This is a genomic window from Clostridium sp. AF27-5AA (genome assembly GCF_003478415.1).
GTDB classification, from domain to species: domain Bacteria; phylum Bacillota; class Clostridia; order Lachnospirales; family Lachnospiraceae; genus Otoolea; species Otoolea fessa.
This window is the reverse complement of record NZ_QUFH01000010.1, coordinates 1-57,671: the sequence shown is the minus strand read 5'-3', so window position 1 is coordinate 57,671 and position 57,671 is coordinate 1. Positions and strand designations below refer to the sequence as shown.

The following is a 57,671-nucleotide window of genomic DNA, read 5'->3' as shown; positions in this document are numbered from 1 at the left end:
TTGGGCAGAAGACCATGTGGCCATCACCGGCATTTTCGGCATCGGACGGGAAAAAAGCTACTCCCTCTGCGGGGAATTGGGCAGCCAGTTTATGATTGATGAGTGGGAGTATCCTGCCATCGGAGTGGCCATCTGCGACTGTCCCAGCGCCGGACACGATATGATCTTCCTGGACTACCGGGCTTGCGGCCCCCAGGGAGAGCCTGCGGTAGTCCATGTGGATCAGGAAAACGACTACAAGATTACCCATCTGGCAGACAGCTTTGAGGAATTTATCCGCGGACTGGAGCATGAATCCTTATATGATCTGGATGAAGATGTAGAGGATCTTAACGAAGATGATGACGCTGACGAGGAGGAAACTGACTGTAAAGGCTCCTTTGCCGGGTCTGTGCTCCTCTCCAAAGCAGAGTGGGACAAGGAGCAGTTGATCCGGGATCTGCGGGAAGAATGGGGCATCGTAGATGAGGAGCCGGATGATGGCGACGAAGATGATGAGAACAGTGATGACGCTGTGGTAATGCGGATCGGCAACATGATGCTGATTGCGACACTCTTCCACGGCCATATCCCCGACAATGAAGCGGAAATTAACGCTGAAAACAACTATATGTGGCCAGAAGCTATAGAAGCGGCCAAAGCGCACAAGGCCCATATCATGGTGGCTGTGTTGGGCGAGGAGGAAAAACTGCTGGAACGGGGTAAGCTGTTCACCAAGGCGCTGGCAGTGTGCTGCAAGCAGAAATACGCCACCGGCATATATACCAGCGGTGTGGTATTTGAGCCTCGTTTCTATGAGGGCCTTGCCGATATGATGAAAGAGGACGAACTACCCATCTTCAACTGGGTCTGGTTTGGCCTGTACCGGAGAGAGGGGGGCTTGAACGGCTACACCTACGGCATGGATGTGTTTGGCAAGGAAGAGATGGAGGTGCTAAACACCGACGCCGAGCCGGAGGAACTGCGGGACTTTTTGGCAAGCCTTGCCTCCTATGTGTTGGCGTGTGATGTGACGCTACAAGACGGCGAGACTATCGGTTTTTCTGCGGACGATAAGCACACCATCACCCGCAGCCCCGGTGTCTCTCTGCCAGAGGAACAGATGACCCTGAAGATTGGTTACGAGCCTATAAAGGGAGATCCGGAGGATGACAGCTGCGACCACTCAGACAATGATGACACGCAGGATGAGGAAGAATTCAGTAATCCCGAAGTCTACACTGAGGAGGAGATGGAGGCCGTCGAGGGGCACATCCAGCAGTATTTCGGTGAGATCGAGAATGTGTTTCACGAGCTGGTTTCTCCCGACATCCATGTGGACATCTGCATGGTGCCGCCCACTGAGGAGCGGGACTATTACACCCTGGTCACCATGGGTATGGGCGCTCACCGGATGAATGTGCCGGAGAAGCTGGCGGAATACAAGCTGGAGCGGGCGGAGTTGGCTATCGCCCTGCCTGCGGACTGGAAGCTGGATCAGGAGTCCATGAAAGACGAAAAGTGGTACTGGCCCATCCGCCTGCTGAAAGTGCTGGCTCGCCTGCCCATTGCCAGTGATACCTGGCTGGGCTTCGGCCATACCATGGACAATGAGGATGACTTTGCAAAAGATACAAAGCTGTGCGCCGCCATTCTGACCGGTCCCCAGGACACTGAAGATGGCAGCGAGGTCTGCATCCTGCCGAGCGGCGAGGAGGTCAACTTCTATCAGGTGCTTCCCCTCTACCGGGATGAATTGGAATATAAGATGGCCCATGACGCGGATGCCTTGCTGGACAAAATGGACGGCATCAGCTTTATGGTGGAGCCGGATCGCCAGGATGCCATCACCAGAGGCACCCTTTCTAACGATGATTTTGACGGCGAGATGGACGATGCCTCCTATCACCTTGAGAGCATTGAGGAGAAGGAACTGCCTATTGCCCCCATCAATGCCTACAACCACATGGCCATCTACTTGCGCTGGTGCATGGAGCACGACCTGATGGGCGAGGACTTCCTTAAAGAATACAGCGAAGTGGCCAAACAGGTCAAAGCCGACCCTGTCAGCGTGGATCTGCGGGAGTTTATCCGGGATGAGCTGGACGGCTGTCTGTTCTCTGTGCTATTCAATCAGCAAGGCCGTGCCTTTGCAGGCTACTACTACGGAGAGGGCGACAGTCCCTACTATCCTGCCGATGTTGACGACAACGCCCTCCGCTTCTTCGGCCCAGAGCGGTATCACTCCGATGAGTTCCAAGATGAAGCCTACCTGTTCATCTCCTTTGACGAGGACTACTATGAGGCTATGGCTCAAGTGATTGAGGAACGCTTCGCCAACTGGCAGGGACAGGACTTCGACGAGGATACGCTGGAGCCTTCCGAGGTGGCTCAGGCCATCATGGAGTATCTGGACTGCGAGTGTACCTATTTCCCATCCATGGCAGATGATGACCCCATCATGTCGGCATACAGCTACGCCCAGCGGCTGGGGGTACGGGAGGGCTTTGTTCCCGTGCTTATCCAGGCGGATGATGAAACGCTGTTGGAATGCCTGGTAATGAACGCCGACCCGGAGCATGATGCGGACTGCTATGAATTTGACCTCAAAACCGTGGAGGAGTACCGGAAGAAGATACTGACTGCCCCTGTAAAAGACGGCAAGGCGGTTCTGGAGGAATTGACCGGCCAGCGCAAGGAAGAAGCCGAGGATGACGATATGGACTGGGATGAGGAAGTCCTGGGCGAGATGGAGGGCGGAGAACCCAACGACCGCTTCGCAAACTATTGGAACGATGATACCGGAATGACATATCCGCTCATTCTGGCTAAAATTCCGGTAAAGAACCCCTGGGAGATATTCGCCTATCTGCCCTTTGGAAATTGGAATGAGTGTCCCGACACACCGGACCTGATGGCAGTGGCAAAATACTGGTTCGAGCAGCATGGTGCCATCCCTGCCGCCATGAGCCACGATGAATTGGAGTTTGAACTTTCAACTCCGATCTCCAAGGAAAGAGCTATGGAGGTGGCTGTGGAGCAATATGGCTTCTGCCCAGATCTGGATCAGAATGAGGATGGAAGCATTGGCTCCTTGGCAGATGTCTTGTGGCAATCCACCGTCTGGTATTTCTGGTGGGATTGATGGGAGGTTGTGACCATGAACGAATACCTAAAGCAATATATTGAACTACAAAAGCAGTTTCGGGAGACAGAAGGAAATCCAGACAGTGTCCGCGCTCTCTATACTTTTAAGGAGGAACTGGAGCAGAGTGAGGAGCAGCAGGCCAAGGAAGTGCTGGTGGATGTGTATGACCTCCTGGACTTTAAGAAGGACGCCTACGAACTGCTCTGCCAAATTGGAAATCGTTCCGACAAGAAGACCCTCAAGCGGCTGGGAGTCTTGAAGGACTATGCGGAAAACTGGGGCAATCATTACGCCATCCCCAAGCCCAAAACACCAGAGGAAAAGCAGAACGAGAAGGAGCGGCAGACCCGGCTGGGCCTACCCACCTTCCGGTATCATCCGAATCCGTTGGCAACCGGCGCTTTTGAGGAATCCGCAGACGGCGTTGTCTGTGACTGCTGCGGCAAGATGACCCATATTTTCTATACAAATCCGTTCTTTTCTGTGGAGGATATTGCATATCTGTGCCCAGAGTGCATCGCCAACGGCGAAGCGGCCCGGAAATATGATGGTAGTTTTCAAGATGATTTCTCTCTGGATGATGGTGTAGACGATCCGGAGAAGCTGGACGAGCTGATCCACCGCACTCCCGGCTATTCCGGCTGGCAGCAGGAATACTGGCGCGCTCACTGCGGCGACTATTGTGCCTTTTTGGGCTATGTGGGTGCCAGAGAACTGCGGGCGCTGGGCGTGCTGGAGGAGGTGCTGGACGACCCCATGTGGGACGATGAGCAGAAAGAAATGATTCGGGAATCCGTCAATGGCGGGCATCTGCAATGCTATCTGTTCCAGTGCCTCCACTGTGGAAAGCACCTGCTTTGGATGGATTTTGATTGAGGAGTTTTCAAAAGGTGGGATACAAGTGATGAACCCCAAAACACTGACCATTCAATTCAATGATGAACAACTGCCCATCCTTCCAGTGGAGCCGGAAGCCCACCTCTCCTTTGCCACTCATGCCGATGGAAATGAATTGGAATTAACGGGAAACCGGGCTGGGCTGCTCCTATTGGCGAAAGCCGCTCTGGGTATGGCAGAAACCATTCGTGAGGATGGATTTCACATCCATCTGGATGACCTGTATGGCATCAACGCCGAGGGAAAAAGCATCCTGATCCGAAAGGAGGAACAATCAAAACCATGATTGAAAAAACATTCCTCAACCCCGCCACAAATAAGCAGTGGCGGATTGAAATTGACGGACATACCATCCGAACCTGCTTGAATAGCGGGAAGGTCAAGGAGATTCTGTGCGACTCCGCCTTCCAGGTCAAGAGCAAGGCGGCCAGCGCCATGATGGGCCAGATGCGGAAAGGATTTGTCTATCAGAATCCGGACGCCGCCGTTGAAGAAGCGCGATGCCATCGGTTTGTCGGAAAGGATAGCAACGGTTTTATGCCCTTAGCTACCGCTCTCACACGGGATGACTTCTTCCTGACGAGGATGGCCGGAGATTTTGAGGACGAGATCCTTTATCACTTCGATGGCAACGGGGAGATTCTTGAAACGGTCTCTTTGGGTGCCAAGCGGATGACCTATGAGCAGGTTCTCTGCCCCAATGATACCCTGCTGCTGAACAACAGCTATCTTCTCCAGCAGTTCTCACTCCGCACCCATGAGGTCACGCCTTTTGCCAACAAGAAAAACAGAATGAAGACCATGCTGGATGCCAGCGGCGACCTGGCCCTGTGGTACACGGGCGAGGAGATCATCGTCTTTGACTTTGGCAGCAACACAGAGGTGTGGCGGGAAACGGTAAAATGCAAGAAGTCTAAGAATCCGAATTTTGCCTATTACTGCTTTGGGATGCTCTCTCCCCGGCAAAGCAAAGCGGCCTACCGTGTCACCGAGGGTGAGTATGTGCTGGTCGATCTGAAATCTGCCCAAAAAGTAGTGATTCCCAATGAGGGCTGGCATCCCTTCTTCTCCCCGGATGACCAGTGTTTCTCGGTGGGCGGTAAGTTCTATCTGACCCAGACCGGAGAGGAGATAGACAATCCTTTCCCGTTTTCTGTCCGGCAGGGGCTGAGTTTTTCAGACACCTGTATGGTGCGGACAAGGGGCAGCCTGATGGCTGTTCAGCAGGATCGTGGCAGTTCCCCCATAGAGCTGTGGGATATCGGCAGCGGCCAGCTGCTGGCCACTATTGATGACCCCTTTGTGGTGCGGCAGGTGAATTTTGCCTTTACTGGGAGCGGACTTGTTCTGCACACCGATTACGGGGCCATGAGCATCTATTCCTGCTCCCCAGACGGAGGATACCCCGGATTGCGCTCTGCTGGCGGGAGAGCTGGCGTCTAAACTGCTGGCAGCTCAGCGGGAGCAGAATCTCCAGGAACTGGCCGCCGAAATTGCCCCAGACTGGAACCTCCCCACCGAGGCGGTACAAAGCGGACTGGAAACGCTGCGTTCCCATCTGGAGCTGGTGCAGGGCGACGCTGCCCTGCTGTATGAAATGATATAGACAAAAAAGGAGAAAAACTTATGGGACTTGACATCTACGCCGGAACACTGACACGGTACTATTCTCACAACTGGAAAACCATCGTCCAACAGTGGGCGGAGGAAAACGGATATACTTTCAACCGCATCACCCCGGATGGAGAACCTGCTGACAACGAGGAGGAGCTGTCCCCGGCTGAGGTTCAGGAAACGGTGGAGAACTGGCGGGATCAGATTCTGGCAGCTATTTCCCAGCCGGACCAACCGCCCTACACCCCCTGGCCGGAGGACAATGAGAAGCCATATTACACCGACAAGCCGGATTGGGATGCGTTCGGCGCCATGCTGCTGGTGGCTGCCTGCCATACATATGAGGAACCGGTGCCACCTACTGTGGAGAAAGACTGGGACTTTGGGGAGCATCCCCTGATTGCCCGCCTTGCATCGGACGAGGAGCGGGTGTGGTCCCTGTTCAGTGGGGCTACCTGGTGGCTGCCTCTGGCGGATTCCTTCTTATTTCAGGCGCTTCTGCTCACCGATGATCAGGCGGTGATCGCCACTCTGGGCGGACTGCGGAAGGAACTGGAGAAGCTGAACCAGCTGGCGTGGCAGGCCGATGAGGATACCATCCTTGGCTGGGCCGACACTGAGGGATACCCGGTAGATGGAACCATAGACGCAGATGGACGGTACAGCAAGGCGGACATCCCGGAACACACCCCGTATGACACCCAATCCCTTGCCAAGTTTGCCTTCTCCATGTTCTGGCGAGCCATGCGGTTTGCCGAGGAACAGCAGGTGCCCATCCTGCTGGATTATTAAGGAGGAAACCAAATGAGCAATAAAGTTTTCCAGCAAAACCTGGACGACAAAAAAGGTCCCCAGCCCGGAGGCCCCTATCTCATTCAGATGCTGTTCAAAGAGCCGGTAGAAATGCCGGATAAAGAAAAAATGACTGCCGTAATGGAGAAGCACATCGGATCAACCGAGTGTTTCTGTTATGATAAGAAAATGGCCGGCTTTGCCGCACAGGAGCATATTGCAGAGTTCAAGGACGGAAAATGCCCGGTGCAGCTGATGGTGATGAAATGCGACAAGTTCAAGGGCAAAGGCTTTGATGCCTTCCTGATGAGCCAGATGTGGGATTGCCAGGAGGACCGGGAGCGGATCTTCCGGGAGTGCAAATATCAGGTGGTAGCCACCGATATGCTGGCTGCGGCGCTTCCGGCGCTGGAGCGTGCCAATCTGGATGCCGACTTTTTGGAGGCTCTGGCGGAGCTATACCCCACCTGTGAGGCATTCTATTTCCAGAACTGCGGCAAACTGTTTCTGGCGGAGGATGTGCGTTCTCACCAGATTGAAGGCTCGGATCGGTTCATCCGCTTTGGCGTCAATGTCCGCTTCTTTAACATTGAGGGCACCGAAGATATGCTCATCGACACGGTGGGCATGAGCACCCTGTTCCTGCCCGACCTCCAGTACCACTTCCACGACATGGACCCCAACTGGGTGGTAAACCACGCCTACAATGTGGCATCGTACATATTGGAGCATGATAACCCCATTCAGGATGGGGAAACCATAGACGGCGTGGCGAATGGCCAGATGTGCCGGGAGATTCAGTGGAAGTGCCAGTATGAGGACGCCCTGATCCAGCCGCCCAGAGGGGTGCTGGACATTAATATGGGAGAGTGTGCGTCTGGAATGCGTTAATATAAAATGATGCCATATAAAAAAGATAGTTGACATTATATCGTAAAATGACAGCTATCTTTTTTATATAAGGGTTTTGGTTAAGATTTTCGTTCTACAAACCACCGGCCTATATAAGTTCCCGTTAAATTTGTACTGCGTTCAAAAAAGAGATGGCTTTGCTTTCCGTTTACCAAAATTGTATAACAGTCGCCCTGACCTCCAGCTTTCCTTGCAACAGAGGGTTTCACATTCAAAATGCGGTCAATTGTATAAGGCGTTCCATCTTCCCAGGTAAGTTCTTCTGGAAGCATTTTTCCGTCTGGAAGGAAGGCTGCTCTTACGTTTACATAAACCTTGCAGTCTGTCTGAACACCGCTCATATAGTTCTACCTCCTTAAAAAGTTTTTTAACTTCTTCCAGTTCTTCCTCAAGTGTAGATGCATCTGAATGGAAAATGAGATGTGCTTCATCCTTTGTCCATCCGCATAGCAGATAATCACCGGTATGTGTTAGCTCAGAGGTATAGTAAAAATATTGCTGCTTATCTAATTGACAGCAGAAATAGACACACCGGGTAAGAGGGGAGAGGACAGGAGATGGAGTAATAAGCTGATAGATGATAGTTGTCCCATTGTTGCAAAGTTTTTTTCTAAGGGAAAAATCGTTTTCCGTATATGGACAAATATAATCAGACTCTTCCTGATACATGGCATGGAACAAGTCAAGGTATAGATCGGAGCCATTTTTTTCAAGATCCTGACAAAATGATTTTGGGGAAAGATAGAAAAAATGGGGGTTCCATTTATGTTCTACATAATATATATCGCGGATAGTATCTTCGTTCATCAGTAGTCCTCCTATTCAATTGTTTTCAGAAAATTCCCATGTGATACGATGGGAGACTCCAGTTTATAACCTTTACGTTTCATGACACGAAATTTAAAGTCCAGTAATTCTGCTGGTACATAAAGAGCTTTGGCCGCCTGAAAGAAAAACTGGTCTTCGTTTAATGCATTTAATACGCAGTCATCGGATAACAGCAGTTCGGCAGCAAAGAGATTTGCTTCATATTCCTGCCGATCTGTATCGTCAAATAGTGTAAATTCATGAAACGCAGCTGTTATGTTTGTATGAAGCACGGAGTGAGCAATTTCATGAGCCAGTATGACCCGTTGAATCACTTCCGGTAAATCGCTGTTGATTGTGATATGTTTGATTCTGCGGTGCTGAACATAAAATCCTTTGCAGCACCCTTTATATCTTCCCATCGGTTTTAATACCACGATAATTTTCATTGCCTGTGCCAGACGGAATGGATCCGATTCACCATATTTTTTCTGGATCCGTCTGACTTCTTCAGATATGGATTGAATAGTCAAAACAGCTCCCTCCTTTCGGACTATATTACGGGAGAAGATTATTGTGGATTTTTCTTTTTGCCAAAGGTTTTTCTGGCTGCTTTTTTACAGTCATAGTATGCTTCGGCAACTGCCTGAAAATAAGCATCTTTTGCTTCTTCGCTTAGAGTGCCTCCTGCAAAAAGAGCTGTGTTCTCAGCCAGCATTTTCTGTAGATCCAACGCCTCCCTGGTTCCGCTATTTTTTCTCATATCTTCTACATATTCCATGCGGTCTAAGCCGTAAGATGGATCCTCTATGTTATCGTTCTGCAGATACTCGGTTGATACCTCCAGTGCCTTTGCCAGTTTATAAAGCTGTGCCTGGTATGGTTTTCTTTCGCCTAATTCATAAGAAGTAATTGTCCGGATACCCATTCCGGCTTTTTCTGCTAATTGTTTCTGACTTAATCCAAGATTTCCGCGTTGTTCTTTAACTTTAGCACCAAAAGATTTCATGTCAGACCTCCATTCGTTTTAGTGTGCGTAAACTTGCTAACTGTGCTATTGACAAGTGTGCATGTAGTTGCTAATATTTGAATTAGCAAGAGTTGGCAAGTATCAGTGACTATATGCACATTATAATGGTAAGTGTGCAAGCTGTCAAGAATAAGTGTGCTAATACTTGCTAGGAAAAATTGGAAGAGGGTACAGAATATGAATCGGACAATCCTTCATAGTGATATGAACTGTTTTTATGCTTCTGTAGAAATGATGCTGAACCCAGAGCTACAGGGAAAAGCAGTAGCAGTGTGCGGGTCCACAGAAAACCGTCATGGAAAGGAAATTGATTATAGAATCAGAGAACTGTATGAAAGTGAGTTGCGCAGGACAAAAACTTCCTCTAAAGGTCTTGAATATTTGAAGACATTGGATCGGATCAAACAGTTTGATATCCGAAAAGAAATGGAAACCCTTTCTGGAAGAAATAAAGAGCGGCTCAAGTATGAAGGGCAAGTGATTTTTCTTCCCTATATACCGGATCAGGACATAGCATCAGATTTTGATTATATCCAAGATAAAAGCGAACTGGTATGGGCGGGCTGTTTGAGTCCGCCCGGGCAGCCGGAAGCGGCTGGTATATGCAGATGGCGCTCAATTCCTCCCTGGATTCGCTGATGAGCTGTTATCACCGGGAGATTTGGGATAAATACCGGATTTTTGTGCTGGAATGTGCGGATAAAGAGCGCCTGGCGGCGGAGATGGAGCCGCAGATGGAAACATATCTGGCGGCAGCGCCCTTTTATCCGGTCAGCGGCGGCAAGGCACAGATCGAAGCGATGGATGCGATCACCGGCCATAATGGGGATTTCTTTGCGAAGGAAGTTACCGATTATATGAAAGTGGGTGTCTGGACGCTGGAAAGTGAGGAGTCTGAACTGCCTGAGATGGAAAAACGGATGACGGAAGCAAGGGCGGTTCATGGAATTGCGGAAGGATATCAGGAAAATGGCAGAAAAGTGCTGCGTCTGGAAGAGTCGATCGAGGCGATCGGAGCCTGCCTGCAAAAACAGGAGAAACATCTGGAGGAGATGGAGGCAGCGGTTCGCCAGGCGGATGGAAGCTCGTTCTTTCAATCGGCGGAAAGCTTAGAGAAAGAATTAAAGCAGATTCCGGGGCTGGTTGCGGCGTATGAAAAACAGGCGGACCGGCTTGCGAAAGAACTGCAGGGATCGGAGCAAGGGGCGCAGGAAGCCCAGCCGGATCTGGAAGAAACCTCCTGGGGCATGGTACAGGAGGAGATGCGGGGGTATCGTTCGTATTTGGATGAGGATGGAGCGCGCCGCCAGGAGGTAAAAAAGACAGAAGAGACGGCTCACGGAAATGAAGAGGTGGTTGCAGAAGCAGTCCGGAAAGGAAAGGAGATACAGGATTATATCGATGATTGGGAGCCTGACGATGAGCTGGACGAGGAAGCGCTGTGGGCGCCGGTTCTGACGATCACAGCGGGTTTTCAGAAGGATGGACGTTTCCGGGTTCCGGCAGTCCGAGACAAGAAAAAAATGAATGTGCTGGAAGCAGTCAGCCGCCTGTCGGGGACGGATCTGCTGAGTCTTTGTGTGCCGGCGGGAACTGTGATTTCAGAAAAATGGATTTCGACCGAGGCATTTCCGTCGGCATTGTATGCAGACGGAGAGAGCGGAAAGCGGGGGACAGCTGGGGATGTCTGGATGGCGGGGCTTGAACGGGCTCTTTTAGATGCGTATGCGGCGCATTTTTTTACCCGGTTCGGGCAGGAAAAGACGGGAAGTGTCCATTATGAGCAGGAATATCTCTTACAGGGAAATGCGTCGGAGCGGGAAAATTTAAAACGCACCGTCAATGAACTTCTGGCTGTGCGCGAGGCGGTGAATCTGGCAGCTTTATATGCGGATTCTGAAAAACGGTCGGAGGCGGAAGCATTGGCGCTGGCAATCACGGGGCTGGCGGGAATCACACCGATCACGGCGGCGGCATCCTTCTTTATCATGACAGTCTGGGCGTTTGCAGAGTCGGTGGCAGATGTGAAGGTTCTGCTGGCGGGCGGAAAAATTCCTTTTTTCAAACAGCCGGGGGAGTGGCAGATTTCGCTTTCTGCTCTGACGGAAAAGGGCGCGTCCATCTTTCTGGAAACGGGGACGGATCCTTCATTGAAAAACGGGACAGACGACAGAGGGCTGGACTACCAGGACTGGCTGAAACTCTTTTTCCTGATACAGGGAAAGAGCCGTTTCTGTTACCGGATGATGGATATGATTCAGAACCGCATTTCAGAAAAAGAGCCGGGATTTCGGATGGATCAGTGCCAGTATGGGGTAAGTGTGTCCTATGCGGCACAGGGAACGTTGATACCGCTTCGTAGAACGTCCCAGAAGGAATATTAAACACAATTACAGGGGAGTGGAGGACAGTGTCCTTTTTCAGGAGATGATGCAAGTGAATGTGCCTCTCCAAGTACATAAAGAAAGCCAGTAAAAAAGATGATGACAACTAACCTAACAAAACGAATAAATGAAAGTATCTGTGCGGTCGGGATACCCGTCCTTCGGCGGCATAGAGCCCAAGTAACAAAACGACCCTGGAAAAGGGCATTGTCCTCTGCTTCCCTGTGTGCGAGCCTGACGATTGAGGCGGCGCTTAGTCTGACATTGTTTATGTTTACGGTGATTCTCCTGTCAGTTCCGATGGAAATACTGGATACTCAGAGAAAGGTGCAGACGGTGCTGGAAGTGACGGGGCGGGAACTGGGATGGCAGGTGTATCGGACATCCCATACGGTGCATCCGGCAGAAATGGAGGCGGGAAAAGCGGCAGAGGCAGGAGAAAAGGGAACGGGGGGCTGGTCAGAACTTCCGTCCGGGCTTATCCTGCAGGGATATTTAAAGGAGAAGATTCAGACAGCGGGCGGGAACAAAGTGTCCAATATCCAGTGTGGCGCCAGCCGCGTATCGGAAGATGGAGAATGGATTGACCTGCGCGCCTCCTATCAGGTGCGGCTGCCATTCTCGGTATTTGCGCTTGACCATGTGACGCTTACTTCCCGGAGTCGGAAGCGGGGATGGATTGGGGCGGAAGGCGGGTATTTCTCAGAGAAAAACGCTTCAGAACCGGAGGGAAAATGGGTCTATGTGGGGCGGGACAGTACGCGCTACCATCTCTCGCCTTCGTGCCATTATATATCGAATCAGATCACCGCGGCTGCGTATGCAGATGTAATTTCGGGGGTGCTTAGAAACAGCGGGGGATGCCGTTATAAGGCTTGCAGATACTGTGGAAAGACGGTGTCGGCGGGAGGTATGGTGTATATTCTTCCGTCCGGCGAGGTTTACCATGGAAAGCAGGACTGTTCGTCATTGGCATATTATGTGCAGAAGGTGCGGCGATCAGAGGTGGAATATATGGGTGTGTGTTCATACTGTGGAAGTGGATAGGTGCGGATGGCGGAAAGAATCAAGGAGGGGTGAGAGGGCGGAGTGATGGAAAACAGTGCAGGAATAAGTTTCATGGGATTTACGCGGATGGATTTGGAAAGTGCAGTATGTTTCCTCTGTGCGGTTGTTTTTTCCCTTTTTCTGATGGTCTTTTCCTGGCAGGATTTTCATAGAAAACGGATACGCGTAAGCTGGCTATATGGATTTGGAACGGCAGGAATGGCGCTTACGATGATACGGTGTGTGCTGTCGATTATAAAAGATGGATGGGATTGGAAAAAAAGTGTGTTGCAGATAACGGTATGGCTTTTGGGAATGCTGCCGGGGATTTTTTTGTTCTGGATGGAGCGGCAGACGAAAGGTGCGGTCGGACTGGGAGATGGCTGCTTTTTTCTGATCACTGGGTGCTATCTGGGGGGATGGCGGACGCTTGAACTTTTGATGGGAGCTGTATTTGTGAGCAGTCTGGTAGGAGGTGTCTGGATGCTTACGGCACTGCTTGGCGGAAAGGGGAATGGTCTATGGGAGAAAATGCGGAAAAAGAAGTTGCCATTTCTGACGTGTGTGCTTCCGGTGTGGATTTGGATGCTGATAGCATCTCTTGGATGAAGCGGGAGGTTTCTGCCAGTTATACGGTGGAAGCCTCGTTTGTGATGGCGGTTGCATTCTTTTTTATCGCGGCACTGTTAAATGGAGTGTTTGAGGTGCATGGCAGGATTACGGGGCGTTTTGTCCTGCAGGAGGCGATGGAATGGTGCCTGTATCGGGAGGAAAAAACGTTGCGGGGAGATGGAATGACTGTGGGGGAGATAAGCAGCAGAGCTGGACAGCGCCTGCATGGATTCTTCCGGTGCGGAGATGCAGTTTTGACGATCCGGGAAGATGGGGGAGACTTGGACGGAAGGGTAAAGAGCAGTACAGAGACGGAGATATCCCTGCGCGGACAGGAGCCGGAGCGGGCGATCCGTTTGCTGACAGTGTTGGAAAATGCAGAGTGATGGAGGATACGGGATGGAGATTCGGTACAGCCGGGAAATGAATCATAATTATATGATAATCGAAGCGCCGGAGGAAGAAACGGGCTATGCGGTACAGATGCTGTCGGCGAATGCCATCGAAGGGCTTTTGAAGTTCCGGGTCCGCCAGACGGAGGAGGCGAGAGAATATTATTATGAGATAACGTCGAGACAGCCGCTTAGACGGGTGTTGGAAAAGCGGACCTTGTCGGGACAAGAACTCCGGTCGATTCTGCTTGGTGTGCTGGCGGTTCTGAAGCGGGTGGAAGAGTACCTGTTAAAAGAGGAACAGCTTTTGCTGGATCCGGAATATCTGTATCTGGAACCCGATCATTTTACTGTGGAATTATGTCTGGTTCCGGGGCATCGGGAAGAGGCGCCGCAGGCGCTCTCAAAACTGCTGGGGTATCTTCTGGAACGTGCGGATCATCAGGATCGGGAGGCTGTTGTATTAGCTTATAATCTGTACCAGATTAGTCTTCGGGAGAATTACGGAACGGCAGATCTGCTGCGCCAGCTTTCGGGGGAAGATCGGATCTTTTCGGCAGAAAAACGAAACGAGGATGAGGGGGATCCTGAGACGGCGGGAGTGTGGGCGGATCGGCAGGAGTGGCTTGAAGCGGAGCAAAATCGGAGGGATACGTTGGAATCTGGATCTGGGAAAATGGCTTTTGACACTCAAACGCCAGCCAGGAAGGATTGGAAATATAGGCAGGAAGCGTTGTATCAGGAGAAAACGACGAAAAAGAACCTGGAGTCGGTAGAGAATTCAGATGAAGTGGGGGAAAAGTCTGAAAGGGCAGGTGGAAAACAAAAGGGACAATGGCAGAACAGGTGGATAAAGGTACTTGGAAGCGCGGTGGCAGCTGGCATTGTGTATTGGTACGTGACGGGAGAAATGGATGTATGGCTGTATGCAATCAGCGGCGGCATCGGGGGAATCGTGTTTTTGAGGGAGATGTTGGCAGCCCGCAGAAAATGGCAGGTATATGGTGGCAGGAAGAAAAATCGAGGTCAGGGAGAGGATAGAGAGGAAAGCACGGAAGTGGATCAGGCGAATGAAGCTGGACGAGGTGGAAAGAGTAGTCGTGTGCGGAATGGTGAGAGGAAAGTGATCCAGAAAAAGAAAGAACGGTCTGGGATAGAAGGGACTCTATCATATCAAGACTGGCAGCAGACAACGCCTGAAAACCGCTGGCAGGTCTATCCGGAGAGTGAAGAAGCTTATCGGCAGGAACTTCGAAGAGAAGAAGAAGCACAGATAGAGCGGGCGAGAGAAGCGGGGACTACGCTTCTGTCTGCCTCAAAGAATGGGGAAGGAACGGTGCGCTTAGAGCCGGTGGAAGCCGGAGGAACAGTGATTCAGATTTCCTATATTCCATTTACACTTGGAAAACATCCGGGGCTGTCGGACGCATGTATTGACCGTCCGACCGTCAGCCGTCTTCATGCGCGGATCGATCAGAAGGAGGGCGTATACATTCTGACAGATCTCAATTCAACCAATGGAACATCGGTCAATGGCTATCCGCTTCAGGCAAATGAAACAGTCAGTTTGGGGAATGGGGATTCCATTTATTTGGCGGATGTCGGATATAAATTTTGGGAACACCGATAAATTGTCTGAAAATATGAAATAATAACCAAAAACACGAAATTGATGTGAATTATTTTGCAAGTACATCAATTTCGCGTTTCTGCAAATTTACATAGAACAAGCCATGGGGATATGCTATAATAAAGGCACTTGACATGGAAGTTTCAAGCCAAGTGACAAAAGAAAATACCGCTTTTCCAGTGAATGGAGAAGCATAGAGAGAAGGAGAGACCGACATGACAGACAAAGAATGTATTTTTTGTAAGATCGCTGGCGGAGAGATTCCATCCTCAACGGTTTATGAAGATGAAGATTTTCGTGTGATTCTGGATTTAGGACCGGCATCGAAGGGACATGCGCTGATTCTGCCGAAGCAGCATTTCAAAGATTTATGTGAGCTGGATCCGGCGATTGCGGCCAAAGCTCTTCCATTAGCTGGAAAGATTGGTGCGGCGATGAAGAAAGCACTGGGCTGCACGGGTTTCAATGTGGTTCAGAACAATGGCATATCCGCAGGACAGACTGTTTTTCATTTCCATGTACACATTATTCCGAGATATGAAAATGGACCGGATATGGTGACATGGGCGCCAGGAAAAGCAACGCCGGAAGAGCTGGCAGAAATTAGCAGCTCCATCCGCGAAGAACTGACGCGATAGGAGTTTGGATATGCACCATGAGAATGAAAAAATGGCGCTTTTTGAAGCGCTTTACAGAGAGTACCTGGTACCGCTGAAGAAATATGCGTATAGAATTGGAGTAGGGTACGATGACATTGAGGATATGGTGCATGAAGCTTTCATTGAATATTACAAGCGCTATTCGTTAGATCTGGATCATAAAGTAAAGTTGGTTTTACTGATCCGCATTTTACGGAGCAAGTGGATCGATAACCGGAGGCAGATGCGGCGCCGCGAGATGCTGCATCTGGAAGATCCGGATGCGGAAGAAGAGATTATGAACCTTCTTTTGGAAGGGGAGATAGGAATTCAGCTTCTGGATCAGGAGGTTATCGATAGGGATATCTATTGGAACGTATGGAAGATTGTCAAATCTATGAAGAAGGACTGGCGGGATGTTTTGATTCTCCGTGTTTTGGAGGGCTTGACGGCGGAAGAAGCCTGTGCGGTTTTGAAAATCAAATCAACGGTATGCTGTACACGTCTTTACAGGGCAAAAGCAGAATTGCAGAAGCGCGTGTTGAGGGCAAAGCTGTTTGATATTTAAAAATCACATCGAAGCAGAGCCGTTTCGAATCTGTCCGATGTGATGATAAGCTTACATATTCAGTGTTTTAGTCTTGTACTATACAAACGTAGCAATGCTACTAACTGCGTGCGCAATCATGAATCAGCCCCATGATGGTTTTGACAGCATTGTTTAAGTGGCTTTCAGACATTTTATCAATGAACTGCTGGCGATTTTTATAGGTCTCTTCGATTGCCTGGCTGAGAGTATCTGCGGTTAAAACTTCTTCTTCCAGAACGGTGCTGAATCCCTGTTTTGCAAAGGAGTTGGCATTTAAGATCTGGTCGCCGCGGCTGGCAGCAGCCGACAGAGGGATCAAAATGTTCGGTTTGCGGAGTGCCAGAATTTCGCAGATGGAATTTGCGCCCGCGCGGGAGATGATCAGATCTGCCGCTGCAAAGAGATGGCGGAGTGGTTTATCCACATACTCATACTGAACATATCCTTCGGTGCCGATGAGAGACTCATCCAGATTGCCTTTTCCGCAGATATGTATTACCTGATAGGTTTTCAGAAGCTGCGGAAGAATGCCGCGGACAGCCTGATTGACCGTGACGGAGCCGAGACTTCCGCCGATGATCAGAATTACTGGGCGATCGGCAGAAAGATGGGCGTACTGGAGTCCCGCCAGACGATCCCCGTGCAGAAGCTCTTCACGGATCGGGGAACCGGTCAGAACCGCCTTATCTTCCGGAAGATATTTAAGTGTTTCCGGAAAGTTGCAGCATACCTTGGAAGCGGCTGGAATACAGATTTTATTTGCCAGTCCTGGGGTCATATCGGATTCATGGATGATGACAGGCACTTTATAATGCTTGGCAGCCAGAACGACCGGAACAGCGACAAAACCGCCTTTGGAAAAGACGATATCCGGTTTGTATTTTTTCATAAGCTTGCGAGCCTCAAAGTATCCTTTCAGAACGCGAAGCGGATCTGAAAAATTCTTAAGGTCAAAATAACGGCGCAGTTTTCCAGATGAGATTCCATCGTAAGGGATGCTGGCTGCCTCGATCAGGCGGCGCTCAATGCCGTTATAAGAACCAATATAGTGAATCTCAAAGTCTTCCTCGCGCAGTGCCGGAAGCAGGGCGAGATTCGGTGTAACATGACCTGCAGTACCACCGCCGGTCAGAATGATTTTTTTCATAGTAGTTTCCTCCACACATCAGCCGCTGGTTACGGTGTGAGGGGACAACCATAACCTGAAAACAACTGTTTTTATGCTTTATCATACCCGCAAAGGGTTACATTTAGTATAGTAAACGGAAAAAAAGAAAAGTCAACCTAAAAGTTAGGACGAGGACAGAGAGGAGGGATAAAAAGTGAGCAGAAGCCGGCGCGGAAAAAAAGCTGGAGAAGATGCAGAGCGCCTGCTGCAGGAAGCGTTTGGAGTCAGCGAAGATCAGCTGTTGAAGGATTTTATCCTTGCACAGACGGAAGTAAAAGACAGCGACATACCTCCAGGATCAGAAGATGGCTTTGAGAGGTTGATGGCAAAGTTAGAAGCGGAGGTGGGAACAAGCCCGGAAAGTGAAAAAGAATCATCCAGCGAGAACATTGTCAAACTGCACGAAGAAGCTCGCAAACCACGCCGGTTGAAATCGATTGTAAAAGTCTCTGTAGCTGCCGCCGCTATCGCAGTGATGGTTGTGGCGATGGGGATTTCGGTTGGGGCGAAGAGGGAGTATCGGTATGTGGTGCGGGAGAAGGACAGTGTACGGAATGAGATTGTCTTAAATAATGTTGAGGCTATTCCTGGAGAGGATGAATTAGATAAAGCATATATAGAAATAACTAAAAAAACAAAGGTTCGTCCGTTGAAACTTGCGTATATGCCTAAAAAGATGAAGTATGTAAAAGCAGATATAGGAGAAACGTGGGTTATAATGTATTTTTCTTATGAAAAATATCGTGTAAAGATATTAGAAGAAGTAGGTGGTACTGGTAATTCTACAAATGTTATATCTGATAGAAAAAAAGAAGAGTATATTTATAATGATTTGTTAAAAGAAAATATTTATTTTGAAAAATCAGAGCTTTCAGATGGGAAATTTGAATATAGTGCTAATATTGTAAAAGGGGATACATACTATCAAATTTCGGGGATAATTCCTAAAAAAGAGTTTAAAAAGATTGTTGAAAATTTATTTTTAGAAAATTATTAGGGGGAAATTTTATATGAGAAAAAAATTATATACACTGATATGTGCAGGAATGATTATAGCTGCAAGTATGATGCAAGTTTATGCAGCAGACACACAGTATATTAATGGAGTTTCGGTTGAAGAGGCGGATTATAGCAATGCTTGTTTATTAAATGAAAATGTTTCGGAGGGAATTGCGAGGGGGATAGAACCAAGGGGAAGTATTATTGATACGGCATTAACAAGAATTAGTAATTTAGGAAAAGGAGATATTGGAATCCTTATTCAGACAGTAGCTCATGTAGAGTGTGATAAAATAAAAAATATTGCAGTTCTGCAAAGAGAAGAGGATGGTAAATGGGTAGAAGTTTCTAGATATATATATGATGCTAGCAAAGAGGATTTTCCAACGGAAGATTTATCAGGAATGTCGAATGATTTTACAGTGAAAAACCAGAAAACAGGATATTATTATAGAGTAGTTGGCGTTCATTATGTAGAGTCAAATGGAAAGGGACAGTCCTTTATGACAAAAACAGAGGGAATCAAAATCACCGAATACGGCGACTAATTCTAAACGGGGACAGTGTTACTAAATTTATATTTGCAACACGAAATAGTATGAAAAAAGCGATCACATAAATACCCCCACCTGCAACCATCCAGGAATTTCTGATTCAAAATTCCAGATGTTTTCAGGTGGGGGTTCTTAAACGGTTTTTCATTATGCCAACAGGCGTGAAAGAATCTCCTCAAAAATTCCTATTTCACGTTCGCTTTATACTCCTTCAACGCCTGTGCCAGCTGATCCGGGCAGGAAGTTGGGCGGAAGCCGCACTGGATGCCTTCGATGCGGGAGATTGCCTCGTCAATATCCATGCCATCGATCAGGCGGGCAACGCCCTGTGTGTTGCCGGAGCAGCCGCCGACGAACTGCACATTCTTTACTTTATTATCTTCTACTTCAAAATTAATCTCACGGGAACAGACTCCCTTTGTCTTGTATGTCATGGTAAAACCTCCTCAAAATGGTATGTGTTTTAATCTGCTGTGGCGGGAATCCACCGCAGTAAAATGATTATAGTCTGCCAGTAAAGGTGTTGTCAAGATAACAAAAATCCAGTATACTTTCTTTTGAGAAGATACGGTGTAACTGTTCATAGGTAGGCACTTTTGGAATCGAAAGTGCCGTAAGAAAACATGGTGGCAGCAGGAATTTGTACAACGTGTGAACTGTGACGATACGGTCGTGTTAAAAAGAATAGAAGGATGAATAATAGAATGTACGCTCGGAGTCTTTTCTGCACTTGCTTTTGCGGCTTATTTTCCGCCAGCTGCACCCGAATTTCAGAGGCGGACGCAACGCCAACGCTTCAGAAATTTGGGCGCAACTGACAAAAAATTATCTCACAAAATCAAGCACAGAAAGATTCCGAGAGTACATTTAGAAAAAACAGGAGGATAAACAGATGTTAGGAATCATCGGAGCGATGGATGAAGAGGTGGCTCAGATCAAGGAGAAAATGACGGATGTTACCGTGACAAGCGTAGCCGGTATGGATTTTTATCAAGGCAAACTGGGCGGAAAGGACGCAGTTGTGGTTCGCTCTGGTATCGGTAAGGTAAATGCAGGTATGTGCAGTCAGATTCTGGCGGATCGGTTCCATATCAGCGCGATTGTGAACACAGGTATCGCCGGTTCCCTGCGTGCAGAGATCAACATTGGCGATATCGTTGTATCGACGGATGCGGTGCAGCATGATATGGATGCGAGCGGATTTGGATACCGGATCGGACAGATTCCGCGAGTAGATACCTTTGCATTTGAGGCGGATGAGAAGCTGCGCGAGCTGGCGATTGAGTGCAACCAGAAGGTCAATCCGGAGATTCAGGCATTTCCGGGACGCGTGGTAAGCGGCGATCAGTTTATCTCGGATAAGGCAAAAAAGGAGTGGCTGATCGAGCAGTTTAGCGCAAGCTGTACCGAGATGGAGGGCGCAGCGATCGCACAGGCGGCATATTTAAACGGAATCCCGTTCCTGATTATCCGTGCCATTTCAGATAAGGCGGATGACAGCGCAGGTATGGACTATGCGGCGTTTGAGGCGCAGGCGATCAAGCATTCGGTAAACCTACTGCTTGAAATGGCGTCCCGGTATGAGGCGTAATGAGTCATAGATATGATTCACAGACAGAATTTTTAATAACCCGAAATTTTGCATGATACGCATTATTAATACCTATTTAAAATCGAATTAAGGCAGAATTTGACGAACGATTTTCCCCTTTCTCATCTTCACAAAGACTCTTTCGGCGGCTATAATAAAGCCACGATGCAGGCGGGATTTGACAGGGCGCAAAAAGCAGAATGTGAAAAGCAGAATGTGAAAAGCAGAATGTGAAAAGCAGATTGTAAAAAGCAAATTGCAAGAGACAAACTGCGAAGCGCCTAAACCTGACCTGTGGCAAGCCATCCGGAAGTGATCCGGAAGTAGAGAAAGGGGAGCTTTTTTATGCTGGAATTTTTACAAACTGGAAAAGCGCTGTCCGTTCTTGCGGCGATCGGAATGATCGGATTTGTCAGCAAGTTGATTACACGGAGCCTCTACAAAAGATTATTAAAAGAAACTGACAACATGGCGATGACCCGGAACAAGAATCTTCAAAATCTGAAGCAGCGGTTGGAAAATACCTGCCGCCTGGGACAGAACATCGTGAACACGCAGGCATATCTGGACAAGCAGATTGACGGATTTTCATTTTTACATATTTCGCTGGATGCGTGGAACGGCGTGTCAATGGAAATGGTGCTTTTAGGGCTTCTGACCGGAGCAGCGGAGGCATTTCTGGCGTACTGGTATGAGCTGGATGCAAGCTATATTGTGCTGTATGCATCGGCAGCTGTCATGAGTGGTCTGTTTCTGGCATTTATCGAGAGCTGTTTCCAGATTGACCAGAAACAGCAGCGGCTGGAAACGGCGCTTTTGGAGTATGTGGATAATTCGGTGTTCCTTCGGGCGGCACGTGAGAAGGAGACGCGCGGACAGGAAATGTCAGGAGTTTCTGGAGTATCCGGCGGAATTGCTGGCGCGGACTCGAATGTGCGGGAAATGCCGAAACGGCTGCAGAGTGCTTTGCGGGCAGAGCGCGGTGTGAGCAGTCGGGATGGCGCAGAAACGAATAATCGGGATCTGGGAGAAACGGAGTTTGAAAAAGGAAAATCGCGGACAGAGATGAGAGTGAATCCGTTCCGTGAGCGGGATGCACGGGCACAGAATCTGATGCGGGCAGTTCGCACTGCACCGTGCGAATCGGAGGAACGGGACAAGCATGAGACAGATGGGCATCTTGCGGATCGCCGGATGGTATCAGGAAATGAAACGGGAAACAATACGGGTCCCAGGCAGGAAGCAAAGGAGCGTCCCAGCGACAAGGAAATGGAGTATTTGAAGCAGAGCCTCGCTCAGATTGCAGCAAGCCGGGATACGCGGGAAACACGAAATGGAGAGGCAAATGCAGGTGACTGGATGAAAGGTTTGAGCCGCGAGGAGGCGCAGGTCCTAGGAGATATTATGAGGGAGTATTTATCGGGATTGTAAATGATGAATCCAACTGAAAACCGGTTGCACATGGGTGTCCAGATTGCTATAATAAGGATAAGTTAAGTTTTTGACAAAGTAATCACGCCGCCTGCGGACGGCTGAAATGCAAAGGAGAGAAAACGTATGGAAAAAGATGTGATCTTTGATTATTCAAAAGCAGCTGCATTTATTCATGAGGAAGAGATCGCCGGTATCAAGGCGGGCGTGCAGGCGGCAAGAGAGACGCTGGTAGAAAAGACCGGCGCGGGCAATGATTTTCTTGGATGGATCGACCTTCCGGTGGACTATGATAAGGAAGAGTTCGGACGCATCAAAAAAGCTGCGGAGAAGATTCAGAAGGATTCCGATGTCCTGCTGGTAATCGGTATCGGCGGTTCGTATCTGGGCGCAAGAGCGGCGATCGAGTTCCTGTCCCATAGTTTTTACAATAATCTTCCGAAAGAAAAAAGAAAAACACCGGAGATTTACTTTGTTGGCAACAGCATTAGCAGCAAATACATCCATGATCTGATGGATTTGGTCGATGGAAAAGATTTCTCTATCAATATTATTTCCAAGTCCGGTACGACAACGGAGCCGGCGATCGCATTCCGTGTATTTAAGGAGATGCTGATTGAGAAATATGGTAAAGAAGAGGCAAACAAGCGAATCTACGCGACGACAGACCGGGCGCGGGGCGCACTCAAGAATCTGGCAAATGAAGAGGGCTACGAGTCCTTCGTGGTTCCGGATGATGTTGGCGGTCGTTTCTCCGTCCTGACGGCAGTCGGTCTGCTTCCGATCGCGGTCAGCGGCGCGGATATAGATGCGTTGATGCAGGGCGCGGCAGACGCGAGAAAGAATGCACTGGAGACTCCGTTTGAGAAGAATTCTGCTCTGTTATATGCGGCGGTCCGCAACATTCTGCTCCGGAAGGGCAAACAGGTCGAGATTGTGGCAAACTATGAGCCGAGCCTGCACTATGTATCGGAGTGGTGGAAACAGCTCTACGGCGAGAGCGAGGGCAAGGATCAGAAAGGTATTTTCCCGGCAGCGGTTGATTTAACGACCGATCTTCATTCGATGGGTCAGTTCATCCAGGATGGCGCGAGAATCATGTTTGAGACAGTTCTGGAAGTGGCTGAATCTCCGGCGGAGATCATTTTGAAGAAAGAAGATGTTGACACGGACGGTATGAACTATCTGGCTGGCAAGAGCGTGGATTTCGTCAACAAGAGTGCGATGAACGGCACGATTCTGGCACATACCGACGGCAGTGTGCCGAACCTGAAAGTGACGATCCCGGCGATGGATGCATACAGCTTGGGACAGCTCTTCTATTTCTTTGAATTTGCCTGCGGCGTCAGCGGATACCTTCTGGGTGTCAATCCATTCAACCAGCCGGGCGTAGAGAGCTATAAGAAAAATATGTTTGCACTGCTTGGCAAACCGGGCTATGAGGAAGCGAGAGAGGCGCTGCTTAAGAGACTGTAGGGGGCGGACATATAAAAAAGTATGCGTTCTGCGGCATTCTCTCCGGCATGTTCCATGAAGGAAACTGCAGCCCGGATATAAACATAGAAAACGGAACATAGAATAAAAAACGCTTTTATCAGCAAAAACTGATAGAGGCGTTTTTTTGTGTAATAGGAAATTCCTTGGAATTCCCCATTACACAAAAAGGCACATTCTTTTATGCCGCAGAACCTCGAAAAAACAATTTTCAAAAATTATAGATAATTTTTACATAAATCACCTCCTGCATTTTACAAACCATCTTTAAGATAGAATCTGGACACAGCACAAGTGATTTGACAGAAGAGAAGCGCGGCAAAGGACTCCCGATCACGATTTTGACATAGATGGCTGGTTCCAAGGTAAGACAGACTGGGAGATGGGACACCGCAGCAGGAGGAGAACGAATGAAGGTAAGTATGAGACGTCTGATGGCGCTTGCGATGGCAGGCACGATGACATTGATGGCAGGATGCAGCCAGGCATCCAGCTCGGCGACAGGAAGCAGCGACACACAGAGCGCGTCCGGAGAGAGCGGGGCAGAGAAGGCGGCATCCGGCGATAAAACGGTGATTGAATACTGGCACTGTAACGCAGAAACCCAGGGAGGTCTGGTCGTAGACGATCTGGTAAAGAAATTTAATGAGGAAAATGATCACATCGAGGTAGTAGCGAAATACAACCCGGATATGTACAAAGGTCTGATGCAGAATCTGCAGGCGGAAGCGGCGACCGGAAATACACCGGCGCTTGTTCAGATTGGCTGGGCATTTCTGGATTATTTCTCCAATAACTTTGACTATGTGGCGCCGCAGGATGCGATTGATAAATTCGACAGCGAGGATGCAAATTTCTTAACCGACAATTTCCTTCCAAATGTCTTAGACCTGGCGGTCAACAGCAACGGCGAGCAGGTCGGAATCCCGTACTCCTTAAGCAGCCCGGTTCTCTACATCAATAAAGATCTCTTAAAAGAAGCGGGCCTTTCCGAAGATGGACCGGAGACCTGGCAGGAAGTACAGGAATTTGCCGAGGCAGTCAAAGAGAAGACAGGAAAATATGGTTTCTATATGCAGGAACCGGCAGACTTCTGGGCGCAGCAGGCATTGGTTGAGAGCGCGGGAGCGGATATGTTGACTGCGGATGCATCCGGCAAGAAAAAAGCAAGCTTTGCAACCGAGGACGGCATTGCGGCAATGCAGATGATGCAGGATATGGTAAAAGATGGTTCTGCCCTTCATGTTTCATGGGAAGAGGGCTGCCAGAGCTTTATCGACGGCAACTGCGCGATGCTCTACACCACCATTGCGAGACGCGCTTCCGTACAGAAGGGGGCACAGTTTGACGTAGCAACCGTGAAATCCCCGCTGTGGAACGACAAGGAGCGCAAGGTTCCGGCAGGCGGCTGTTTCTTAGCCATCACCGCGCAGAGCGACGAGCAGATTCAGGCGGCATGGGAGTTTGAAAAGTATCTTTACAGCGTAGAATCAATGGCAGCATGGACCGAGGGAACCGGTTATGTACCGCCGAGAAAAGATGTGGCAGAGGCAGAAAATGGATTGAAAGATTTTCTGGCTGAGAACACAATGATGAATGCAGCGATTGAGCAGATGGACGGCGTTGTATCATGGACCGCATTCCCGGGCGATGCAGGCCTTGAGGCAGAGCAGCTTCTTCTGGATATGAGAGACCAGATTCTGGGCGGTCAGGTATCTGCGAAAGATGGTATGACGAGCACACAGGATGCGATCAACCAGCTGCTGGATGCACAGTAGGGACAGGCAGCCTGACGCTTGGAACGGCTTTCGGGTGGCAGAAAAATCATTACAAAATTTAGGACAGAAATGAGAATGGGGTTGTTGCGGAATAGCAGAACGTGTTTTGGCAGAATGGACTGCGTGCAGATAAGACGCAGGAAGCGGCCGGAGCGCGAAAGAGCTGTTTGGCGGCAGCCCCTTCATAAAATGCATTGGAATGGAGGAAATAGTTTGAATCGGGAGGACAAAAAACAGGCAGCGCTTGGATATGTTTTTTTGCTGCCGTCGCTCGTCATGTTTGCGGTATTTATGTTTTATCCGCTTTTTTACACGCTGTATTTGAGTTTTTTTGAGTGGAACATGGTAAAGCCGGTCAAGAAGTTTGTGGGACTGGGGAATTATATTTCCGTTTTGAAGGATCCGAATACATGGAAAATCTTTGGCAATACATTCTGGTACATCGTGATTCTTCTGGTGTTTAACTTTGTGATGCCGTACATTTTATCATTCATTCTTTCGTGCGTCATCAAAAAGGGACAGAGTTTTTACAAGGCGGTCTTTTTCCTGCCGAGTGTGATTTCGCTGGTCGTCGGCTCGATTCTGTATACATGGATTCTGAATCCGATTTCGGGTCCGGTCGCGATTGTGGCAGGCTGGTTTGGGCTGAAACTGCCGTTTTGGTCGAAAACGGAGGGCTGGGTCATCGCGGTACTCTGTATTATCACGACCTGGAAGACGTTTGGCTACAATTTCATCAACATCCTAGCGGGCGTCTCCGGTGTCTCAATGGAGGTCATCGAGGCGGCGCGTCTGGAAAATGTGCCGATGTGGAAGATTTTTAAGGATATCGTCGTGCCGATGAGTTCTGCAACTGGAATCTATGTGTTTATTACGACGATCGTGCAGGGACTCCAGTATGTGTTCACGCCGATCAAGGTCGTCACACAGGGAGGACCGAACTATGCCAGTTCGAACCTGATTTATATGTCGTACCATGAGGCGTTTACACTCTATAAAACAGGAACTTCCTCGGCGGTATCGGTCATGACGATGGCACTCTTTATCATTCTTTTGGTGCTGGAATTCCGGTTTGTAGAAAAGGGGGTTTACTATGAAAACTAAAGACAGACAGATCGGCTGGCATCTGTTTCTGGTGGTGGTCGTTTTCCTCCTTCTGATGCCGATCGTATTTGCAATTTCCAACTCTTTCAAGACGATGCAGGAGGCGTTCAACACGGTTTTTCAGGTGATTCCGCTGCATCCGACGCTGGAAAATTATCGGCATGTATTTGACAAACTGCCGTTTGTGAAAATCACGCTGAATACGTTTCTGATCGCATCGACGGTCACGATTTTTAAGACAATCACGGGACTTCTGGCGGCGTATGCGTTCGTCTATTTCCGGTTTAAGGGAAAAGGATTTTTGTATTTTATTATGTTAAGTACGCTGTTCATCCCGTTTACGGTCACGATGATTCCAAATTATCTTCTGATCTCTAAAATCGGTCTGCGCGATCGTATCTGGGGCGTCGCACTGCCGCAGCTGGCGGATGTGCTGGGAATTTTCCTGCTGCGCCAGGCAATGCGTGGAATCCCGCTGGCACTCATTGAGGCGGCACGGATGGAAAATATCCGGCACATGAAAATCATGCGCGACATTGTGATTCCGCTGGTGCGTCCGTCCATCATTTCCACCGGCATCATTTTCTTTATCAATTCGTGGAATGAATATGTGTGGCCGGTGCTGATCTTAAAATCCAAGGAAAATTATACGCTGTCGCTGGCATTGCAGATGTACATCAGCGCCGAGGGCGGTACGGAATTTACGATGGCGATGGCGGTGTCGGTGCTCACGATGCTGATTCCGCTGGTACTGTATATCATTTTCCAGCGCTATATCATCAATACATTTGCGGCGTCTGGATTGAAGGGATAATGGGAGATTGCGCTGGACATAAGAAAGGGATAGATTAATTCAATGAAAAATATTGTATTTGAAAATGTTAAAAAAGCGTATGGCAAAAATGTGGTCGTGGAGGACCTCTGCATGGAGGTAAAGGAGGGCGAACGCCTGATTTTATTAGGTCCGTCCGGCTGTGGAAAATCGACGACACTTCGCATGATTGCGGGACTGGAAAATGTGACCGCCGGAAACCTGTGGATGCGCGACCAGGTGGTAAATGATGTGCCGTGCGGCGAGCGCGGTGTCTCGATGGTGTTTCAAAACTATGCGCTGTTTCCGCATATGAGCGTCAAGAATAATATCATATATGGTTTAAAAGCGCACAAGATGGATGAGAACGAGATCGATGCGCGCTTAAAAGAAGTCCTCAAAATGCTGGAACTGGAAGGGCTGGAGGATCGGAAGCCGAAGGAGCTTTCCGGCGGACAGCGCCAGAGAGTGGCATTGGCGAGAGCCGTGGTAAAGCGCGCCGACTATTTCCTTCTGGACGAGCCGCTGTCAAACCTGGATGCACAGCTTAGGATGCGTGCGAGAAAAGAACTGGTAAAAATCCATGAAATGTACCACCCGACGTTAGTCTACGTTACGCACGACCAGATCGAGGCGATGACGGTTGGCGATCGGATCGCGCTCATGTACCGGGGCAAGATGGAAATGCTCGATACCCCGTCACACGTGTACAATCGTCCGGCAAGCGTGTTCTGTGCGAAGTTTATCGGTTCGCCGTCCATGAATATCGTGGAGGCGGAATATCATAACGGGGCGCTTGTCATCGGGAAGCAGAAGGTAGAACTTCCGGGTATCTGGCAGCGGATCGCCGCGCAGTGCCCGTCGGGACTGCTGTACGCCGGTGTCCGCCCGGAACACGTGATGATGAGCCGCACCCCGCAGGAGCGGTCGATCGAGGGCATGGTCCGTTACGTGGAGGATTACGGAAACCGGTACGGTGTTTATATTCAGGTCGAGGGAGACAAGAACGAGCTGATTGCCATCCGCGAGGGCGAGATTCCACAGCCGGGTGAGAAGGTATACATCCATGTGGAGACGGAAAAGCTGCATCTGTTTGACCGCGGGACGGAGAAATCGCTCGGTTACCCGGAGATGGTGATCCGCGCACAGGAAAAGCTGGCGGTGCCGAAATTGGAAAAGGCGATCGCCCAGTAAGAATAGAGATAATAGAGCGAAAAAAGTGTTTTCAAAACAAGATTATGAACGTATATTTTGAAGAGGAGACATGCAATCATGAGAAAAATTCTTATCAGCACTAATATGTATAAAGGCAGCGAGTTCGGTCAGGTTCTTCCGTATCTCAAACGGTTTCCTGGACAGGTGGGAGTCGAGGTGTTTCCGATGTTTCATGAGGAATGCTTTGAGAAGAACCTGCGGGACGCCATGCCGCTCTTAAAGGAAGTCCCGGTCAGCTTCCATGGTCCATATTATCAGGCAGAGCATTCGGCAGCGGAGGGGACTGTAGAGTATGCGCGCACGATGGAGCTGCTTGAAAAGACGCTTTCGTATGCGAAAGAGCTTTCAAGCAAATATCTCGTTTATCATCACAACAACTGCCGCATCATACCGGGCGAGAAGGAAGACCGCGTCCGTGTTTCCTGTGAAAATTATTACACCGTGAAACAGCTGTGTGAGGAGGCGGGAACCCAGGTGGTCGTGGAGAATGCCGGAGTTCTGGAGCGCGGAAACCGTCTCTTCGATGAGCAGGAATTTATCGATCTGTGCCGCCGGGAACAGTATGCGGTGCTCATCGACATCGGGCACGCCTGGGCGAACGGCTGGTCGCTTAAGCGGGTCGTAAACGCGCTGGCGGACCAGATTGTGGCGTACCATCTCCACAACAACGACGGTGTCCACGACAGCCATCAGAGGATTCATGAGGGAACACTTGATTTTGACTGCTTTTTAAAATTGGCAAAGCAGGCGACGCCGGATGCCGAGTGGGTCATGGAGTATGCGATGGACGTTTCTGGAAATGTGCGGGGGATTGAGGAAGATCTGCAGTTTCTTTTGAAAATGGGAAGTGCTGCACGATGACACAGTGGCAGTGAATTTTGCCGAAAAGCCCCGCCTTGTCAACTCTTAAAAAAGCTGATATACTGGACATAAGATTGTGAGAAAAGATGTCCGGAGAGAACATCCGGACACGGTAAAAATGAAATTTGACAGCGGGAAAGGAACGGCAGGATGTTTCGTCTTTGGGGAAAAATGATGAAGGAAAACCGGATGCTTAGGGATATTGTGATCAGCAACGGTGATTATACAATGTCGAGAACGGCGATGGTGTTTGACGCGATCGACCAGATTTGCTATGCCTTTGATCTGGGGCATCCGGTCTGGCTGGATAAGACGATCGAGGAGTTCAAACGTCACGATAAGGCGCGTTTTACCCAGGACAACTTTATCGAGAGCATCGATTTCGATTATCTGGAGATACAGGTGCTGGAAGAATAAAGGGCAGGCAGCCGTTACAAAAAGACAAAGACCGGGAGGGGCGAGATGGCACAGGCGATAACGGATGTGAAAACATTTCTGGAAGACGCCAGACAGGCAGTGGTGGAGCTGGCGGAGTTTGAAAAACAGGAGGAGACGCTTGCTCAGGAAGAGAAAAAGCGTCTGCGCGTGCTGGAGACGGAGCGGAAAGCGGTGGCGGATGCCGTGAATTCGACCGTGAAAAAGCGCCGGGATGAGATTGAAAAAAGCTATGACGATGAGCTTGGGAAGCTGCAGGATAAGCTGAAACGCACGCGGACACGCCGCGAAAAGGCGAAAAACCAGGGCATCAAGGAGCGGATTAAGGAAGAAACGCAGGAGCTTCACGCGCACAACCGAGAGCTTGCCGTGCGGATGCGGACGCTGTTCCAGTCGGATCGTGTTCCATTTGTCTGCAAAAGCCCACTGTACTATGCGCTGTATTTTCCGAGGGGATTCAAAGAATTTCTGACGGTGTTGATTACCTTTGCGATCTGTTTCCTGTTGATCCCGTGCGGCATCTACAAGCTGCTTCCAGAACAGAAGACTTTATACCTGGCGATGATCTACGGCGTGGATGTGGTTGTTTTTGGCGGACTGTATATCCTGATTGGAAACTGGACGAAGGATCGCCATCTGGCGGCGCTGCAGGAAGGACGTTCGATCCGCAGTCTGATCGCGGCGAACAACCGCAAGATCGCGGTGATCACCTCCTCGATCCGTCGGGATCGCAGTGAAGCGCTCTACGATCTGGAAAAATACGACGATGAGATCTCCCAGATGGAGCAGGATCTGGAGGAGACGGCGAAGAAGAAAAAGGACGCATTAAACACCTTCGAAAATGTGACAAAAACCATCCTGACCGATGAGATCACCAGCAACAGCCGTGCAAAGCTCGAACAACTCAAAGAAGGCCATCAGGAGGTCGAGAGCCGCCTGCACTATACCGAGACGGTAATCAAGGAAAAGAGAATCTTTATCACAGATACCTACGAGTGCTACTTAGGCAAGGAATTTCTGAATCCAGAAAAGTTGGACGCGCTAAAACATATTCTGGATAACAGCACAGCCGTTAATTTAAGCGAGGTCATCGCAGAGTACCGCGAACGCGGCGGAAAGTAAACTGTGGAAATTATTTCATAAAAATAAATAATTAGATATAGGAACAACCAGAAAAAAGATGTGACACCGGGCGCTGTAAAGCTGCCTTCTGTCACATCTTTTTTCGTCCGTGTATATATCCTTCAATTTTCGCATAATTTCCTGCCACCCCGCCTATAATAAAGGTAAAACAACCCCTGTCCAACAGGCAGGGAGAAAACAGGACGGTGTGGGAGATGAACAGACGGGGACGCAGCCGGTTCGGTGGCAGTCCGGAGATATATTACTACAATTCAGCCCGCCGGGACGCGGTGGGAGAGCTGGCAGGGCAGTTAAGTGGGCTGATTCAGGAAGAAATGACCCAAAGGCATAAAAAGAAACTGGTTTTCCTCTGCATCGGCACGGATCGCTCGACCGGAGACAGTCTGGGACCGTTGATCGGATATAAACTCAAACAGGAACGGCGGCGCGGTACGCTGGTATTCGGAACACTTGATCGCCCCGTGCACGCGATGAACCTGGAACATTACGTGCAGGTTTTAAAAAATGGGTACCCGGATGCGCTGGTGGTGGCGGTCGATGCCTCGGTTGGCGATGAAAGCCACGTCGGCTATGTCACGCTGGGGCGTGGGGCTTTAAAGCCGGGGCTTGGCGTCTGCAAGGAGCTTCACGCGGTCGGAGATCTCTTTATCACCGGGATCGTGGCGGGCTGCAGCCATTACGATCCGATGATGCTGCAGAGTATCCGCCTGGCACTCGTCATGCAGCTGGCAGACTGCATCAGCGCGGGGATCGGGCTTGTCGAAAATTTCTGCCTGGATGCTGCCTCCGTTTGACAAATTTTGCATGCAATCGGCGTTATGATAGGCGGAAAGAAATTCATCATACTCCTGAAATTACGGAAAATCATGTTACTGTATTTGTGCAGGTATTTTCAGCACTGAAAATGCTGCGCGGTGCAGCAATCAAATCATGGAAGCAAGTACAGACCCGGTTTCAGGAGAATCTATCATAGCGGGGTGAACATATGGGAGAATATTCTGGTTCCCGCGCAGAACTGCCGAAAAATATCCGGCAGATCGGCGAGCGGGATGAGGTGGTCCGGTTGTATGTGGAGGATTATGTAAACACGTATTTGAAACAGGTATATCCATCCGGCGGACCGGGACTCCGGGTCGGGCTGCTGCTCGGAAATTCGGATCCACAGCAGGAGGTTCCGTGCCTCTTTGTGGACGGGGCGCTGGAGATGGAGGAGGTTGTGCCGTCCGGGGAGAAGATTGTCTTTTCGGAGGCGGCATGGAAAAAGGCATACCAGCGGATGGAGGAGACATTTCCGAAAAAGACCGTGCAGGGGTGGTTTATCTGCGGCGCGCCGGGGTGTATGTTAAGTCCCCTGACCTACTGGCGGCTGCACAAGCAGTATTTCGGTGGGAAAAACCAGCTTATGTACATAAACAGCGGCGTGGACGGTGAGGCGGCATACTATGTGATGTCGGAGGACGGGTTTTACCGTTTGAAAGGATATCATATATACTACGAGAAAAACCAGATGATGCAGGACTATATGATTCTGCGGAAGGACGCCCGCCGGGTGGAGACAGGCACCGGCGATCGGGTGATCCGCGATTTCCGTAACCGGATGGAAGAGCGGCAGCAGGAGGCGGCGTCGCGTTACGGGACGATCCGGGCGCTGGGGACGCTGTGCGGCGTGCTTTCGGTCGCAGTGCTTGCCGGCGGCGTGGTGCTTTTCGGCAATTACCAGAAAATGCGCGAGATGGAGAGTGTGCTGGTATCCGTCCTCCCGGATGGTGTGCGGGGCACTGCGGACGGGAAAGAGGCGGTCACGGTGGAACAGCTCCGCGGCAGTGTGACGCCGCTTGAGAGCGGCGATGTGGATGCAGACGGAACAACAGCGGAAAACGGAGGACAGGCGCATAAATGGACACTTGAGAGCGCGGCGGATGGAGATACAGAGGGCACTGCCATAGCAGGCAGACAGAATGGACAGGCTTCCGGTGGGCAGAGCGAAGAGGACGGAAAAATGGCGGAGACGAAAGCCCCGTACATTTTGCCGGAGCCGGAGGCACAGCGCGACCTGCCGAATCCGGGCGGCAATTCGACGGCGGGACAGGACTATCCGGTCACAAACTTGAAGCCCGGCGGCACGTACACGGTCGGGGACGGGGAGACGCTCTATGGGATCTGTTTTAAGCTTTATGGCAATATCCGTCATCTGGACGATATCCTTGCGGTCAACCATCTGACCGATGAAAACCGCATTATCGCAGGGCAGACGCTGGTGCTGCCGGATGTGTCCGGAGAATAGCAAAAAGATAATGCCAAACCATCTAAAATAGTGTATAATCAAGATGGCAGTCCAGCTACAGGAGATAAAAAAATGAGTGAGATGAACCCGATTGAACGGGAACAGAAGAAAAAGCAGCTGAGAGGGCGTGTGATCGACACCGCCACGCAGGATATGTTTCCCCGCCGGGGCATAAGCCACGGGGAAAATGAGGAAGAGGTGGCGGAGAAAGCCGAGCGCCATTCCAGACGGAAACGTCTCCGCAGGGTGCTGACGGCGGTGTTAATCGCGGCGCTTTTGGCGGCTGGTTTTATGTATTATAAAGATAACCATGCCTACACGGACTATACGGTGGCGTGGGAAAAAGAGATTGCGGCGAGTGAGAGCAGCACGACGGAATTTGTACCGTTTGGGGAAAATGTCCTGAAATACACGAAGGACGGAGCTTCCTATCTGGATAAGTCCGGCAAGGCGGTCTGGTCGATGAGTTATGAGCTGAAATCACCGATCTGCTATGTCAACGGCGATTATGCCGTGATCGGGGACCAGCAGGGCAATGATATTTATATTGTGGACAAGACCGGAAGCCAGGGACAGGCGACGACGCTTCTGCCGATCCTGCGCGTCAGCGTATCGGCATACGGCATCGTGGCGGCTCTGGTGGAGGACAGCAATGCTTCGTATGTGACCTTTTTCAAGAAAGACGGCAGCGAGCTTGACTGGGCGATCAAGACGGTTATGTCGGGAAATGGTTACCTGATGGACGTTTCCTTATCGCCGGATGGTACGCAGGTCATGCTTTCCGACCTGTATCTGCAGGACGGGGCACTCAAAAACCGGATTGTATTTTACAATTTCTCCGAATATGGAAAGAATTATCCAGACCGTCTGGTCGGAGGTTTTGATGAGCTGGGAGACAGCATCTGTCCGCGCGTCCGGTTCCTCGACGAGGATCACGCGTGTGCATTTGCGGATGATCAGGTGGCATTTTTCTCTTTGGAAAATGTAACAAGCCCGGCGCTGGTGCGCCAGGCGGAGATCGACGGGGAAGTCCGCGGCGTGGCATGGTCGAAGGACTATGTGGCGGTCATCTCGGACAACACCGAGGGCGGAAGTGAGAGCCGTTTGAGCATGTTTAAATCCGATGGAACCGCTATGGGTACGGCAGATTTCTCGTATTCGTGGCGTAACATAAATATACAGGGCGATTTCGTCATCCTAAATAACGAAAATTCCTGTCGGGTCTACAGTCTGTCCGGCAAGGAGCGGTTTGCCGGGGAGTTTGATTTCTCTGTGGCGCAGGTAACACGCGGCCGCGCGTTCAATTCACTGATTATCAGCGGCGGCGACCGGATGCGCGAGATCCGCCTCAAATAACACACGTTTAGTTTTTAAAATTAAGATACATAGCAGGAGGTTACTTATGAATCAGATTGACACATTATCCGTAAACGCGATCCGGATTTTATCCGCAGACGCAATCCAGAAGGCAAATTCCGGTCATCCGGGACTTCCGCTGGGATGTGCAGCAGCGGCTTATGAACTGTGGGCACATCATATGAACCATAACCCAGCTAACCCGAAGTGGGAGAACAGAGACCGTTTCATCTTATCCGGCGGTCATGGTTCCATGCTGCTGTACTCTCTGCTGCACCTGTTTGGCTACGGAAATCTTTCCAAAGAAGATCTGATGAACTTCCGCCAGTTAGATTCCAAGACTCCGGGACATCCGGAATATGGTCATACCGTTGGCGTTGAGGCGACGACCGGTCCGCTGGGCGCAGGTATGGGTATGGCAGTCGGCATGGCGATGGCTGAGGCACATCTGGAAAGCGTATTCAACAAAGAAAATTATCCGGTAGTTGACCATTACACCTATGTATTGGGCGGCGACGGATGTATGATGGAAGGCATTTCCTCTGAGGCATTCTCTCTGGCAGGTACCCTGGGACTTTCCAAGCTGATTGTTCTCTATGATTCCAACCGCATCTCCATCGAGGGAAGCACCGACATCGCATTCCGTGAGAATGTACAGGAGCGTATGCAGGCATTTGGTTTCCAGACGATCACGGTAGAAGACGGCAATGATATCGACGCGATCGGCAAGGCGATCGAGGCTGCAAAGGCAGATACCGAGCATCCGTCCTTTATCACCATCAAGACGCAGATCGGCTTCGGCTGCCCGGCAAAACAGGGCAAGGCGAGCGCACACGGCGAGCCGCTGGGCGTGGAGAATGTGGAAGCACTCAGAAAGAACTTAAACTGGCCGAGCGAAGAGCCGTTCTTCGTACCGGAAGAGGTATACAAAAACTACTCCGAGATCGCAGAGCAGAAGGCAGAGGTAGAAGCTGCATGGAACGTGATGTTTGCCGCTTACTGCGAGGAATATCCGGAGATGGAAGCGCTCTGGAACCAGTATCACAATGCAAAGGCGGGCGAGGCGCTGAAAGATGACGCCGGATTCTGGGCAAAACAGGAGAAACCGGAAGCAAGCCGTGCGATCTCCGGACGCCTGATCAACTACATCAAGGATGTTCTGCCGAACCTGTTTGGCGGTTCTGCTGACCTAGCACCGTCCAACAAGACTAACATGAAGGATGCGGGCGACTTCTCCAAGGAGGACAGAGCTGGACGTAACCTGCACTTCGGTGTCCGCGAGCTTGCGATGGCAGCGATCGGAAATGGCATCATGCTGCACGGCGGTCTGCGTGCGTATGTATCGACCTTCTTTGTATTCAGTGATTACTGCAAACCGATGGCAAGACTGTCTGCACTGATGGGCGTGCCGCTGACCTATGTATTTACGCATGACAGTATCGGCGTTGGTGAGGATGGACCGACCCATGAGCCGATCGAGCAGATGGCAGCGCTGCGTGCGATGCCGAACTTCCATGTATTCCGCCCGTGCGATGCGACCGAGACAGAGGCAGCTTGGTACAGTGCTGTTACTTCCGAGCACACACCGACCGCACTGGTGCTGACCAGACAGAATCTGGAGCCGATGGCAGGCAGCAGCCGTGAGGCATTAAAGGGCGGCTACATCATCGACGACTGCGAGGGCACACCGGAGTTAATTCTGATTGCCAGCGGTTCCGAGGTAGCGCTGGCGGTTCATGCAAAAGAGACTCTGGCAGCAGAAGGTCAGAAAGTCCGCGTTGTCTCCATGCCGTGTATGGATCTGTTCGAGGAGCAGAGCGAGGAGTACAAGGAGTCCGTACTTCCGAGAGAAGTACGCCGCCGTGTAGCAGTAGAGGCGCTTGGAAGCTTCGGCTGGGACAAGTACACCGGCTTAGACGGCAAGATCATCGCGATGGAACGTTTCGGCGCCAGCGCACCGGCAGGGCTTCTGTTCAAGAAGTTCGGCTTTACCGTTGAGCATGTGGTAGAGGTGGCTAAGAGCCTGAAATAATGCTGATTTTGGTAAAAAAATAAGATAAAAGACAGGCACCTGTCTGTCGGTAGAAAAGAATGCGGTACCGCTTAAGCAGAAATGCGCCTTTCTCCGGCAGGCAGGTGTATTTTGCTTTCCAAACCTTGCAAAACGGGGATGCATTGCGTATAATAAGAGCCAGCGCAGAAAAAAGATGAGGGCATAGAAGAAAGGCTGCCAGTGCAGCCGTAAGGGAAGGGATCCAGACATGGAAAAAAAATGTATTGGGATAGACGTCGGCGGAACGACGGTTAAGATTGGTATTTTTGAGACGGACGGAACGCTTGTTTATAAGTGGGAGGTTCCGAGCCGCAAGGAAGAGAATGGGGCGTACATTCTTCCGGATGTAGCCGCTTCGATCAGGAAGAAATTGAACGAGCGGGGAATTCCGATGGATGCCGTGATCGGCGCAGGCATGGGATTTCCGGGACCGGTGCAGCCGGACGGCTATGTGGAGGTCTGCGTCAACTTAGGATGGCGCGATCTGAACCCGCAGAAGATTTTGAGTGAGTTATTAGATGGAATGCCGGTCCGCTCCGGTAATGATGCTAATGTGGCGGCGCTCGGCGAGATGTGGCAGGGCGGCGGCAAGGGCTGCCATGATATCGTGATGGTGACGCTGGGAACCGGTGTCGGCGGCGGCGTGGTACACGATCAGAAGATCGTTGCAGGACGCCACGGACTGGGCGGCGAGATCGGTCATATCCATATCCGCGAGGGCGAGAAAGAAACCTGCAACTGCGGCGGACACGGCTGTCTGGAACAGGTAGCGTCCGCGACCGGTATCGCCAGGGAGGCGAGACGGAAGATGGCGGCAAAGCCGGATGCATCGGTGATGCGTGCCTACGGTGATGCGATCACCGCAAAAAATGTGCTGGATGCGGCAAAAGCCGGGGATGCACTGGCGCTGGAGGTTATGGACACCGTGTGCTATTATCTCGGATGGGCGCTGGCGACCATTTCGATGACCGTGGATCCGGAGATTTTCGTCATCGGAGGCGGCGTATCCAAGGCGGGGACTTTTTTAACGGATTGGATTGACCGCTATTACCGCGAATTGACCCCGATCTCTGAGAATAAGGGCGAGGTTCGCCTGGCAACATTGGGAAATGATGCAGGTATCTATGGGGCGGCAAGACTGATCTTAGATTAGGCGTAACTGTGAAGGTGCTGAACAGTTACGATTAGACGCCTTGTTTTGAGTGACAGAGTGCAGGGTAAAGGGGCTGGACGTTTGAAGAAAATAGGGATAGAAAAACGTTCAGATATGCCGAAAAATGCTGTAGACAAGAGGAGACCCCGGAGCGGTCAAGCATCCGGGGCAATTATGAAAAATCTATGTGCAAAATCACTATAAAACAAATTTGAAAAGTGAAATCTTTTATGCTTTTAGTATAAAAATAAGATATGAATAAAATATGAACACCGTGTAAACAGATTATGAAAATTGGCGATTTTGTACAAAAAAGTTTCATGAATCAGAGGTTTCTCTATCAAAACAGAGGATAGAAAGAAAAATGGCAGAATTTGCAGCGCACGGTGCGAATCAGGAGGAAAAAATGGCAGCAGAAAAAGCAAAGAAAACGATTGTAATTGGACATAAAAACCCGGATACGGATTCGATTTGTTCTGCAATCGGCTATGCGAATTTCAAAACACTTCAGACGGGCGGCGAATATGTACCGTGCCGTGCCGGAGAACTGAACCCGGAGACAACCTTCGTACTGGATTACTTTAAGGTAGATGTGCCGAAACTGATTAAATCCGTCAAAACGCAGGTCAAGGATATTGAGATCCGCGAGACTCCAGGTGTTTCCAAGAATATTTCCCTGAGAAAAGCATGGAACCTGATGCAGGAGGACGGTCTGGTAACACTTCCGGCTGTTACCGATAAGAATATATTGGAAGGTCTGATCACAGTCGGCGATATCACCCGTTCTTATATGAATGTATACGACAGCAGCATTCTTTCCAAGGCATGCACCCAGTATGCAAATATCATCGAGACCCTGGAGGGCGCGATTTTTGTTGGCGATGAGAAAGCGTACTTTGATAAAGGAAAAGTCCTGATTGCGGCAGCTAATCCGGATATGATGGAATATTATATTGAAGAGAACGACCTGGTTATCCTCGGCAACCGCTATGAGTCGCAGCTGTGCGCGATCGAGATGGGCGCAAGCTGTATCATCGTGTGCGAGGGCGCTGGCGTTTCCATGACGATCAAAAAACTGGCACAGGAGCGCGGCTGTACCGTCATCACAACTCCGTATGATACCTACACGGCAGCTCGTCTCATTAACCAGAGTATGCCGATCAGCTATTTCATGAAGACTGAGAAGCTGATCACCTTCGATACAGATGATTTCATCGATGATATTAAGGATGTGATGGCAAGCAAGCGTTTCCGTCATTTCCCGGTACTCGATAAAGAAGGCAAATACAAAGGCCTGATTTCCCGCCGTAACTTACTGGGTGCGCGCGGCAAGAACGTGATTCTGGTCGATCACAATGAGCGCGGCCAGGCGGTAGACGGCATCGAGAATGCCAATATCCTGGAACTGATTGACCACCATCGTCTGGGTACTGTGGAGACAGTCGGACCGGTCTTCTTCCGTAACCAGCCGCTGGGCTGTACGGCAACGATCATCTTCCAGATGTACCGCGAACAGGGGCTGGAGATCGACAAGACCATCGCAGGTCTGCTCTGCAGTGCGATCATCTCCGATACGCTTCTGTTCCGTTCTCCGACCTGCACACCGATGGATCGGGCGGCAGCGGTTTCTCTGGCTGAGATGGCAGGCATCAAGCTGGATGAGTTCGCAAACCAGATGTTTGAGGCAGGCAGCGAGTTAAAGGGCAAGAGCGATGCAGAGATTCTGTATCTGGATTTCAAGAAATTCTCAGCTGGAAAGACAAACTTCGGCGTCGGTCAGATCAACTCCCTGAATGCAGAGGAGCTTGGAAAGCTGAAGAACCGTATGCTGCCGTTTATGGAGAAGGCGCGTGAGGACGAAGGTCTGGATATGATCTTCTTCATGCTGACGAATATCCTGACGGAGACGACCGAACTTCTCTGTGTTGGACAGGGGGCGGCACAGGTTGTGGCAGATGCGTTCCACGTAGGTGATGCAAATGAAGAGCTGAAGCAGACGGCAACACTGCCGGGCGTTGTTTCCAGAAAGAAACAGCTGATTCCGGCACTGACAGTGACACTGGAGCAGTAAATCAGGTGACAGTGCGCGGACGGGATTGTTTCATACGGAAAATCCAGTGATAGTTCGTGCAGGGCAGGAAGGTCGGACGGAAAGGAAGGATATCATGACATTTGTATATCCGGCGGTTTTTACGCCTAAGAAAGATGGAAAAGGGTATGATGCATATTTCCCGGATTTGGAGTGCTGCGAGGCGGAAGGTCCGGATCTGGAGGATGCGGTGGAAAATGCGCGGGAGGCAGCGTACAACTGGATCAGCCTGGAGCTGGAGGAAGAGGGCGATCTGCCGGCACAGACGCATATCGATGATATGAGCCTGCCGGAAGGAAGCATGGTGAAACAGATCATGGTCCGGATCAAACTTCTCCCGGACAACGATTAAGAGGATATAGGGATGGCACAGAAGAGAGCGGCTGGAAAGCCAGAAGAGCGTCGCCGGGGAGGAGCAAGGCAGAACCCGGAAGGACAGTTGAAAAAACGGATGGAGACCCGGAACACTCCGGGACCGCGCGCCCAGTGGAAGCCGGGCAATATGATTTATCCGGTTCCGGCGGTGCTGGTCACAGTGGCGGACTGCGAAGGAAACAGCAACATCATCACGATTGCCTGGACGGGCACGATCTGTACGAACCCGCCGATGGCGTACATTTCGGTGCGCCCGGAGCGCTATTCTTACCATATGCTGCGGGAGAGCGGCGAATTTGTCATCAACCTGGCGACGGAGTCGATGGCGTATGCGACCGATTACTGCGGCGTCCGCTCCGGCAGGAATGTGGATAAATGGAAGGAGACAGGGCTCACACCGGTTCCGGCGCAGACGGTGAAAGCGCCGGTGATCGCCGAAAGCCCGGTCGCGATCGAGTGCCGGGTGACCGAAGTCAAGGAACTGGGGTCACATCATATGTTTCTGGCAGAGGTAACGGGTGTCAGCGTGGACGAGCAGTGGCTCAACGAGCGCGGCAGCTTGGAGCTTGCAAAGGCGGAACCGATTGTGTATTCGCATGGCGGCTATTATGGGCTTTCAGAGCTTCTTGGAACATTTGGATGGAGTGTAAAGAAAAAGAAGAGGTGCCAAAGATGAAAAATAATGTAACCCTGATTGGTATGCCGTCCGCAGGAAAGAGCACGGTCGGAGTGCTTTTAGCAAAGAGACTGGGCTATTCCTTTATAGATGTGGATTTGCTGATTCAGGAACAGGAAGGTAAGCGTCTGCGCGAGATCATCGAAGAACAGGGACTGGACGGATTTCTCGATGTGGAGAACCGCGTCAACGCGGGGGTGGAAGCCGAGCAGGCGGTCATCGCACCGGGTGGCAGCGTGATCTACGGAAAGGAAGCGATGGAACATTTAAAATCCATCGGACTGGTTGTCTATCTGAAAATTACCTATGACGAGCTGGTAAAACGCGTCGGCGATGTCAAGGACCGCGGCGTGGCGCTGAAAGACGGCATGACACTTCTGGATCTCTACCATGAGAGGATCTCGTATTTTGAGAAATACGCGGACATCACGATCGACGAGGAAGGTAAAGAGCTGGGGGCGGTGGTTGATGAGCTGCGCGAAATATTGGAAGAGCGCGGTTATGTGCTGGGAAGTGCGCCGGAGGAAGAGTAACAATTTCACATGAGAATGGGGGCAGCCGGTTCTGCCGGACGGGTTTCATAACGGGTTACAGTGAGAAAAAAATCAGTTGCAAAACAGTTGAAAATCCAATACAATAGAATAGTAACCATTTTTATAGAATGTTAACAGTCGGGGGTGCAAAGATGCGGAATCTTTTTTGCATCCCTTTTTTGAAAGGTGTGCGTATATGACTACAGTGAAATCTCTGTCCAGAGAGATGAAATTCTTTCTTCTGGCACTGATTCCGATCTATTTCATTTCAGTGGGGCTGATTATACAGCCGTTTGACTCCATTGTGACTGGTATCTATGAAATCATAAGGGAACCGGATTTTCTGATCACCGATTATATTGCGGTCGGCGGCATGGGAGCCGCGTTTGTCAATGCCGGGATGATGGCGCTTATCAGCATCTACTTTGTCTATAGTCTTGGGATGGAGATGGACGGGCATACGATCACGTCTTGCTGTCTGATGTTTGGATTCTCTTTGTTCGGAAAAAATCTGATGAATATCTGGGCGATTTTTCTGGGTGTATTTCTCTATGCAAAATATCATAAAATGCACTTATCCAACTATATTTATGTCGGCATCTACGGAACGAGCCTGTCTCCGATCATCACACAGCTGATGCACGTGGTGGAGCTGCCGATCTGGCAGCGCTTCTGTGTGACGATTCTGGTGGGAATCTGTATCGGATTCGTGCTTCCACCGCTCGCGACGCATTCCCACTATGCCCATAAGGGATATTCCCTTTATAATGTGGGATTTGCCTCTGGCATCATTGCGACGGTCCTGGTCTCCACGTTTAAGTCCTTTGGAATTGAGACGGAGGCGCGTCTTATCTGGTCCTCCGGCAATGATGCGATGCTTTTAGGGCTGCTATTTGTCTTGTTTGCAGGCATGTCGGTGGTGGCAGTGCTGTGGCGCGGAAAAGATACGCTTTTAGGGTATGAAAAACTCCTTGCGACAACGGGAATCGGCGGTACCGATTACCTGCTGGAATTGGGCGGTGCGGTGACGCTTCTCAACATGGGACTCAATGGTCTGTTTGCGACCTTCTTTGTGCTGGCAGTCGGCGGAAACCTAAATGGACCGACGATCGGCGGAATCTTTACCATCGTTGGATTCAGTGCGACTGGAAAACATTTGCGGAATATTTTCCCGATCATGGCGGGCGTCTGCATTGCGAGTACCGTCCGGGCGTGGGATATCACGAATCCGTCGGCACTTCTGGCGCTGCTCTTTTCCACGACGCTGGCGCCGATCGCCGGAGAGTTTGGAATTTTATGCGGCGTGTTAGCTGGTTTTCTGCACGCGTCGGTGGCGCTCAATGTTGGGATCGTGTATGGGGGCATGAACCTCTATAACAATGGATTTGCGGGCGGTATCGTCGCGATGTTCCTGGTGCCGGTGATCCAGTCGATCCGCGACCGGAGGGCGCGGGCGAAGGGAGATCTGTCGCTGTAAGATTTCTTCTTTTTAATGGAATCTTAACACGAAAGAGGCGTAGAGATATTGTATCATTATAAAAACACCACATTTATGATACCTATTAAACATAGAAAGGAATGATACATATTTCAACTTCATTTGCGCTTCTGGTCGTAGCGATTATTATTCTTGTCTGCATCGCGGGAAGCCGTCTTTCGGGGCGGCTGGGGGTGCCGACGTTGTTTATTTTTATTATGCTGGGAATGCTGTTTGGATCGGACGGTATTTTTAAGATTCCATTCGGCAATTTTGCACTGGCGGAACAGGTCTGCTCGGTGGCACTGATTTTTATCATGTTTTACGGCGGGTTCGGCACGCGCTGGAGTGAGGCGAAGCCGGTCGCGGGGCGGTCGATTTTGTTATCCTCGGTGGGTGTAGTGCTGACGGCGCTTTTGACCGGGCTGTTCTGTCATCTGGTGCTTAAGATGGCACTGATGGAAGGAATGCTTCTCGGCGCAGTCCTTGGATCGACCGATGCGGCATCCGTGTTCTCGATCCTGCGTTCGCGCAAGCTGAACCTCAAATACGGCACGGCATCCATGCTGGAGTTAGAGAGCGGAAGCAACGACCCGTTTGCGTACATGATGACGGTGATTCTGCTGTCTGCGATGACGGGGAGTGTGAGCGGAGGTTCGGCGGTTCTGCTTTTGATCCGCCAGCTCGCATTTGGGCTTTTGACCGGCGCGGCGGTCGCGTGGCTGGTGACATGGCTTTTAAAGCGGTATGCCTTTTATGGCGAGGGATTTGACACGATCTTTGTCTTTGCGGCGGCAATCATTTCCTACGCGTTTGCATCCCAGATTGGCGGAAATGGCTACTTAAGCGTGTATTTGACCGGTATTATCCTCGGAAATCAGGAGCTGAAGAACCAGAAAGCGCTGGTTGGCTTCTTTGATGCGTTTACCGGCATGATGCAGATGCTTCTGTTTTTCCTACTGGGACTTCTGGCGTTTCCCTCGCAGATGCCGTCGATCGTGCTTCCGGCGATCGCAATCGCATTGTTTTTAACATTTGTGGCTCGTCCGGCGGCGGTTGGCTTGCTGCTCGCACCGTCGAAACCGCCGATCGGGCAGTATCTGGTTATTTCCTGGGCGGGTCTGCGCGGTGCGGCGTCAATCGTATTTGCGATCATGGCGACGCTCAGTGAGGGATATATGAAATATGATATATTCCACATCGTGTTCTGCGTTGTTTTATTTTCCATCATTTTTCAAGGTTCGCTGCTTCCGAAGGTGGCAGAAAAATGTGACATGATCGACAACTCGACCGATGTCATGCGGACGTTCTCGGACTATACGGGTGATATGCAGATTCAGTTCGTGCAGCTTCCGATCGGGGACAATCATCCGTGGAAAAACCGTAAAATCTGTGAGATCGAGATGCTTCCGGGTATGTTAATCACAGTGATCCGGCGCGGCGCGCAGACGATTGTGCCCAAAGGGCAGACTGTAATTCAGGAAGGGGATACCGTCGTCTTGGGTGCAGAGGGCTTTACGGACAGCCAGGGAATCCTTTTAAAAGAGATTCTGATGACACCAGATCACCGCTGGTGTGGTAAGAAGATCGCGGAGGCGCGTTTCTATAAAAATACGATCATTGTGATGATAAAGCGGGGCAGCCAGATCATCATTCCAGACGGCGGTACGCAGATACTGGAAGGCGACCGGGTGGTTGTATACTCGCAGAAACTGCCGCAGGTGGAAGGGCGTGTGAAACACGAAAGCGGATCGGTCGTATCGGCTGCTGTTCACAAATAAGCACGTTTGCGTGAACAGTAACGTGGATTCATCGTTACTGTTCACGGGTAGGCACTTTTGGAACCGAAAGTGCCGTAAGAAAACGTGGTGGCAGCAGGAATTTGCCGTATTTGAATGCGAAGCCACGGCAAATTCCGTTACTGGGCACGCATGCGTGAACAGTAACGATTCATCGCAGGAACATGGGAATTTCAGGCAATACTTGCAGTTTGTTGAATTTTAAACTATACTAAAACAACAACGGTTTGCCGGAGGAAAAGAGTATGCAGCAGGGAAATACGAAGGAACGGATTGTAGAGGCTTATATCGAGCTGGAGTCGGAAAGACCGGTCGAGAAGATCACGGTTACGGCGCTGGTTGAGCGGAGCCGGATCACAAGAAAAACATTTTATTATTACTTTAAAGATATATATGATTTGATGGAATACCGGATGGAACGCGAGATGAAGCGCATCATGGAAGAGACGATGAGCCAGCCAGATCCGGAGAAGGCGCTGACACAGCTGTATATGTATATCATGGAAAACCAGAAGCATATCCGGGCATTGTCCGAGTCGGTACAGTTCATGGCGCTGCGCCGTCAGATGGGAGAAAAGGTGTACCAGTATTTTTATAACCATCTGGAGCGGATTGGTATGTTTAAGAACCTGACGATGCCGGAGGCGGCGATGGCGGTGCAGATCATCATTTTCTCGGTTATGGGAGTTGCGTTTGACGCGCCGTTTAAGGATGAGGCGGATGTGAAGGAGCGCGTCGCCACGTTCATGAGCGTGATCCGCAAATGCACCGGGCGTGACCCTATGCAGGTCCGTTAGGAAAGCAGGTTTCCGGCAGTTTTGAGAATTATTGTAACTGTTCAGTAGGTCTGCGCGTGACTGTGAAGGTACTGAACAGTTACGAATTATTATCAATTAGAAAATGGAACAAGGAAACGCAGGAGGAATCAGCGGTATTTGGTTGGTTTTTTCTGCGTTTTTGCTGTCATGTACCCGGAAAAAACGGTCAGCGGCAGGAGAATTCGGGTGCCATGAAAAAAAGATGAACATGGATAGATACATTTTGGCGAATTTGTGTACACACCTGTCCGAACTTGGGAGTGGCAAAGTGTATACGAGATGAGTAAAATATAGACTGAGAAAAATTTTTACCAAGAACAAGCATAGATGGAGGAAATTATGAAAAAAAGAGGAAAGATTCTGGCGCTGGCTGCGATTGTAGTTGTTGGCGCTGTCGTTTTGTCCCGATGCGGTCATAAGAATACGGCGGTGGAATATGAATCCCGTCCAACCGTAAGAGTAGAAAATCCGGTTCGTCAGGACATCAGCTTGTACACGGATCTGACCGGACTGGTAGAGCCGCAGTCCCGCGCGAGCGTCATGCCGAAGATGAGCGGCGAGGTGCTGGAGGTTTACTTCCAGGCGGGTGATACGGTCCAGGCAGGGCAGGCGCTGTGCAAGATCGATTCCGACGCGTTGACAGCGTTAAAGCTACAGGTGGATGCGGCTTCCGTTGCCTTAAAGAATGCGGACAGCAATTTAAGCCGTACCCAGGCGCTCTTTGCTGATGGTTTTGTCTCCCAGGAGGCGATGGAGCAGGCACAAAACAGCGCACAGAATGCGAAGATTTCCTATGAATCTGCGAAGAACCAGTACGATCTGCAGGTGAAATACACGACCGTGACGGCGCCGATCGACGGTGTGATCGAGTCCCGGAGCGTCGAGCCGCATGATCATGTATCTCCGGCAGGCGAGATCTGCACGATCTCCGGTGCCAGCCAGTTACAGGTTAAATTCGGCATCACCGAGAAGATCCACCAGACGATGGAGTTGGGCGACAGCGTGACGCTGGAGAAAAATGGTGCGGATTACACCGGTACTGTAACCGAAATCGGATCTATGGTCAACGAGAGCAGCGGCCTTTATGACGCGCGTGCGATGGTGCCGGATGCAGCAGGTCTTACGAATGGTTCTCGCGTAAAAATGACGGTTATCATGGACCATGTCAGCCAGGTGCTGACCGTTCCGGTCGATGCAGTCAGCTATGACAACGGTGCCCCGTTTGTATATCTCTATGAGGATGGAAAAGCGGAGAAGACCGAGATCGAAGCAGGTATCTATGACGATGAAAATATGGAAGTAAAATCGGGTCTGACGAGTGACAGCCAGGTCATCGTGAGCTGGAGCAACGAGCTGGTGGATCAGGGAGAAGTCCTGTTAGCACAGGATACCGATGGCGCGCAGACAGACGGAAACAATGAGACAGCAGCGGAGACGACAGAGGCAGGTGACAAAGAATGATTCGACTGACAAAACTCGCACTGCGGCGTCCGGTTACCATCATTCTCTGTCTGATTACCATCGCGTACTTCGGCCTTCAGTCCGTCATGGGCATGAAGCTGGAACTGACGCCAGAGATGGAGATGCCGATGTTAATCATCGCTACGGTGTATCCGGGAGCCAGCCCGGAGGACGTAACCGATCTGGTTACCAAGAAAGAAGAAGATGCGATCACATCATTGGACTCGGTCGATAAGGTACAGTCCATTTCCCGTGAAAATGTATCGATCGTCATTGTCCAGTATGAGTACGGTACCAACATGGATACCGCATACATTAACCTGAAAAAGGCGATAGATGGCATTCAGAGCGATCTGCCGGACGATGCCAACGATCCGAATATCATGGAGCTGGATATCAACTCGATGGCGACGGTTACGCTGGCAGTCAGCGGCGACGCTGATCAGAACCTTTATACATATGTAGATGACAAAATTGTTCCTGAGTTTGAGAAATTAAGCTCGGTCGGCGAGGTTTCGATTGCCGGCGGTCAGGATAGCTACACCCGCGTGGAACTGATTCCGGAAAAACTGGCACAGTACCACCTGAATATGAATACGGTTGCACAGTTAGTCGGTGCCGCCGATTTCACGATCCCGGCGGGCGATGTCCGGGTTGGAAAACAGGATCTCGACGTCAGTGTCGGCAACGAATTTAAGAGCACGGAAAGTCTGAAAAATGTCGTACTTCCGCTGGCAAACGGTGAGACGATCCATCTTTCTGATATCGCAAATGTCTATGAGGCGCTGGAGGATGCAAGCTCGATCGGACGTTACAATGGCGAAGATGTTATCTCCCTGGGAATCAAAAAACAGCAGAGTTCCACCGCGATCGAGGTTTCCAACCAGGTAACCAAGAAGGTGCAGGAAATTGAAAAGCAGTATCCGGGTCTTAAAATCACCGTGGTAGATGATGCCAGTGACACGCTGAAACAGTCTTTAAGCAGCGTAATCCAGACCCTGATCCTGGCGATCATCCTGTCCATGATCATTCTGTTCTTATTCTATGGCGATTTGCGTGCGTCGGTCATCGTAGGTACGTCCATTCCGATCTCCGTTGTATTGGCGATCATTTGTATGGCGGCGATGGGATTCTCAATGAATATTATTTCCCTGACGTCGCTCGTTCTCGGTGTAGGTATGATGGTTGATAACTCGATCAACGTCCTCGACGGATGTTTCCGGGCAAAGGAAAAACTGGATTTCTATGATGCGGCGCTGGAAGGTACGCGCACGATGATCGGCTCGATCACCGGCGGTACGCTGACAACCTGTGTTGTATTTATTCCGCTTCTGATGTTAAATGGTATGTCTGGACAGCTCTTTACACAGCTCGGGTACACGATCATTTTCTGTATGACGGCTTCCTTATTCTCAGCAGTCATCATCGTGCCGCTCTGCTATATGTTCTGGCATCCGGTTGAGAAGGATCATGCGCCGGCAGGACGTATAATCAAAGGCATCCAGGGCTGGTATCGCAAGCATATGCCGCATGTCATCAAGCGCTATGCGCTTGTATTCGGAACGACTGCAGTGCTGGTTGTCCTGTCCATCCTCATGGCGTCCAGACTGAACCTGGAGCTGATGTCTTCGATCGATGAAGGTATCGTCACGATGACGATCAAGACGAAACCGGGTTATTCGGTATCGGCGATCCGTGACACTGTGCTCGATCTGGAAAATATGGTAGAGACAGACGAGGATGTGGATCATTACCTGATGACATATGGAAACAGTGGTGTCAGCATGACTTCCGGAAGTGATGTGACGCTGAATGCCTACTTAAAAGATAAGAGAAAACTTTCCACGGACGAGGTTATCGAGAAGTGGAGATATGCGACACAGAACTACGTTGATGCGACCATTACCTTGGAACAGGGCAGCAGCAGTATGAGCAGCAGCATGAGCAGCGGTGATTCAATTGAGGTGGATCTGCAGAGTACCGATTACGACACCCTAAAGAAGGCAGCGGATGATCTGGTAACTGAGCTTCGCAAGCGCGAGGATGTTATGCAGGTACATTCTTCTGTTGAGAATGCGGCGCCGGTTATCAAGGTAAATGTGGATCCGGTTAAGGCAGAGGCAGAGGGACTGACCCCGGCCAGCATCGGTTCGATGGTATACAGTAATTTAAGCGGTGTGAAAGCGGCGACGATCTCCGTCAACGGCAATGATCAGGACGTGAAGGTAGAATTTGCGCCGGATCGCTACGATTCCATCGCGAAACTGCAGGGCATGATGATCACGACGGCGACGGGTAATACGCTTCCGCTGGAGGATCTGGCAGAGATCTACTACCAGGATAGCCCACAGGAGATTTCACGAAAAGAGAAACAGTACCAGGTATCGATCACGATGCAGGCACAGGCAGATTATAAGAAGACGGCTGAAAAAGATGTCAAGAGCTTCGTGCAGAACTGGGAATTCCCGTACGGCGTTGAGATGGCGACCAATAGCCTGGATGAGTCGATGGGCGAGGAGCTTTCCGCGTTGGGAATGGCGCTTGTCACAGCGATCTTTCTGATTTTCATTGTCATGGCGATCCAGTTTGAGTCCCCGAAATTCTCCCTGATGGTTATGGCAACGATCCCGTTCAGTTTGATCGGTTCCTTTGGATTCCTGTTTCTGGCGGACTGCCCGATCAGTATGAACTCCATGCTTGGTTTCCTGATGCTGGTCGGTACGGTTGTAAACAACGGTATTTTGTATGTGGATACGGTCAACCAGCTACGGATGGAGATGCCGTTAGACGAGGCGCTGGTAGAGGCAGGTGCGATCCGTGTACGCCCAATCTGCATGACGACACTGACGACCATCATTGCGATGATCCCGAACTGTCTGGCATTTGGTAAGGCGGGCAAGATGATGCAGGGCTTAGCGCTTGTAAACGTCGGCGGTCTGGTTGCGGCGACGATCCTGACGCTGGTACTGCTTCCGTCCTTCTACCGAGTGGTTTATAACATGGGAAAAGGCAAAGAAGATGAGTATGATAAGCTGGACTGCGACTAAGGAAAAGCAGGTTAAGCAGTGAATCTGTCAGGCGGCGGACCCGGGGCGGGGAAGCTGCCTGTACTGATAGAAAAAGGGGGAGAAGAAGATGCCGTCGGAACGATTTAAGCGGTTGCCGGAGGAAAAACAGAAGAAAATCCGGGACGCGTGTATGGCTGAATATACGCGGACAACGATAGAAAAAGCATCGCTCAACCGTATGATAGAAGATGCCGGGATCTCCCGGGGCAGTTTTTATACGTATTTTGACAGTAAATGGGATGTTTTAGGATATCTGTGTGAGAGTTTTATCAATGAATTTTATGAGTGCGGCGTGCGCTGCCTTGAAGAGGCGCAGGGGGACATCTGGGAGATGTTAGGGCAGTTTTTAAACGGTTCGCTTGCCCTGTGCCGCGATGAGAGACGCACCGATTTCATCCGCAACATCATGGAGTGCAGCAGCCGTGAGGCGCTGCTCTTTGATATATTCAGCTCCGATCTGGACAGTCCACGCGCCGTGCGTGGACAGAAGCTGGAACGCGCCGCTTATGAGGCGTGCGTGGGAAAATCCCTGCGGAAGATGGGCTGGGAGGAATATATGAGCTTTTTCCGCATGGCGATGATGTCGATCGCGATGGAGATCAAGAGCTTTCACGACGGAGTCCCGGAAAACCGTATCCGGGAACGGTTTGTCCTGACACTCGGTATCCTGAAACGGGGCGCTGGGATAGAATCGGGAGCGGGCGCGCAGAGCGCCGAAAGGAAATGAAGATGAGTAAGATGAAGAAAAACAGGAAGAAACTGTTTGCCATTCTTTTACAGGCGGCGTTAGTCAGCACAGCTATGACGATGCCGGCATATGCGGCTAAAACACCGGGGATCGGCTCAGATGCGCGGATCGGTGACGATGCGACCGGTCCGGTGCTGACGGGCGGCAATACCGAGATGGAGGAGGAGACTTCCCCGTACACCAAAGAGCAGCTTGAGGACGGGACGCTGGAGTACGGTGAGATCGCATGGCGGATCGAGGGCTACAACAGCACGTATTTAAACCTGCGTTCCCAGCTCTACAGCCAGGCGACCAGCCAGTCGGCGGGAACTGCCCTGGCGGCTGAGGCAAGCGCCCTCATGGAAGATGCGATGGACCTGAAGTCCGACGATATGGATGCGGAGACGAGAGAGCTGTTTGAGGGCTACAAGGCGGCAGCGAGAGAGTTGCGCAAACAGGGGGCAAAGCTTACGAACAAGGAGCTTTCCGGCACCTACGCCCGGACCCTGCGCCAGACGAAGAATAAGTTAGTCAAGGCGGTGCAGAACCTGCTCATCCAGTATGAGGAACTGCTCCCGCAGGTGGAGACAGCGAAAAAGAATGTGGAGATGTGCCAGGTAAATGCGGATGCCGCACAGAAGATGCAGGCGCTCGGCCGTGCTTCCGCGCAGGAGGTTCTGACGGCGCAGAAGGCGCTGCAGCAGGCCAATTCCAGCGCCCAACAGGCAGAAAACGGGGCATTGCAGCTCAAACAGAATATTTTAATGCTACTTGGATTTGACGCGGATGCGCCGGTAACCTTTGCGGATGTGCCGGTTCCGGATGCGTCCCGGATCGCGGCAATGGATCTGGGTACCGATACACAGGCGGCAGTCAGTGCGAATTATGATCTGATGTCGGTACGTGCAAATAAGGCAACGGGTTCTTCCAACCGTACGGTCAAAAAAAGAAACGTTGCTTATACCGAGGATTCGGTGGCGATCACAATCCAGAACCTCTATGCGGCGGTAGTATCCAAGAAGCAGGCGTATGACAGTGCAGCAGCCGGATATCAGGCGGCCGCGCAGAGTTACGAGGCGGCAAAGCGCCAGAACGCACTGGGAATGCTCTCAAGAGCCAATTATTTGGGGCTTGAGTGTTCCTGGCTCAGCAGCGTGGCATCGTATAAGACCGCCGAGCTGGAATATACCAAAGCGGTGGAAAATTATGAGTGGGCAGTTAGAGGCCTGATTGTAAGCAAGTAGTTCGTCAGGAATTTGCCGTATTTAAATGCGAAGCCACGGCAAATTCCGTTACTGGACACGTATGCGTGAACCGTAACGTGAATGGGAACAGAAAGGAAGTAGGAACCGGAAATGAAACATAGAAGAAGGAAAACGGCGCTTCTGAGCGCAGCGGCAGCAGCGGTTCTGGTATTGCAGGGATCATTTGCGGCGCTGGCTGCCAGCCCGCAGTTCGCCTACGATGCGGATACATGGGCGAAGCTTCAGGACAATGTGATGGAATACAGCGAGCTGCCGTATCTGGTACAGGAGTACAACCCGACGTATTTAAACAACCAGACAACCTATCAGGCAGGACGCGATACAAAGAATGCGAAGGAAGTGCAGGATAAGCAGTACAATCAGGCAAATGACCTGTATGACAGCGCGGATAACCTGCGGGATCAGGCAGACCAGATTGAGGATTATCTGGCAGTGCCGGGCATGGCAAGTGCGTATGCCAGCCTGATGTCTGCATCGGTGATGGTCGAGCAGAATGCATTAAAAACGCAGCAGTCGGCCGATGCCTCCTACCGTGACAGCGAGATGGACCGTCTGGACTATATGAACAGCCAGGATGCGGTCGTGGTACAGGTAGAGGCAGCGTTTGCGGCGTATAATCAGGTCAAAAAGACAATTCCGCTGATGGAGAAATCGCTGGAACTGCAGGAACTGACACTGCAGATGACTCAGAAACGCCAGCAGCTCGGTCAGGCGACCCAGATTGATGTGTTAAATGCACAGAAATCGCTGCAGTCGCTTCAATCCACATTGACACAGACGAAAGCGGGGCTTCAGACCCAGCACCAGCAGCTCTGCGTCCAGACCGGCTGGACCTATGACGCGGAACCGGATATCCAGGATCTGCCGCAGGCGGATCTTGGACGGATCGCGGCAATGAACCTGGCGGCGGACACACAGACGGCGCTCCAACAGAACCTGTCCTTACAGTCCAATAAGCGCGGCTATGCCAATATGGCAGAAGGTTCAGCTGATAAGAAAAACATGGACCGCACCATCAAGAACCAGGAGCAGACGATCCGCTCCAGTATGCAGACACTCTACAACGACATCATGCAGAAGCAGACAGCCCTGCAGCTTGCCGATGCGTCTCTGGCAGCAGAGACGCAGGCGATGAATGCGATGCAGAAGAAGCTGGAGCTTGGCATGACGACCCAGATGGAGTACAAGAGCGAGGAAGTCTCCGTACTGGAAAAGCAGATCGATAAGGAGACAGCTAACATGAACCTGCAGCAGGCGATCGAGACGTATGAGTGGGCGCTGAAAGGTTACATGAAGTAGGGACAGAAGTTAAGTTTCTGGCACTTCCTCTGCGCGGGGGTTAACGTGGCGCTGGAGGAGCTGTGTATATCGAAAATGATATAATAAAATATTTATAAAACAAGAGGCAAAAAGCGGCGTTTTCTTTCGAATCGCCGCTTTTTTTGGGGAAAAAATAGGTGCATATTGTATGGATTTAACAAAAAATAGCCACAAACTACAGAATACTACCGATTCGGACTGGAAAATACTGGGTTAATAAAAAAATACTTTTGACAATTAACGCAGCATATGAGAAAATAAAAAAGATACTTTCAGTAAGGAGAGAAAATAAGATATGAACAAATCACAACAAAACAAAATCAAGTGGTATATGCTTTCCTTTATGTGTTTCTCCACCCTCTGGGGATTTGGAAACGTTTTAAATGGTTTCGTATACTTCAATGGAACACAGGTTATCTTCTCCTGGATTCTGATGTTCGCACTGTACTTTGTACCGTACGCACTGATGGTCGGAGAGCTTGGTTCCGCATTTAAGAATTCGGGCGGCGGTGTCAGCTCCTGGATTCATGAGACAACCGGCGCGAAGGCTGCATACTACGCAGGTTGGACCTACTGGGCTTGCCATGTCACCTACATCGCATCGAAGGGATCCGGCGGTCTGAAAGCGCTGAGTTGGATGATTTTCCAGAACGCAGAGAAGTATGCGTCCTTTAACACGAAAGCGGTTCAGTTAGTTACCTTTGCGGTACTGCTGTTCTTCTGCTGGGTTGCAAGCCGCGGCTTAAACCCGTTAAAGAAACTGGCTACCCTGGCGGGAACCAGTATGTTTGTCATGAGTATCCTGTACATTCTGCTGATGTTTGCTGCACCGGTCATCAATCCGAACGGTGGTTACCTGTCGGTGGATTTCAGCTTGAAAAACCTGATTCCGCATTTTGATTGGAAGTATTTCAGCAGCTTGTCCATCCTTGTATTTGCAGTCGGCGGCTGTGAGAAGATCTCCCCATATGTAAACAAGGTAGAGGATCCGTCCAAGGGATTCCCGAAGAGTATGATTTTTGCAGCGATCATGGTAATCGTCTGCGCGATCTTCGGTACAATCGCGATGGGTATGATGTTCGATGTATCCTTGGTTGAGGCTAATTTTGACTCTTACAATGCGAATGGACAGTACTGGGCATTCCAGAAACTGGGTGAGTATTACGGCGTTGGAAACCTGATTATGATCATTTATGCAGCCTGCAACGCGATCGGCCAGTTCTCGACGCTGGTAGTCAGCATCGATGCACCGCTTCGTATGCTGCTTGACAACGAGGATGCGCGTCAGTTCATCCCGACCAAGCTCTTAAAGAAAAACAAATTTGGCGCTTACGTCAATGGTATCTGGATGGTAGTCATCCTGTCCGGTTCCATCATTCTGGCTCAGGTTCTGGTTCCGAATGCGGATACGGTTCTGCGCCAGCTGACACAGCTTAATTCGGTTACCATGCCGATGCGTTATCTGTGGGTATTCTTTGCGTACTTCATGCTTCGCAAACATTCAGATAAGTTTGAGCGCGAGTATCGTTTTGTGAAGAACAACGGAGTGGCACTGGGCTTTGGCGCATGGTGCTTTATCCTGACCGCAGCCTGCTGCTTATTAGGTATGTACAAACAGGGTGATCTGTACACAACCATGCTGAATGTCATCACACCAGTCGTTCTGGTAGCACTGGGACTGATTTTACCGGCGATTAAGAAGAGAGAAGGGAAGTCTGCATGATGAATGCTGCGAAGGAATTATTGACTTTTATTGAGAACAGCCCGAGTATGTTTCATTCGATTGAGACGATCAAGGGAATGCTGGAAGAGGCAGGTTTTACCTATCTGCCGGAGAGAACCCGCTGGGACGTGAAACAGGGCGGAACGTATTACACGATCCGCAACCATTCCAGTATCATTGCGTTCCGTGTCGGAAAGGAACTGGGCGATTACCATTTCCAGATGTGCGCCTCCCACAGTGATTCACCGACTTACAAGATCAAGAGTGTGCCGGAGTTAAATGGTCCGGGCGAGTATCTGCGCCTCGATGTGGAAGCATACGGCGGCATGATCGACAACACCTGGTTTGACCGCCCTCTGACCGTTGCAGGCCGTGTGCTGGTAAAAGACGGTCAGGGCGTGAGCGCGAGACTTCTGTACATCGATAAAGACCTGCTCATCATTCCGAACGTAGCGATTCATTTCAACCGTGAGGTGAACAATGGATACAAATACAACCGTCAGGTTGATTTATGCCCGCTGTTCTCCGCTGGTGAGCTGAAAAAAGGCGCGTTTGACGCGATGATTGCGAAAGAGCTTGGTGTGGCAGCGGAGGATATTTTAGGAAAGGATCTCTTCCTTGTAAACCGCCAGCCGGGTACGATCTGGGGGTATGCGGACGAGTTCATTTCCAGTCCGAAACTGGACGACTTACAGTGCGCTTACGTTTCCCTGAAAGCATTCCTGGAGGCGAAGAATGAGCGCGATGTCAGCGTATACTGCTGCTTCGACAATGAGGAAGTTGGTTCCAATACGAAGCAGGGTGCGATGTCCACCTTCTTACAGGATGTCCTGCACCGCATCAACGGTGCGCTTGGCAAGACGCCGGAGGACTACTATCAGGCAGTTGCCGGTTCTTTCCTCGTAAGCTGTGACAACGCACACGCCGTTCACCCGAACCACGGGGAGAAGACGGATGCGGTCAACTGCTCCTGGATGAACAAGGGTATCGTCATCAAGGAGAGTGCGAACCAGAAATACACCACGGACGCATTCAGCCGTGCGGTATTTACGAATGTCTGCAATGAGGCAGGTGTTCCGGTTCAGGCATTTGCAAACCGCAGCGACAGCGCAGGCGGTTCCACACTGGGCAATCTGTCCAATACACAGGTCAGCGTCCATGCGGTAGATATCGGTCTTCCGCAGCTTGGTATGCACTCCTGCTACGAGACAGCCGGTGTGAAGGATGTGGAGTATGCAATCAGTGCTCTGACCAAATTCTATCAGACCAATCTTCAGATTGAAGGCGCTGAGAGCGCAATGTTTGAATAGTTTTAGGATTGCGAAAGTGCGAAGCACATAGCAATCCGGTATCAAAATATAGTAAAAGCTCCGGAATCACAAAACTCCGGGGCTTTTACTATATTTTTATATCTAAATGACGACAGACTTGAATTCAGACTATAGCCGGTATAATGACGATTTATTACTTTATAAAATAATATGATTTTATTTTGTTTGATTTGCGTGATAAAATCAAGAAAAGAAACGTAATTTCGTGAGTAAGTATGAAAATGAAAGGAGAAAAGGATCGAATATTTGGATTAAATTGAAAAAAAGTAAGTTTAAAAAGGAGGACATATGTTAAAGCTAGGAATTATTCAATTATCTATCCAGGAAGGAAATATCGAAAAAAACTGTGCTCATATAGAAGAACTTGTTAGAAACCATTCTTCTGACGACATAGATCTTCTTTGCTTTCCGGAACTTTGTATCAGCGGATACAATTTTGAAAAGGCCATAATTTCAGATAGGGAAGCACTTTTTTTCTCAGAGCTTGCCAGTAAATATAAGATAGCAATCATGGCCGGAATTAATAAAAAAGAGGGAAACCAGCATTATGATGTTGCCTGTATTTGGGATGGAACAGGAACACTTTTGGGAGAGTACAAAAAAATTCATTTATGGGATAAGGAAAATGATTTTTTTGCGAAAGGAGAAGAGCTGGTTACGGTTTCGTTTAAAGGCTGGACAATTGGATTGTTAATTTGTGCAGATTTTGGATTCTCAGAATTGGCAAAATCTTTAGCATTAAAAAAGAACGCAGATGTGATTATGTATCCGAGCGCGTGGAATCCGGGTTGGGATTACCTGTTTTCCGGATGCAGCAGTATAAGAGCAGCAGAAAACCAGGTTTATACGGTTGGATTAAACAGGGCATCCGGGGACGTGGAGTATTGTGGTAATACAACTGTTTCGAATCCGGATGGAACAACGCTTGCCAGATTATGCACATCAGAAGAATCCTACACACGTGTTGTGCTCAAAAAGGAATGTTTGGAGAAAGCGAAAGAAACCATCCCGTGGAGATTAATGAGACGTGAAGAAGTTTATAACAAAATATAGGAAGACTAACTATTAAAAGTCAAGCCTTAAAATGATATTTTTTGAATAAAATACA

General features: G+C 50.2%; 50 protein-coding genes and 2 pseudogenes (1 of these 52 running past the window's edge). 47 read left to right on the top strand and 5 right to left on the bottom strand.

The window, feature by feature from the left end:
• From DWY89_RS10610 to DWY89_RS10580, 7 genes and pseudogenes are all read left to right on the top strand, one after another.
• Positions 1-3,124, top strand: partial view of a DUF2185 domain-containing protein gene (locus DWY89_RS10610; RefSeq protein ID WP_118524672.1) — the 3' end only. It extends 3,575 nt beyond the left edge of the window; the window shows 3,124 of its 6,699 coding nt (coding positions 3,576-6,699); the start codon falls outside the window, past its left edge; it ends in the stop codon at positions 3,122-3,124.
• 15 nt (positions 3,125-3,139) lie between these two features.
• The gene (locus DWY89_RS10605; protein ID WP_117471898.1) at positions 3,140-4,003 is read left to right on the top strand and encodes a CbrC family protein; all 864 of its coding nucleotides are present in this window, start codon (positions 3,140-3,142) and stop codon (positions 4,001-4,003) included.
• 28 nt (positions 4,004-4,031) lie between these two features.
• Positions 4,032-4,310, top strand: coding sequence for a hypothetical protein (locus DWY89_RS10600; protein WP_117472068.1), 279 nt, complete (start codon positions 4,032-4,034; stop codon positions 4,308-4,310).
• A complete protein-coding gene (locus DWY89_RS10595) occupies positions 4,307-5,467 on the top strand; it encodes a hypothetical protein (protein ID WP_117471897.1) in 1,161 nt (386 codons plus the stop codon). Before DWY89_RS10600 ends, DWY89_RS10595 begins: the two co-directional genes overlap by 4 nt.
• Positions 5,406-5,630: pseudogene (locus tag DWY89_RS14820) on the top strand (hypothetical protein); the annotation flags it as partial. The gene DWY89_RS10595 and the pseudogene DWY89_RS14820, both read left to right, overlap by 62 nt.
• Positions 5,631-5,650: 20 nt before the next feature.
• Positions 5,651-6,430, top strand: a complete 780-nt coding sequence (locus tag DWY89_RS10585) for a hypothetical protein (protein ID WP_117471896.1) — start codon at positions 5,651-5,653, stop codon at positions 6,428-6,430.
• Between the two features lie 12 nt (positions 6,431-6,442).
• Positions 6,443-7,321 carry a DUF4261 domain-containing protein gene (locus tag DWY89_RS10580; protein WP_117471894.1) on the top strand — a complete coding sequence of 293 codons (879 nt, stop codon included), beginning with the start codon at positions 6,443-6,445 and terminating at the stop codon, positions 7,319-7,321.
• A 243-nt stretch (positions 7,322-7,564) separates the two neighbouring features.
• Here the strand turns inward: DWY89_RS10580 and DWY89_RS10570 are convergent, their stop codons facing one another.
• The 3 genes from DWY89_RS10570 to DWY89_RS10560 are packed head-to-tail and all read right to left on the bottom strand — an operon-like array spanning position 7,565 to position 9,158.
• On the bottom strand, positions 7,565-8,149 hold the full coding sequence (locus DWY89_RS10570; RefSeq protein WP_118524670.1) for a hypothetical protein: 585 nt from the start codon (positions 8,147-8,149) through the stop codon (positions 7,565-7,567).
• An 11-nt stretch (positions 8,150-8,160) separates the two neighbouring features.
• Entirely contained in the window at positions 8,161-8,682 is a 522-nt protein-coding gene (locus DWY89_RS10565) for an ImmA/IrrE family metallo-endopeptidase (protein ID WP_002593751.1), read from the bottom strand.
• Positions 8,683-8,720: 38 nt separating this feature from the next.
• The gene (locus DWY89_RS10560; protein WP_002593750.1) at positions 8,721-9,158 is read right to left on the bottom strand and encodes a helix-turn-helix transcriptional regulator; all 438 of its coding nucleotides are present in this window, start codon (positions 9,156-9,158) and stop codon (positions 8,721-8,723) included.
• Positions 9,159-9,356: 198 nt separating this feature from the next.
• Here DWY89_RS10560 and DWY89_RS10555 point away from each other — a divergent pair.
• The 8 genes and pseudogenes from DWY89_RS10555 to DWY89_RS10515 all read left to right on the top strand — a co-directional run.
• Positions 9,357-9,479: pseudogene (locus DWY89_RS10555) on the top strand (DNA polymerase IV); the annotation flags it as partial.
• A gap of 254 nt (positions 9,480-9,733) precedes the next feature.
• Positions 9,734-11,563, top strand: a complete 1,830-nt coding sequence (locus DWY89_RS10545) for a DUF5702 domain-containing protein (protein ID WP_147353338.1) — start codon at positions 9,734-9,736, stop codon at positions 11,561-11,563.
• 207 nt (positions 11,564-11,770) lie between these two features.
• On the top strand, positions 11,771-12,610 hold the full coding sequence (locus DWY89_RS10540) for a hypothetical protein (protein WP_118523952.1): 840 nt from the start codon (positions 11,771-11,773) through the stop codon (positions 12,608-12,610).
• A gap of 45 nt (positions 12,611-12,655) precedes the next feature.
• Positions 12,656-13,219: a prepilin peptidase gene (locus tag DWY89_RS10535; protein WP_118482091.1), complete on the top strand. Its 564-nt coding sequence runs from the start codon at positions 12,656-12,658 to the stop codon at positions 13,217-13,219.
• Positions 13,216-13,608 carry a hypothetical protein gene (locus DWY89_RS10530; RefSeq protein ID WP_117796600.1) on the top strand — a complete coding sequence of 131 codons (393 nt, stop codon included), beginning with the start codon at positions 13,216-13,218 and terminating at the stop codon, positions 13,606-13,608. Before DWY89_RS10535 ends, DWY89_RS10530 begins: the two co-directional genes overlap by 4 nt.
• Positions 13,609-13,621: 13 nt before the next feature.
• Positions 13,622-15,244 carry a DUF6382 domain-containing protein gene (locus DWY89_RS10525; RefSeq protein ID WP_117796601.1) on the top strand — a complete coding sequence of 541 codons (1,623 nt, stop codon included), beginning with the start codon at positions 13,622-13,624 and terminating at the stop codon, positions 15,242-15,244.
• Positions 15,245-15,459: 215 nt separating this feature from the next.
• Positions 15,460-15,882: an HIT family protein gene (locus tag DWY89_RS10520; protein ID WP_022360422.1), complete on the top strand. Its 423-nt coding sequence runs from the start codon at positions 15,460-15,462 to the stop codon at positions 15,880-15,882.
• Between the two features lie 10 nt (positions 15,883-15,892).
• Positions 15,893-16,450, top strand: coding sequence for an RNA polymerase sigma factor (locus tag DWY89_RS10515; protein WP_227589698.1), 558 nt, complete (start codon positions 15,893-15,895; stop codon positions 16,448-16,450).
• Between the two features lie 100 nt (positions 16,451-16,550).
• On the opposite strand, the gene DWY89_RS10510 is transcribed toward DWY89_RS10515, so the two are convergent.
• Positions 16,551-17,618 carry an undecaprenyldiphospho-muramoylpentapeptide beta-N-acetylglucosaminyltransferase gene (locus tag DWY89_RS10510; RefSeq protein ID WP_117796602.1) on the bottom strand — a complete coding sequence of 356 codons (1,068 nt, stop codon included), beginning with the start codon at positions 17,616-17,618 and terminating at the stop codon, positions 16,551-16,553.
• A gap of 175 nt (positions 17,619-17,793) precedes the next feature.
• On the opposite strand from DWY89_RS10510, the gene DWY89_RS10505 reads away from it, so the two are divergent.
• Complete coding sequence (locus tag DWY89_RS10505) at positions 17,794-18,636, top strand: hypothetical protein (protein ID WP_117796603.1); 843 nt, start codon at positions 17,794-17,796, stop codon at positions 18,634-18,636.
• 13 nt (positions 18,637-18,649) lie between these two features.
• Positions 18,650-19,186, top strand: coding sequence for a hypothetical protein (locus DWY89_RS10500; RefSeq protein WP_117796604.1), 537 nt, complete (start codon positions 18,650-18,652; stop codon positions 19,184-19,186).
• Positions 19,187-19,377: 191 nt separating this feature from the next.
• On the opposite strand, the gene DWY89_RS10495 is transcribed toward DWY89_RS10500, so the two are convergent.
• A complete protein-coding gene (locus DWY89_RS10495) occupies positions 19,378-19,626 on the bottom strand; it encodes a TIGR03905 family TSCPD domain-containing protein (RefSeq protein ID WP_022360027.1) in 249 nt (82 codons plus the stop codon).
• A gap of 458 nt (positions 19,627-20,084) precedes the next feature.
• Between DWY89_RS10495 and DWY89_RS10490 the strand changes: the two genes are divergently transcribed.
• From DWY89_RS10490 to DWY89_RS10345, 30 genes are all read left to right on the top strand, one after another.
• Positions 20,085-20,783, top strand: coding sequence for a 5'-methylthioadenosine/adenosylhomocysteine nucleosidase (locus tag DWY89_RS10490; RefSeq protein ID WP_022360026.1), 699 nt, complete (start codon positions 20,085-20,087; stop codon positions 20,781-20,783).
• A gap of 345 nt (positions 20,784-21,128) precedes the next feature.
• Entirely contained in the window at positions 21,129-22,214 is a 1,086-nt protein-coding gene (locus tag DWY89_RS10485) for a hypothetical protein (RefSeq protein ID WP_118523953.1), read from the top strand.
• 126 nt (positions 22,215-22,340) lie between these two features.
• The gene (locus tag DWY89_RS10480; RefSeq protein ID WP_117796606.1) at positions 22,341-23,690 is read left to right on the top strand and encodes a glucose-6-phosphate isomerase; all 1,350 of its coding nucleotides are present in this window, start codon (positions 22,341-22,343) and stop codon (positions 23,688-23,690) included.
• A gap of 428 nt (positions 23,691-24,118) precedes the next feature.
• Entirely contained in the window at positions 24,119-25,486 is a 1,368-nt protein-coding gene (locus DWY89_RS10475) for an ABC transporter substrate-binding protein (RefSeq protein ID WP_117796607.1), read from the top strand.
• Between the two features lie 213 nt (positions 25,487-25,699).
• Positions 25,700-26,590, top strand: a complete 891-nt coding sequence (locus DWY89_RS10470) for a sugar ABC transporter permease (RefSeq protein ID WP_022360022.1) — start codon at positions 25,700-25,702, stop codon at positions 26,588-26,590.
• On the top strand, positions 26,580-27,404 hold the full coding sequence (locus DWY89_RS10465) for a carbohydrate ABC transporter permease (RefSeq protein WP_117796608.1): 825 nt from the start codon (positions 26,580-26,582) through the stop codon (positions 27,402-27,404). Before DWY89_RS10470 ends, DWY89_RS10465 begins: the two co-directional genes overlap by 11 nt.
• Before the next feature lie 42 nt (positions 27,405-27,446).
• Positions 27,447-28,595 (top strand): ABC transporter ATP-binding protein, encoded by a 1,149-nt coding sequence (locus DWY89_RS10460; protein WP_117796609.1) that lies wholly within the window; start codon positions 27,447-27,449, stop codon positions 28,593-28,595.
• A 78-nt stretch (positions 28,596-28,673) separates the two neighbouring features.
• Positions 28,674-29,477, top strand: coding sequence for a sugar phosphate isomerase/epimerase (locus DWY89_RS10455; protein ID WP_227589700.1), 804 nt, complete (start codon positions 28,674-28,676; stop codon positions 29,475-29,477).
• 150 nt (positions 29,478-29,627) lie between these two features.
• Positions 29,628-29,894, top strand: coding sequence for a hypothetical protein (locus tag DWY89_RS10450; protein WP_107001749.1), 267 nt, complete (start codon positions 29,628-29,630; stop codon positions 29,892-29,894).
• Between the two features lie 45 nt (positions 29,895-29,939).
• Positions 29,940-31,034, top strand: coding sequence for a hypothetical protein (locus DWY89_RS10445; RefSeq protein WP_117796611.1), 1,095 nt, complete (start codon positions 29,940-29,942; stop codon positions 31,032-31,034).
• Positions 31,035-31,249: 215 nt separating this feature from the next.
• On the top strand, positions 31,250-31,849 hold the full coding sequence (yyaC, locus tag DWY89_RS10440) for a spore protease YyaC (RefSeq protein WP_118523964.1): 600 nt from the start codon (positions 31,250-31,252) through the stop codon (positions 31,847-31,849).
• A gap of 191 nt (positions 31,850-32,040) precedes the next feature.
• Positions 32,041-33,339, top strand: a complete 1,299-nt coding sequence (locus DWY89_RS10435; RefSeq protein WP_118523954.1) for a LysM peptidoglycan-binding domain-containing protein — start codon at positions 32,041-32,043, stop codon at positions 33,337-33,339.
• Between the two features lie 72 nt (positions 33,340-33,411).
• Positions 33,412-34,695: a DUF5711 family protein gene (locus DWY89_RS10430; RefSeq protein ID WP_022360015.1), complete on the top strand. Its 1,284-nt coding sequence runs from the start codon at positions 33,412-33,414 to the stop codon at positions 34,693-34,695.
• Positions 34,696-34,741: 46 nt separating this feature from the next.
• Positions 34,742-36,727, top strand: coding sequence for a transketolase (gene tkt / locus DWY89_RS10425; protein ID WP_118469382.1), 1,986 nt, complete (start codon positions 34,742-34,744; stop codon positions 36,725-36,727).
• 229 nt (positions 36,728-36,956) lie between these two features.
• A complete protein-coding gene (locus tag DWY89_RS10420; RefSeq protein ID WP_117796613.1) occupies positions 36,957-37,901 on the top strand; it encodes an ROK family glucokinase in 945 nt (314 codons plus the stop codon).
• Positions 37,902-38,307: 406 nt separating this feature from the next.
• Positions 38,308-39,972, top strand: a complete 1,665-nt coding sequence (locus DWY89_RS10415; protein ID WP_118482330.1) for a putative manganese-dependent inorganic diphosphatase — start codon at positions 38,308-38,310, stop codon at positions 39,970-39,972.
• 94 nt (positions 39,973-40,066) lie between these two features.
• Positions 40,067-40,342: a type II toxin-antitoxin system HicB family antitoxin gene (locus DWY89_RS10410; protein ID WP_107001743.1), complete on the top strand. Its 276-nt coding sequence runs from the start codon at positions 40,067-40,069 to the stop codon at positions 40,340-40,342.
• 12 nt (positions 40,343-40,354) lie between these two features.
• Positions 40,355-41,041, top strand: a complete 687-nt coding sequence (locus DWY89_RS10405) for a flavin reductase family protein (RefSeq protein WP_333489860.1) — start codon at positions 40,355-40,357, stop codon at positions 41,039-41,041.
• Positions 41,038-41,574, top strand: a complete 537-nt coding sequence (locus tag DWY89_RS10400) for a shikimate kinase (protein ID WP_022360009.1) — start codon at positions 41,038-41,040, stop codon at positions 41,572-41,574. The genes DWY89_RS10405 and DWY89_RS10400 overlap by 4 nt, the downstream gene beginning before the upstream one ends.
• Positions 41,575-41,770: 196 nt before the next feature.
• Positions 41,771-43,051, top strand: coding sequence for a DUF1576 domain-containing protein (locus DWY89_RS10395; RefSeq protein ID WP_118523955.1), 1,281 nt, complete (start codon positions 41,771-41,773; stop codon positions 43,049-43,051).
• Positions 43,052-43,152: 101 nt separating this feature from the next.
• On the top strand, positions 43,153-44,832 hold the full coding sequence (locus tag DWY89_RS10390) for a potassium/proton antiporter (protein ID WP_118523956.1): 1,680 nt from the start codon (positions 43,153-43,155) through the stop codon (positions 44,830-44,832).
• 263 nt (positions 44,833-45,095) lie between these two features.
• Entirely contained in the window at positions 45,096-45,647 is a 552-nt protein-coding gene (locus DWY89_RS10385) for a TetR/AcrR family transcriptional regulator (protein ID WP_118523957.1), read from the top strand.
• Between the two features lie 360 nt (positions 45,648-46,007).
• Complete coding sequence (locus DWY89_RS10380) at positions 46,008-47,129, top strand: efflux RND transporter periplasmic adaptor subunit (protein ID WP_227589701.1); 1,122 nt, start codon at positions 46,008-46,010, stop codon at positions 47,127-47,129.
• Positions 47,126-50,176 (top strand): efflux RND transporter permease subunit, encoded by a 3,051-nt coding sequence (locus DWY89_RS10375; RefSeq protein WP_107001739.1) that lies wholly within the window; start codon positions 47,126-47,128, stop codon positions 50,174-50,176. The genes DWY89_RS10380 and DWY89_RS10375 overlap by 4 nt, the downstream gene beginning before the upstream one ends.
• Before the next feature lie 88 nt (positions 50,177-50,264).
• Positions 50,265-50,924: a TetR/AcrR family transcriptional regulator gene (locus DWY89_RS10370; RefSeq protein ID WP_118293719.1), complete on the top strand. Its 660-nt coding sequence runs from the start codon at positions 50,265-50,267 to the stop codon at positions 50,922-50,924.
• 2 nt (positions 50,925-50,926) lie between these two features.
• Positions 50,927-52,168 (top strand): TolC family protein, encoded by a 1,242-nt coding sequence (locus DWY89_RS10365; protein ID WP_182434567.1) that lies wholly within the window; start codon positions 50,927-50,929, stop codon positions 52,166-52,168.
• Between the two features lie 111 nt (positions 52,169-52,279).
• A complete protein-coding gene (locus DWY89_RS10360; protein WP_118523959.1) occupies positions 52,280-53,488 on the top strand; it encodes a TolC family protein in 1,209 nt (402 codons plus the stop codon).
• Positions 53,489-53,804: 316 nt separating this feature from the next.
• Complete coding sequence (locus DWY89_RS10355; protein WP_107001735.1) at positions 53,805-55,232, top strand: amino acid permease; 1,428 nt, start codon at positions 53,805-53,807, stop codon at positions 55,230-55,232.
• Positions 55,229-56,542: a M18 family aminopeptidase gene (locus tag DWY89_RS10350; protein WP_333491444.1), complete on the top strand. Its 1,314-nt coding sequence runs from the start codon at positions 55,229-55,231 to the stop codon at positions 56,540-56,542. Before DWY89_RS10355 ends, DWY89_RS10350 begins: the two co-directional genes overlap by 4 nt.
• A gap of 309 nt (positions 56,543-56,851) precedes the next feature.
• Positions 56,852-57,616 (top strand): carbon-nitrogen hydrolase family protein, encoded by a 765-nt coding sequence (locus DWY89_RS10345; protein WP_118472964.1) that lies wholly within the window; start codon positions 56,852-56,854, stop codon positions 57,614-57,616.
• Positions 57,617-57,671 lie beyond the last annotated feature (55 nt).

Bases quoted from the DNA above. Each gene is read 5' to 3' on its own strand.
- tkt (WP_118469382.1), top strand. From the start codon at position 34,742: ATGAATCAGATTGACACATTATCCGTAAACGCGATCCGGATTTTATCC.
- DWY89_RS10370 (WP_118293719.1), top strand. From the start codon at position 50,265: ATGCCGTCGGAACGATTTAAGCGGTTGCCGGAGGAAAAACAGAAGAAA.
- DWY89_RS10535 (WP_118482091.1), top strand. From the start codon at position 12,656: ATGGAAAACAGTGCAGGAATAAGTTTCATGGGATTTACGCGGATGGAT.
- DWY89_RS10395 (WP_118523955.1), top strand. From the start codon at position 41,771: ATGACTACAGTGAAATCTCTGTCCAGAGAGATGAAATTCTTTCTTCTG.
- DWY89_RS10420 (WP_117796613.1), top strand. From the start codon at position 36,957: ATGGAAAAAAAATGTATTGGGATAGACGTCGGCGGAACGACGGTTAAG.
- DWY89_RS10560 (WP_002593750.1), bottom strand. From the start codon at position 9,158: ATGAAATCTTTTGGTGCTAAAGTTAAAGAACAACGCGGAAATCTTGGA.
- DWY89_RS10355 (WP_107001735.1), top strand. From the start codon at position 53,805: ATGAACAAATCACAACAAAACAAAATCAAGTGGTATATGCTTTCCTTT.
- DWY89_RS10580 (WP_117471894.1), top strand. From the start codon at position 6,443: ATGAGCAATAAAGTTTTCCAGCAAAACCTGGACGACAAAAAAGGTCCC.
- DWY89_RS10415 (WP_118482330.1), top strand. From the start codon at position 38,308: ATGGCAGCAGAAAAAGCAAAGAAAACGATTGTAATTGGACATAAAAAC.
- DWY89_RS10570 (WP_118524670.1), bottom strand. From the start codon at position 8,149: ATGAACGAAGATACTATCCGCGATATATATTATGTAGAACATAAATGG.
- DWY89_RS10485 (WP_118523953.1), top strand. From the start codon at position 21,129: ATGCTGGAATTTTTACAAACTGGAAAAGCGCTGTCCGTTCTTGCGGCG.
- DWY89_RS10455 (WP_227589700.1), top strand. From the start codon at position 28,674: ATGAGAAAAATTCTTATCAGCACTAATATGTATAAAGGCAGCGAGTTC.
- DWY89_RS10465 (WP_117796608.1), top strand. From the start codon at position 26,580: ATGAAAACTAAAGACAGACAGATCGGCTGGCATCTGTTTCTGGTGGTG.
- DWY89_RS10475 (WP_117796607.1), top strand. From the start codon at position 24,119: ATGAAGGTAAGTATGAGACGTCTGATGGCGCTTGCGATGGCAGGCACG.
- DWY89_RS10530 (WP_117796600.1), top strand. From the start codon at position 13,216: ATGAAGCGGGAGGTTTCTGCCAGTTATACGGTGGAAGCCTCGTTTGTG.
- DWY89_RS10365 (WP_182434567.1), top strand. From the start codon at position 50,927: ATGAGTAAGATGAAGAAAAACAGGAAGAAACTGTTTGCCATTCTTTTA.
- DWY89_RS10495 (WP_022360027.1), bottom strand. From the start codon at position 19,626: ATGACATACAAGACAAAGGGAGTCTGTTCCCGTGAGATTAATTTTGAA.
- DWY89_RS10430 (WP_022360015.1), top strand. From the start codon at position 33,412: ATGAGTGAGATGAACCCGATTGAACGGGAACAGAAGAAAAAGCAGCTG.
- DWY89_RS10520 (WP_022360422.1), top strand. From the start codon at position 15,460: ATGACAGACAAAGAATGTATTTTTTGTAAGATCGCTGGCGGAGAGATT.
- yyaC (WP_118523964.1), top strand. From the start codon at position 31,250: ATGAACAGACGGGGACGCAGCCGGTTCGGTGGCAGTCCGGAGATATAT.
- DWY89_RS10450 (WP_107001749.1), top strand. From the start codon at position 29,628: ATGTTTCGTCTTTGGGGAAAAATGATGAAGGAAAACCGGATGCTTAGG.
- DWY89_RS10345 (WP_118472964.1), top strand. From the start codon at position 56,852: ATGTTAAAGCTAGGAATTATTCAATTATCTATCCAGGAAGGAAATATC.
- DWY89_RS10595 (WP_117471897.1), top strand. From the start codon at position 4,307: ATGATTGAAAAAACATTCCTCAACCCCGCCACAAATAAGCAGTGGCGG.
- DWY89_RS10600 (WP_117472068.1), top strand. From the start codon at position 4,032: ATGAACCCCAAAACACTGACCATTCAATTCAATGATGAACAACTGCCC.
- DWY89_RS10460 (WP_117796609.1), top strand. From the start codon at position 27,447: ATGAAAAATATTGTATTTGAAAATGTTAAAAAAGCGTATGGCAAAAAT.
- DWY89_RS10360 (WP_118523959.1), top strand. From the start codon at position 52,280: ATGAAACATAGAAGAAGGAAAACGGCGCTTCTGAGCGCAGCGGCAGCA.
- DWY89_RS10480 (WP_117796606.1), top strand. From the start codon at position 22,341: ATGGAAAAAGATGTGATCTTTGATTATTCAAAAGCAGCTGCATTTATT.
- DWY89_RS10375 (WP_107001739.1), top strand. From the start codon at position 47,126: ATGATTCGACTGACAAAACTCGCACTGCGGCGTCCGGTTACCATCATT.
- DWY89_RS10380 (WP_227589701.1), top strand. From the start codon at position 46,008: ATGAAAAAAAGAGGAAAGATTCTGGCGCTGGCTGCGATTGTAGTTGTT.
- DWY89_RS10405 (WP_333489860.1), top strand. From the start codon at position 40,355: ATGGCACAGAAGAGAGCGGCTGGAAAGCCAGAAGAGCGTCGCCGGGGA.
- DWY89_RS10390 (WP_118523956.1), top strand. From the start codon at position 43,153: ATGATACATATTTCAACTTCATTTGCGCTTCTGGTCGTAGCGATTATT.
- DWY89_RS10350 (WP_333491444.1), top strand. From the start codon at position 55,229: ATGATGAATGCTGCGAAGGAATTATTGACTTTTATTGAGAACAGCCCG.
- DWY89_RS10510 (WP_117796602.1), bottom strand. From the start codon at position 17,618: ATGAAAAAAATCATTCTGACCGGCGGTGGTACTGCAGGTCATGTTACA.
- DWY89_RS10525 (WP_117796601.1), top strand. From the start codon at position 13,622: ATGGAGATTCGGTACAGCCGGGAAATGAATCATAATTATATGATAATC.
- DWY89_RS10605 (WP_117471898.1), top strand. From the start codon at position 3,140: ATGAACGAATACCTAAAGCAATATATTGAACTACAAAAGCAGTTTCGG.
- DWY89_RS10445 (WP_117796611.1), top strand. From the start codon at position 29,940: ATGGCACAGGCGATAACGGATGTGAAAACATTTCTGGAAGACGCCAGA.
- DWY89_RS10515 (WP_227589698.1), top strand. From the start codon at position 15,893: ATGCACCATGAGAATGAAAAAATGGCGCTTTTTGAAGCGCTTTACAGA.
- DWY89_RS10385 (WP_118523957.1), top strand. From the start codon at position 45,096: ATGCAGCAGGGAAATACGAAGGAACGGATTGTAGAGGCTTATATCGAG.
- DWY89_RS10585 (WP_117471896.1), top strand. From the start codon at position 5,651: ATGGGACTTGACATCTACGCCGGAACACTGACACGGTACTATTCTCAC.
- DWY89_RS10545 (WP_147353338.1), top strand. From the start codon at position 9,734: ATGGGCGGGCTGTTTGAGTCCGCCCGGGCAGCCGGAAGCGGCTGGTAT.
- DWY89_RS10435 (WP_118523954.1), top strand. From the start codon at position 32,041: ATGGGAGAATATTCTGGTTCCCGCGCAGAACTGCCGAAAAATATCCGG.
- DWY89_RS10410 (WP_107001743.1), top strand. From the start codon at position 40,067: ATGACATTTGTATATCCGGCGGTTTTTACGCCTAAGAAAGATGGAAAA.
- DWY89_RS10500 (WP_117796604.1), top strand. From the start codon at position 18,650: ATGAGAAAAAAATTATATACACTGATATGTGCAGGAATGATTATAGCT.
- DWY89_RS10400 (WP_022360009.1), top strand. From the start codon at position 41,038: ATGAAAAATAATGTAACCCTGATTGGTATGCCGTCCGCAGGAAAGAGC.
- DWY89_RS10490 (WP_022360026.1), top strand. From the start codon at position 20,085: ATGTTAGGAATCATCGGAGCGATGGATGAAGAGGTGGCTCAGATCAAG.